At 60.5% G+C, this 44,364-nt stretch carries 30 protein-coding genes and 1 pseudogene (1 of these 31 cut by a window edge); 23 read left to right on the forward strand and 8 right to left on the reverse strand.

The window, feature by feature from the left end:
- The 3 genes from ACP7CZ_RS25335 to ACP7CZ_RS25345 form a co-directional block, all read right to left on the reverse strand.
- Nucleotides 1–244: the 5' portion of an amidase gene (locus tag ACP7CZ_RS25335; protein WP_034127374.1), read on the reverse strand. 1,271 nt of this gene lie to the left of the window's left edge; the window shows 244 of its 1,515 coding nt (coding positions 1–244); its start codon is at nt 242–244; its stop codon lies off the left edge, out of view.
- 170 nt (nt 245–414) lie between these two features.
- The gene (locus ACP7CZ_RS25340) at nt 415–1,281 is read right to left on the reverse strand and encodes a transporter (protein ID WP_072448579.1); all 867 of its coding nucleotides are present in this window, start codon (nt 1,279–1,281) and stop codon (nt 415–417) included.
- Nucleotides 1,282–1,363: 82 nt separating this feature from the next.
- Nucleotides 1,364–2,422: an aliphatic aldoxime dehydratase gene (locus ACP7CZ_RS25345; RefSeq protein WP_294165719.1), complete on the reverse strand. Its 1,059-nt coding sequence runs from the start codon at nt 2,420–2,422 to the stop codon at nt 1,364–1,366.
- Nucleotides 2,423–3,008: 586 nt separating this feature from the next.
- Between ACP7CZ_RS25345 and ACP7CZ_RS25350 the strand changes: the two are divergent.
- Nucleotides 3,009–3,936, forward strand: a pseudogene (locus ACP7CZ_RS25350) (helix-turn-helix domain-containing protein).
- Between the two features lie 529 nt (nt 3,937–4,465).
- A complete protein-coding gene (locus ACP7CZ_RS25355; protein WP_169918805.1) occupies nt 4,466–5,371 on the forward strand; it encodes a tetratricopeptide repeat protein in 906 nt (301 codons plus the stop codon).
- Nucleotides 5,372–5,557: 186 nt separating this feature from the next.
- Here ACP7CZ_RS25355 and ACP7CZ_RS25360 read toward each other — a convergent pair whose 3' ends face one another.
- Nucleotides 5,558–6,472, reverse strand: a complete 915-nt coding sequence (locus ACP7CZ_RS25360; protein ID WP_034127379.1) for a LysR family transcriptional regulator — start codon at nt 6,470–6,472, stop codon at nt 5,558–5,560.
- Nucleotides 6,473–6,741: 269 nt separating this feature from the next.
- Here ACP7CZ_RS25360 and ACP7CZ_RS25365 point away from each other — a divergent pair, with 269 nt between their 5' ends.
- The 4 genes from ACP7CZ_RS25365 (at nt 6,742) to pgm (ending at nt 13,239) form a co-directional block, all read left to right on the forward strand.
- Nucleotides 6,742–7,764 (forward strand): zinc-dependent alcohol dehydrogenase family protein, encoded by a 1,023-nt coding sequence (locus tag ACP7CZ_RS25365; RefSeq protein WP_032891964.1) that lies wholly within the window; start codon nt 6,742–6,744, stop codon nt 7,762–7,764.
- Between the two features lie 706 nt (nt 7,765–8,470).
- A complete protein-coding gene (locus ACP7CZ_RS25370) occupies nt 8,471–9,895 on the forward strand; it encodes a hypothetical protein (RefSeq protein WP_172415478.1) in 1,425 nt (474 codons plus the stop codon).
- A gap of 36 nt (nt 9,896–9,931) precedes the next feature.
- A complete protein-coding gene (locus tag ACP7CZ_RS25375; protein ID WP_034127380.1) occupies nt 9,932–11,335 on the forward strand; it encodes a PLP-dependent aminotransferase family protein in 1,404 nt (467 codons plus the stop codon).
- A 260-nt stretch (nt 11,336–11,595) separates the two neighbouring features.
- Nucleotides 11,596–13,239, forward strand: a complete 1,644-nt coding sequence (gene pgm, locus ACP7CZ_RS25380) for a phosphoglucomutase (alpha-D-glucose-1,6-bisphosphate-dependent) (protein ID WP_198791624.1) — start codon at nt 11,596–11,598, stop codon at nt 13,237–13,239.
- Between the two features lie 114 nt (nt 13,240–13,353).
- Here pgm and ACP7CZ_RS25385 read toward each other — a convergent pair whose 3' ends face one another.
- A complete protein-coding gene (locus ACP7CZ_RS25385; protein WP_054922186.1) occupies nt 13,354–14,049 on the reverse strand; it encodes a pirin family protein in 696 nt (231 codons plus the stop codon).
- A gap of 217 nt (nt 14,050–14,266) precedes the next feature.
- Here ACP7CZ_RS25385 and ACP7CZ_RS25390 point away from each other — a divergent pair, with 217 nt between their 5' ends.
- Complete coding sequence (locus tag ACP7CZ_RS25390) at nt 14,267–16,729, forward strand: UvrD-helicase domain-containing protein (protein WP_294165712.1); 2,463 nt, start codon at nt 14,267–14,269, stop codon at nt 16,727–16,729.
- A 469-nt stretch (nt 16,730–17,198) separates the two neighbouring features.
- Here ACP7CZ_RS25390 and ACP7CZ_RS25395 read toward each other — a convergent pair whose 3' ends face one another.
- Nucleotides 17,199–17,471, reverse strand: a complete 273-nt coding sequence (locus ACP7CZ_RS25395; RefSeq protein WP_127882153.1) for a DUF1652 domain-containing protein — start codon at nt 17,469–17,471, stop codon at nt 17,199–17,201.
- A 257-nt stretch (nt 17,472–17,728) separates the two neighbouring features.
- Here ACP7CZ_RS25395 and ACP7CZ_RS25400 point away from each other — a divergent pair, with 257 nt between their 5' ends.
- Genes ACP7CZ_RS25400 through ACP7CZ_RS25415 form a run of 4 tightly spaced genes read left to right on the forward strand, consistent with a single transcriptional unit; the run spans nt 17,729 to nt 21,502 of the window.
- A complete protein-coding gene (locus ACP7CZ_RS25400) occupies nt 17,729–18,538 on the forward strand; it encodes a helix-turn-helix transcriptional regulator (RefSeq protein ID WP_034127703.1) in 810 nt (269 codons plus the stop codon).
- Nucleotides 18,539–18,587: 49 nt separating this feature from the next.
- Nucleotides 18,588–19,994: an NAD(P)/FAD-dependent oxidoreductase gene (locus tag ACP7CZ_RS25405; RefSeq protein ID WP_034127702.1), complete on the forward strand. Its 1,407-nt coding sequence runs from the start codon at nt 18,588–18,590 to the stop codon at nt 19,992–19,994.
- A 26-nt stretch (nt 19,995–20,020) separates the two neighbouring features.
- Nucleotides 20,021–20,362: a cupin domain-containing protein gene (locus tag ACP7CZ_RS25410; RefSeq protein WP_034127701.1), complete on the forward strand. Its 342-nt coding sequence runs from the start codon at nt 20,021–20,023 to the stop codon at nt 20,360–20,362.
- 60 nt (nt 20,363–20,422) lie between these two features.
- Nucleotides 20,423–21,502 carry a polyamine ABC transporter substrate-binding protein gene (locus tag ACP7CZ_RS25415; protein WP_198791620.1) on the forward strand — a complete coding sequence of 360 codons (1,080 nt, stop codon included), beginning with the start codon at nt 20,423–20,425 and terminating at the stop codon, nt 21,500–21,502.
- Nucleotides 21,503–21,536: 34 nt separating this feature from the next.
- Here the strand turns inward: ACP7CZ_RS25415 and ACP7CZ_RS25420 are convergent, their stop codons facing one another.
- Entirely contained in the window at nt 21,537–22,322 is a 786-nt protein-coding gene (locus tag ACP7CZ_RS25420) for a helix-turn-helix transcriptional regulator (RefSeq protein WP_054898104.1), read from the reverse strand.
- Nucleotides 22,323–22,521: 199 nt separating this feature from the next.
- On the opposite strand from ACP7CZ_RS25420, the gene ACP7CZ_RS25425 reads away from it, so the two are divergent.
- From ACP7CZ_RS25425 to ACP7CZ_RS25470, 10 genes are all read left to right on the forward strand, one after another.
- Nucleotides 22,522–23,886, forward strand: coding sequence for an APC family permease (locus tag ACP7CZ_RS25425; RefSeq protein ID WP_089041650.1), 1,365 nt, complete (start codon nt 22,522–22,524; stop codon nt 23,884–23,886).
- Between the two features lie 9 nt (nt 23,887–23,895).
- A complete protein-coding gene (locus ACP7CZ_RS25430) occupies nt 23,896–24,999 on the forward strand; it encodes a P1 family peptidase (protein ID WP_054922195.1) in 1,104 nt (367 codons plus the stop codon).
- 369 nt (nt 25,000–25,368) lie between these two features.
- The gene (locus ACP7CZ_RS25435) at nt 25,369–26,802 is read left to right on the forward strand and encodes a serralysin family metalloprotease (RefSeq protein WP_054922198.1); all 1,434 of its coding nucleotides are present in this window, start codon (nt 25,369–25,371) and stop codon (nt 26,800–26,802) included.
- 48 nt (nt 26,803–26,850) lie between these two features.
- Entirely contained in the window at nt 26,851–27,219 is a 369-nt protein-coding gene (locus ACP7CZ_RS25440; protein ID WP_054922201.1) for an AprI/Inh family metalloprotease inhibitor, read from the forward strand.
- 100 nt (nt 27,220–27,319) lie between these two features.
- On the forward strand, nt 27,320–29,071 hold the full coding sequence (locus ACP7CZ_RS25445; RefSeq protein WP_294195922.1) for a type I secretion system permease/ATPase: 1,752 nt from the start codon (nt 27,320–27,322) through the stop codon (nt 29,069–29,071).
- Nucleotides 29,068–30,381: an HlyD family type I secretion periplasmic adaptor subunit gene (locus ACP7CZ_RS25450; protein ID WP_294195923.1), complete on the forward strand. Its 1,314-nt coding sequence runs from the start codon at nt 29,068–29,070 to the stop codon at nt 30,379–30,381. The genes ACP7CZ_RS25445 and ACP7CZ_RS25450 overlap by 4 nt, the downstream gene beginning before the upstream one ends.
- Before the next feature lie 2 nt (nt 30,382–30,383).
- Nucleotides 30,384–31,724, forward strand: coding sequence for a TolC family outer membrane protein (locus tag ACP7CZ_RS25455; protein ID WP_294195925.1), 1,341 nt, complete (start codon nt 30,384–30,386; stop codon nt 31,722–31,724).
- A 142-nt stretch (nt 31,725–31,866) separates the two neighbouring features.
- Nucleotides 31,867–34,824, forward strand: a complete 2,958-nt coding sequence (locus ACP7CZ_RS25460; protein ID WP_181125249.1) for an autotransporter serine protease — start codon at nt 31,867–31,869, stop codon at nt 34,822–34,824.
- Between the two features lie 185 nt (nt 34,825–35,009).
- On the forward strand, nt 35,010–38,117 hold the full coding sequence (locus ACP7CZ_RS25465) for an autotransporter serine protease (RefSeq protein WP_294195930.1): 3,108 nt from the start codon (nt 35,010–35,012) through the stop codon (nt 38,115–38,117).
- Nucleotides 38,118–38,309: 192 nt separating this feature from the next.
- A complete protein-coding gene (locus ACP7CZ_RS25470; RefSeq protein WP_294195932.1) occupies nt 38,310–39,734 on the forward strand; it encodes a polyurethane esterase in 1,425 nt (474 codons plus the stop codon).
- Nucleotides 39,735–39,855: 121 nt separating this feature from the next.
- Here ACP7CZ_RS25470 and ACP7CZ_RS25475 read toward each other — a convergent pair whose 3' ends face one another.
- Nucleotides 39,856–40,080, reverse strand: coding sequence for a YgdI/YgdR family lipoprotein (locus tag ACP7CZ_RS25475; protein ID WP_003191162.1), 225 nt, complete (start codon nt 40,078–40,080; stop codon nt 39,856–39,858).
- Between the two features lie 189 nt (nt 40,081–40,269).
- Between ACP7CZ_RS25475 and ACP7CZ_RS25480 the strand changes: the two genes are divergently transcribed.
- Nucleotides 40,270–41,916: a VRR-NUC domain-containing protein gene (locus ACP7CZ_RS25480; RefSeq protein ID WP_294195938.1), complete on the forward strand. Its 1,647-nt coding sequence runs from the start codon at nt 40,270–40,272 to the stop codon at nt 41,914–41,916.
- The gene (locus ACP7CZ_RS25485; protein ID WP_294195940.1) at nt 41,913–44,168 is read left to right on the forward strand and encodes an ATP-dependent DNA helicase; all 2,256 of its coding nucleotides are present in this window, start codon (nt 41,913–41,915) and stop codon (nt 44,166–44,168) included. The genes ACP7CZ_RS25480 and ACP7CZ_RS25485 overlap by 4 nt, the downstream gene beginning before the upstream one ends.
- Nucleotides 44,169–44,364 lie beyond the last annotated feature (196 nt).

Genomic DNA, 44,364 nt, shown 5'->3' on the forward strand with positions numbered 1-44,364 from the left:
CGTTGACTTCGGTGCGGAAGTACCAGGCGTTGAGCGGGTTGTGTGCGGCCGAGGGACGATAGCCCGAGCTGCGTTCATAACGGACCGGCGGGATGAAGTCCGGCAGCTCGTCAACCAGGTCATATGCGTCGAAGCTTGCCTGCATAAGCGCCAGGTATTCATCGGCTTGCTTTGCACTGAGTTGCATGTGCAGGCTGCTCGAAATATCCAATAGCTGTTCAAGGGTGGGGCGAGCGATTGCCATGGTTGGGCTGTCCTTATCGTAAGTGGCCGAAGAGCACTGCGTGCTCAATATCAGCGAGCCTGGGGCTCAAGATAGTCCGCGCATCCAGCCGGCGGCTTGGTTGAGAAAGACATCGACTTGGTTGAGCCGGACACCCAGGCGCCAAGGGCGCGCGGTCGCAGTTTCTGGCGTTAAAAAATGTGCGCGTAGCGCAGGTTCATGCGGAAGTCTTCGCGGGTGCCGTTGTCCACCGAGAGGTCTTTGCCCAATTGCAGTTGCACCTGGTCGGTGGGGCTGACGAACTTGGTGGCGGTGAGACGCAAGTTGGTGGTGCCTAGTTCGTTGTCCTGATTGACATGCTCGACGTTTGTCTCGCCACCCCAGGTACGCCCCAAGCCAATACCAAAGGTGGTGGTGGCGTCCGGCATGTAACGCCCCATGATCTGCGCTGCGTAGGACACGTCCTGCTTCATGCGGTCGGCATTTGCACCGTAATCCGTATTGTCGCCATACCAGGTCGCGCCGCCGACCAGGTCCATCGCCCATTTCTCTGTGAAGTGCTTGACGTAGGCGCTCTGCAGTTCGAATTTCCAGCGGTTCTCCCCTAGGTTAAGCGCGTCGTCCTTGTCATACGTCCCCGAAGGCACATACACATAGGGGGCGATACTGAGGGTGTCGCGGGCTTCGTTGAACCGCCATTTCACCGGCGCGGTGAGGATCAAGTCGCCCACGCCTCGAGTACTGCCCAGTGCTGAGGCGTCACCTGCGCCGGAGACGTGCCCGAAAGGCAAGAGGAATTGCGGGTCGATAGTGACTGTGTCGCTGAGCGCATACACATGGAGCAGACGCAGGATGCCAACGTCGGAGGTCACCCTGAAGTCAGAGCTGACCTTGTGGCCGTTGGCGTAAGCCGAGTCCGTAGTGGCGTGCTGATAATAAATCGCACCGATAGTGGCGCCGACCGGATATTGCTCGTAATCGCCAGGCGCGACTTCACCCGCGTTGGCGTGGAGGGCGGGCAACAGGGTTGAGAGAGTCAGCAGGTGGATCTTGTTCATTGTTTATTCCTCGCACAGGGGACCGGGCCACCCGTGAAGGGTGGCAGGCGGTAGAAGCCGGGTTGTTAAACGCCGCGGGCGCTCAGGCTGTGGGCGGCAAGGCGTCGCGCAACATGCCGGTTTGCGAGTGACAGTTGATGTACTCGAAGACCTGGCTCTTGGCGTCGGACACGGACACCTCGTGGTACAGCCTCAACTTCTTCAAACCCGCGGCCACGCGAAAGAACGTCACGAAAATACGCAGGTGGGTAGGGTGGGATTCAGCCCAGCGTTCGAGTTTCTCCACCGAGCGCCAGTGACCGATGTTGTAGCTCAGGTCGAGAACATTGCCGTCCAGGTCAATATTGCGCACGAACCTGTTGCTGTAGCAGCCCAGCGGCTGACCGTTGTCACGCAGGAAGTCCATGCCGTCCTGCAACGTCGGTAAAATTTCGTCGAGGTAGAGGGAGCGCTCGTCTGCCTCGGCATCCGCCCAGTCCTGGCCTGAACGAATCAGTGTGAGGTTGTCGTGCCCCAGCACCACGACGCGTCCGCCCTTGGCGGGGTCGCCCGCGACCACTTGCAGCTCGCTCGTGGGCTTCATCCAGTCGGTCTGGGAGATCGGGAAACGGTCGCGCATCGAGCCCCAATAGCCGTGCTCTTCGATCTCGCCACTGGTGGCATCCATGATTGCGCCGACACCGGGCAGGTTTTCCTGGAAGGCGTATAGCGTCTCGAACTGCTCGGCGCGTGGCGCGGTGATTTCGCGGAAGTAACCCAGGCCTTCACCCAGGCGATCCGGTGAACTCCACCAGTCATTCACCTGGGGTGAGCGCAACCAGCGGCAATGGGCGGCAGGGTCTTTCCAGTACCCGACCACAATCAGATTATCAAAGCCGCTGCTGTCGGTGTGCTGGGTCAAATCGTAGTTCTGCGGGCCCTCTGCCAGGCTGAAACTGCCGACGATGTGGCGCATAGCCTGCAAGGCCGCCTCGCGCTGGGCATCTCCTTGATATTGCACGCCCAGATAAGCCATCACCACTTGTTGCAGTTGCTCATCGGCGCGCGCCACCCACATCGGGAACGGCGGTTGATACTCTTCGGGTACACGGCGGGACAGGGTGCGTGGGCATTTCAGATGTGTGTCGATTGCAGATTCCATCTTGAGCTCCTCGTTATTTTCGTTCAGGCCTACGGGTGGGCGTCATCGCGTCGGCGGCAGGGGGCGCTTGGCGACCTGCCGTCGCTGCAGTAGCTGCATGGCCCCCCATTCAATCAACCAATAAGCCGACTCCTCAGGCGCGAGGTCGCGCCGTTGCAGAAGCCAGGAGGAATCAGCCAGTCGTGGTGCAGAGTGTCGATGCATGGCGTGCCTCATCAGCGGGGTATGAGCTGCTGCGAGGTGGAAATTAGGCCGGCAGAGAAGGCCGCGCTTTGTTAGGCGAGACAACCGCTTGGTTGGCAAAGACAGTCCTGCTACGGAGGTTCACCTGTGGTCTGCGCTGGTGCACACGGGCTGATGGCGTGATGTGATGTGCCCTTAAACGGGCATAGACGCGAGACCTGTGGCGAGGGAGCTTGCTCCCGTGACGGCCTGACAGCCGCCTCCCTCTATCTGACACCCGTCGGTGCAAATGTGGAAGCTGGCTTGCCACTGCATTTGGCGTGTTAATTGCTTCGATGGCTGACAATCGGCCGCACGTTACAACTTCTCGAGCGCCTATTGCATCGTTGTCGAGGTCAGCGTCATGAACCCGAACACTCAGTATTCGACCCTTGCCGTCCCTGCAACACGTCGGTTTGATTATTGGAAAGAAGTGGTCTGTCGTCATTGCCTGGCGGCCGATAGCAAACCCTTGTCCCAGAGCCGCTTTGATGGCTCGCTCACCCTTAATACAGTCGGCGCGCTGGACATCTGTACGCTGTCTTCGCCGCTGCATTACTGGGAGCGTTCCGAGCAGCACCTGCGCAGCGGTCCGGCCGAAGATTTATGGTTGGGTTTCGCTCGAAAGGGCCATGGGCAAATCGAACAAGGCTCAAGAAAAGCCAACCTGGCGACGGGCAACTTGTTTCTTTATGACGCAACCCAGGCGTTTCGCTTCAGCCTGGGTGGTACCGAAAACCACTTGATCCGTATTCCCAGAGCGTTGCTCACCGAACGCCTGCCGCGTATTGCCGAGTACACCGCGATGGTCCTCGACGACCGGCGCCCAGGCGTCGTGCCCTTGCGTGAAATGCTGCACCAGGCCGCGAGCACGCCTGCAGGATGAGCGCATCTCGAATCGTTACTCAAGTGCTGTGCTTGATCTGCTTGTAATCAGCCTGGAACTCCAGGACCTGAAAACCAGCCATCAGGAAATGGACCTCTACGGCCGCATCATGCAGTACATCCAACGCCACCTGACCGAGCCGGACCTGTCGATTGAAGCCATCGCCAAAGCCCACAATGTGTCCACCCGCACCGTTACACGGGCCTTCGCACGCTACCAGAAAACCCCCGTTGCAGAGATCTGGAAAGAGCGCTTGAATGCCAGCCGAGAAGCAATCGAGCGTGGCCAGGTACGCAGTGTGTCCGAAGCGGCGCTGGACTTTGGGTTTTCTGATTTCTCGCATTTCAGCCATGCGTTTCGCAAGGCGTTTGGCGTGGCACCGAATACGCTTTTACGCCGCGATTGAATTGCAAGAAGGAGCGCTTGTGCCGGGTAGCGAGCCTCTGAAAAGCCAGGAATGAAAGAGGCTATCCGGATCCCCGCAAAGCATTTTGATTGGGCTCCAGGACAATGTTTTCAGGTTGATAACGCTTTTGTTTGCCCTCATTCGCATCGAGTGTGCGATTGATCGCCAATGGCGATTTCCGAAGGACTCCAGTCTGGCAGGCGCTGGTACTCAGTGTTTTTCTCTCGCAGGGATCGTTTTTGTGGTTTGGCCGAGATTCTTGAGCTTATCGGTCAGCATCATTCGTTCAGTGCAGCACCGAGTGCAGCCAGCGCTACGGCATTGCGATTCGATATAGCGGGACGAGGTTGCTTCGGCGTGATCGCCAACGTGAGCGCCCCTTCTACGGCAGCTGTAACCGCGTGCGCCTGAGTGCCAGTGGGTGGTTGCACGGGTGTCTTTCCTCCAGCAAAAGCCACTATTTGGGCGATATCCTCTGCTCAAAGGCTGGCATAATGCCTTGCTTTTACCGCAAGGACGCATGGACGCCATGTTAAAACCAGCCTACCTTCTTTTGTTTTTCTTCACCCTCGCGGGCTGTCAAAGCCTGCTTCGACCTGCTGATTACGATTCCCTCCACGTTGGTTTTCGCTGCATGGGCCTTGCCGGTATAGAGCCCTTCAACCGAGACAACTTGCGTTATATCGAACGCTTCGCCGGTTACGGCAACGCCACCTGCATGGCCATGCTGGGCAAGCTGTATCAGGAAGGCGGGCACGGCGTCGATCAGGATTTTCGCAAGGCCCGTGCCTTGTTCGTAGAGTCCGCCAAGATTAAACCGGCCACCAATGTGCTGTTGGGTCAGATGGCCGAACGCGGCGAGGGTGAGCCCGTGGACTATGCCAAGGCGCGCCAGTTCTATCGCCTGTCTGGCAACAATGCCGTGCTGGCGCTGGGGCGTTTAATGGAGGAAGGCAAGGGTGGCCCGCAGGATTTGCCTGGCGCCTTGGCACTCTATCTGGGCGCAATCCGTTACTGTGGCGACGAAGAGTGGCAAGCCATGAATCGTCTGCGTCTGGCAGGACAACCGCTGACTGAAGACCAAATGAAACGTTATCAGCAAATCTGGCTGACGAGTTTTCTCAAACTGCAGACTCGGCGGCTGGCTGTCCGGGAAGTGTTTGAAGCGGTCAATGCCACGGGCGAGAAGAAGAGCGTGCGGCTGTCCTATCGCTTCACGTCAGACAGCGGTACGCCGAAAGTAACGATGCTCACAGGTTCGGGCGACGCGAATGTCGACGCATGGGTCATGAAGGCCGCGTCGCAAATCACAATGGGCAACGCCGCGCCGCTGACCGACAGTTCGGGCGTGCGGGAGATCGTGGCGCCGCTGGTCTTCGTGCCTCAAGACACCCAGCGCATGATGGGGTTGTGCGGGAGAAAGCCCTGCGGTTGACGGGTTTCTCGCGATTTGTAGCGCTCATGAATATCTGCACGCTGAGAGTCCAACATGGAGAAGGCCAGGACGCGGTCAACTGCTTCCAAGAGGTCTCGGTGCACCGCGTCGTCGAATGGAGTGGATGAGTTTCCCAGGGATGAGAAGGGGCAGAAATGATCAGCTAAACAGCCTGCCACATGGTCCCTATAAACTTTCGGGATCGCCAAAAAACATCTGAATCCGCGACCTCAACCACCGCTCCCCCGGATCATTATCCTGCGACCCCCGCCACGCCATGTGCAGCTCAAACGAGCGCACCGGCAACGGCGGGTCCTCGGCACGCAAACCACCCGCTGACGTCAGCGCTTCCGCCGCATAATCCGGCACGGTGGCCAGAATGTCAGTACCCGCCAGCAACGTACCCAAGCCATTGAACTGTGGCACCGCGAGCACTACGTGGCGCTTGCGGCCGAGTTTTTCCAGCTCTTCATCGATAAACCCGCTCAAGTCACCGGCAAAGGACACGAGCGCGTGGGGCCGTGAGCAGAAGTCGTCCAGGCTCAGCGAGCCCGGTACGCTGTCGGCGCGCAGCAGTTTGGGCAGGCTGCGGCGCAGTACCTTGCGCTTGGCGTTGGCGGGCAGGTCGGCGGTGTAGCTGACGCCGATGGAGATTTCGCCGGAGGCGAGCAGGCCGGGCATCAGGATGTAGTTGACGCGGCGTACTACCAGCACGATGCCGGGGGCTTCGGAGCGCAGGCGTTTGAGCAACTGCGGGAGCAAGGCGAACTCGACGTCGTCGGACAGGCCAATGCGAAACACGGCGGTGCTGGTGGCCGGGTCGAATTCGGCGGCGCGGCTGACGGCGGTGGAGATCGAGTCCAGGGCCGGGGAGAGCAGGGCGAAGATTTCCACGGCGCGGGCCGAGGGTTCCATGCTGCGCCCGGTGCGCACGAACAGGGGGTCATCGAACAACCCGCGCAGGCGTGACAACGCTGCGCTGATGGCCGGCTGGCCGAGGAACAATTTCTCGGCGGCGCGGGTCACACTGCGCTCATGCATCAAGGTTTCGAATACGATCAAGAGGTTAAGGTCGACACGACGCAGGTCGTTACGGTTCATCTTGTGTCCTGGAAGAGTCAGCAAACTTGATGTGAGCGGTCACGTACCAACCCCCTGAGGTTCGCTTCAGAAGGATGACCGGCATGAATCTTACGGGGAAAGGCTGGTACTCTGCACCGGCTAATTGATTTTTCCTACGATAGTTGAGGTGTGTTCCTCGCTCGCGGAATCAATGACAGGCATGTCGACTATTAATGGTGACCGGTGGTCTTACCCCCAAAGCCCAGATAAAGTTCATGGCATTAGAGGTTACTTTGACGAGGTTTGCGATGTCCCGCACGATCCGTTTTCACAAGTTTGGTCCGGCCGAGGTGCTCAAATGCGAAGAGCATGCGGCCGCGCAGCCCGCACCGGGCGAAGTGCAGGTGCGTGTCGACGCGATCGGCATCAGTTGGTACGACATTCTGTGGCGCCAGAACCTGGCGTCTTCCCACGCACGCCTGCCTTCTGGCCTGGGCCATGAGATGGCCGGGGTTGTGGTTGCCCTGGGCGATGGCGTGGATGACTTGGCGGTCGGCGATAAAGTCGCCAGTTTTCCGGCCGAGAGCCCCAATGATTACCCGGTGTATGGCGAGCAGATCGTCTTGCCCCGTTCGGCCCTGACCCGGTACCCGGATGTCTTGAGCCCGATTGAAGCCAGCGTGCATTACACGCCGTTGCTCATCGCGTACTTTGCGTATATGGACCTGGCGCGGGTCAAACCCGGCCAGTTTGCCCTGGTGACCGACGCCAGCCACTGTGCCGGCCCTTCGTTTGTGCAGCTGGGCAAGGCCCTGGGTGTGCGGGTGATTGCTGCCACCAAAGACAGTGCTGAACGTGAATACCTGCTGTCCCTCGGGGCGGAAAAGGTCATCGTTACCGAAGAACAAGACCTGCTGATGCAGATCAACAAGTTCACCGACAACCGTGGCGTCGACGTGGTGTTCGATGGCCTGGGTGGCCCGCAGATGTCGCTGCTCGGTGATGTCCTGGCGCCGCGTGGCAGCCTGGTGCTGTATGGCCTGCAAGGTGGCAACCAGACGCCGTTCCCGGCCTGTGCGGCGTTCCAGAAGAACATTCAGTTCTTTGTGCACTGTATCGGCAACTTCACCGGCAAGCCGGAGCTGGGCATTATCCAGGACCAGGTGGCGTTGCAGCGTGCGTTGCGCGATATCAACCAACTGACAGCCGACCGTGTGCTTGTCCCACTGAAAACCACGGTATTTCCGTTCAGTCAGTTCGTCGAAGCGCACCGATACATGGATGAATGCCCTTGCCGCGAACGGGTGGCGTTGCAGGTTGAAGCTGTTTGAGCTGTAGGAGTATTCGCAAATGAATACTCCGGCGCCTGAGCTGATGAGGCAAATGCGCCATTTGACAGGGCTTAACCCGCACCGGGGTTGAGCCGCCGCACGGGCGCTGCGCCCCGTAAACAATACCGTTATTGCCCTACGCCGCCCTGAAATCCAGTGCGGCGCTGTTGTGTGGGCGTCATTTAAGTTGGGTTGGCAGGCCATCTGAACTGCTTTTCGACGCTGTTCTGTATCTGTTAATCATTGTTTGAGTGCCGATAATTGAGCCTTCTTTGTCATCTCAAGGATTGAGCCATGATTGAATGCCGGGCATTAACATCTCGCGCTTGCGGAACTAACGATGGTCTGATTTTTTTTTCGAAAAGTACAAAGTGTGCACCCCGTCGTTTTGCAAGAAGCCAGGATGAGTGGATGATTAATATTTGTCGGATGCTTCTCTAATTTCTTAGTTAAAGCAGTGTAGGACGTTGTCAGAGCCTTCCTAAGGCTGGCGGTCTTTGGCGCTGTAAGGCGCGCAGCTACGTGGTTCACGTCCTGGGATAGTCATCGACTGTTCTTTTGGTTGTACCTGCACTTTTGTTGCAGAGTGCTAATGTTGAATCCATGTCGTGCTGCGCAACGGATGACAAGCCTACAAGTGTAATAGGTCGAGCGCTCCTGTGTGGTAGTTGCTCGAAACTAATATTTCAACTCAGGTAGTAGAACGATGAGCACTATTCACGAACAAGCCATGAGCTATGTTTACCAGCAAGTTTTGCAACGTTTAGTGGGGCACTTTACCCGTGCTGAACGTACGGTGCTTCAATTGCTGATCCAGCGAATCGTGGTGGCCGCCGGTGGCATGGAGCAAGTGGGGAATTACAAAGTACTGATCGGGCACGGCGGCGGCGCAGTCAGCAGCTACACCTTGGCGATGCTGCGCGCTGCGCAACTGACCATCGCTGGGCGCGCGCCCAAGACTTTTCATTTGCGTGTGGCCACGTTGCGGCACGCGGGTATGACTCAGGCCACGCTCGATTCGCTGCACCACGGCTACGGCGCGCTATTTTTCCACGATGACCCACGGGTGGAACTGTTGATGGTGGAAAACCACGAAGTGCTGCCCTTCAATCATCAACGGCCTGCGGCCAGTGCCGGGCGTGAAGTGAGCCGGCGCAACAAGCTGATGATCGGGCACCTGACGTCCGGCGACATTCGTGCCACCCTGTGCAACGACACTTTTTTGGCCCTCGGCGATTTCTACCAGCGGGTCGCCACCTGGAATGGCGGCGTGCATGCTCTGGTCAGCGGCGACTCGGTGCGCAAGCAAAGCCAATATATCGCGTGGCTGAAAAAAAGCGCCTTGGCAACCGGCCTGACATTCGCACCCGCTAACCCGTCGTCGCTCAGTGCATGGTTTGCACGCATGGAGGAATGGAGTGTCGGTTGCTACCGCCACCTGTATGGCGAGCACTACGCAGGCGCTGAGAGTCCTGGCCGGGGCGGGCACCGTCATGTGGCATATATCGGCATTGCCGACCTGCTTGACGACGTGGACGTTGCCCAAGCGCCACTGCTCACTCAATTCCTCGCCCACAAGCGGGACCCATTCGAGTTCCACTTCAGCCATCCTGCTTACCCCAACCCTTTACTCATGGCGCATATGCATGGGTTGCAGGCCCAGTGCCTGCGCGAACTCTCCTACGAACATGGCGTCGAGGGGTTCTTGCGTCAGGCGGCGGACTACCTGCATCGAAGACAGGTACCTGTTGCGTTGATCACCGAAGCGTGTGCTCTGCAGGGCCAACTGTTGTCTACAGCTTGTGCTCAGGCGTTCTCTGGCCTGGACGAAAGCCAATTGACCTGCCTGGTGTTCGCGCCGTTCGTCCAGCATGGCGAACGCCTGGAGGGTTACTTGCGTCAATGCCATCCCGGCATGCTGGTAGCGCTCCCCGAGCTCCACAAGGCCCTGCAGGGCAAGCCCGTCGCGGACATGCTGCACCAGTGGCTGATGGATATCAGCGGGTTGTCGCTGCCGTTGTTGCAGCACCTGTACCGCAAATGCCCGCTGCCGGGCAAACGCAGTGCGCGTGTATGTGAACCTCGTTTCAAGCGGTCCAAGGCTCGTATCACTCAAATGTCGGGACGCTAGTCGCGTGTATTCACCTATGGAAACTGGTGATCAGCGATGAACCTGAGGGGAGAGCGACAGGCAGACTTTGCCTATCAGGCGGTGTATCGCTACATGATCAACCTGATCAATGAAGTCAGCCGGGAAGCACCGGTCAAGCTACCGTCCCTGCGCCAGTTGGCGACGCGGTTGAACGTGTCAATCTCGACGATTCAGTACGCTTACTCGCTGTTGGAAAAAGAAGGGCGAGTGTACTCGGTGGCCAAGTCCGGCTACTTCGCCTGGCCCGTGGCCGCAACCATGCCCATCATGGCGGGTACGGACTTGCTCGAGCGCTTGTATACAGCCGCCCGGCGCCCGGCGATGGTTGTGCTCAGCAATGATGAACCGGCGCTGTTGGGGTCCCTCGATGGCGCGTTGCTGGCGCTGGAGCGCCAACTGGTGCGCCGGTATCCCCATCATCTGCAACCGTCGCAACCTTGTGGCGTGTGGGAGTTGCGTGCTGCATTGGCAGCACGTTATACCGCGTCGCCCACCCATTGTTGGCAAGCTGATGAGGTGTATATCGGTGCCGACCTTCAGGGCGTTCTGGAAATTCTCGTTGATGCCCTGGACCTTAAAGGCACGGTGGTGGTAGTTGAATCGCCGTGCGATTACCTGGTCTTGCGCCTGCTACAGGCCGCTGGCGTGCGGGTCATTGAATGGCCCTGGCGTGCCGACGGCCGCCCGGACTTGACCACATTGGAGCACCTGCTGCGTCATGAACCAGTGCACCTCGTGCTGCTCTCATCCGTGGTCAGCATGCCTTCGGGTAACGCCATGACCGACCCCGAGCGGCTGCACGTAGCGCGTCTGCTCGACCAGCACGGCTGCTGGTTGCTGGAGAACGATACCTTTGGTGACCTGAGCTTTGCGCCGCCCGGATCGGCCTTGCGCAGCCTGGTCAACCCAGAGCGGCTGATCGTGTTTTCTTCGTTCGAAAAGGTTTTGGGCCCGGAAGCGCCCTTTGGTTACCTGCTGGCGCGGCAGATGAGCAATGAATTGCAACGCCAGTTCTTGCTGCGTTCGTTTCGACTGTCCGCCATTCGTCAACGCGCCATTGCGCGGCTGTACGAAAGCGGTCGGTTCGACCAGCACCTTCACACGCTGCGCCAGCGCCTGCATGAGCAGGCGCACGCCATGAGTCACCGCTTGGATGCGCGTATGCAAGGGTGTGTGCATTACCGCATGCCCGTGGCCGGGGCGAGTTTTTGGTTGCAGTCGACGGCGCCGGTGGATATGCGCCTGGTGTTTCAGCGCATGCTCGCCCAGCAGGTGGTGATTGCCCCAGGCGAACTGTTCAGCCTCAGTGGTTTGCATCACCAGCATATGCGCTTGAGCCATACCTTCAGCGGCCATCCCAACCTGGACATCGCCCTGGATACGCTGGCGCAGACGCTCCTGCAGGCGCAGACCGAGTAGGAGCGAGCTTGCTCGCGAAAAACGTCAACGATAACGCGCGCTGCCTGAATAAACGCGGCGCCTGTGAGTTTTTCGCGAGCAAGCTCGCTCCTACAACTATCCAATGTGTGAGCCGGCTTGCCTGCGATAGCGGCCTGACAGCCGATCAGGCTGTAGCGTATGAAATTTCTCTTCAGGCCGTCGGATCGATACCGTCGCGCAGTAGTCCAAGTCCCAGTAAACTGTCATTTTTTCCGAATCCTTCTTTGCGAGGTTTATGCATGACTATCAGTCCTTTTGCGGGCAAGCCGGCACCAGCCCAGTTGCTGGCGGATATCCCGCGACTGGTCACGGCCTATTACACCGGCCAGCCTGATGCAGCGATCTCCACTCAGCGCGTGGCTTTTGGTACCTCCGGGCACCGTGGCAGTTCGTTCGAACTGAGTTTCAACGAGTGGCATGTGCTGGCTATCAGCCAGGCCATTTGCCTGTACCGCGAAGCTCAGGGCATTACCGGCCCCTTGTTTGTCGGCCTGGATACCCATGCATTGTCGACGCCAGCCGGTGCCAGCGCCTTGGAAGTACTGGCGGCCAACGGCGTGCACGTGATGCTGGCCGAGGGCGACGAGTACACGCCGACGCCGGCGATTTCCCACGCCATCATCTGCTATAACCGTGGCCGTACCAGCGGCCTGGCGGACGGTATTGTGATTACACCGTCCCACAACCCGCCGCAAAGTGGCGGCTACAAGTACAACCCGCCTAACGGTGGCCCAGCCGATACTCACGTCACCAAGTGGATCGAAGCCAAGGCCAACGAACTGCTTGCCAACAAGCTGGCCGGAGTCAAGCGCATCACTCACGCCCAGGCGCTCAAGGCCGACACCACCCATCGCCATGACTACCTCAACAGCTATGTGGCCGACCTGATCAATGTGATCGACATGGACGCGATCCGCAGCGCCGACCTGCGCTTGGGCGTGGATCCGCTGGGCGGAGCAGGGGTGCGCTACTGGTCGGCGATTGCCGAGCACTACCGTTTGAACCTGGAGGTGGTGAATACCGAGGTCGACGCCACCTTTCGCTTCATGAGCGTCGACTGGGACGGCCAGATTCGCATGGACCCGTCCTCCAGCTATGCCATGCAAAGCCTGATCGGTCTCAAGGAGCGTTTCGACGTTGCCTTCGCCTGCGACCCGGACCACGACCGCCACGGCATCGTCACGCCTTCCGGTGGTTTGCTGGCGCCCAACAACTACCTGGCGGTGTCCATCGACTATCTGTTCCAGAACCGCCCGGACTGGCGTGCCGATGCGGCCGTGGGCAAGACCGTGGTCAGCAGCGGCCTGATCGACCGCGTCGCCGCGCGCATCGGCCGTCGCCTGTACGAAGTGCCGGTGGGCTTCAAATGGTTTGCCGATGGCTTGTTTGAAGGTTCGTTGGGGTTTGGCGGCGAAGAAAGCGCCGGTGCCTCGTTCCTGCGCAAGGACGGCAGCGTGTGGAGTACCGACAAGGACGGCCTGATTCCGGCCTTGCTGGCCGCGGAAATGACCTCGCGCAAAGGCCAGGACCCAAGCCAGATCTACCGTGGCTTGACCGATGCCCTGGGTGAGCCGTTCGCCATTCGCGTCGATGCCAAGGCCACTCCCGCGCAAAAAGCCCTGTTGGGCAAACTATCACCGGAGCAGGTGACGTCCACGCAATTGGCCGGGGAGAGCATTCAACAGATCCTCAGCCATGCGCCGGGCAACAACCAGGCAATTGGCGGTTTGAAAGTCATGACCGAAAACGGCTGGTTTGCCGCACGGCCTTCGGGCACTGAGGACATCTACAAGATCTACGCCGAGAGCTTTATCGGCGAAGAACACCTCAAGCAACTGGTGGAAGAAGCGCAGGTGTTGGTAGACGGCGCAATCAGCCAATAACTGACACTGTATGTAGGAGCGAGCTTGCTCGCGAAAAACGTCAACGATAACGCGTGCTTCCTGAGTGAACGCGGTGCCGGTGAGTTCTTCGCGAGCAAGCTCGCTCCTACATGATCAGGCCAGGTCCACCAGCACGATTTCGCTGTCCTCGATTGCGGTCACCCGCAACACTTGTTCATCCTCAACCGCCACGCCGTCCCGCGCCTGTGCCCGCACACCATTGACGTCAATCACGCCCGTGGCTGGCACCAAGTAGGCACGGCGACCGCTGTCCAACCGGTACTCCGCGCTTTCCCCGGCCTTCAGGTTCGCGGCCACCAAGCGTGCATCGGCACGAATCCGCAAGCTTTCACTGTCGCCAGCCTTGCCGCTGGCCAGCGTCACAAAGCCCTCGCGGTTGCCTTGCGGAAACGGTTTGGCGCCCCAGGACGGTGGCAAGCCGGCTTCATTGGGAATGATCCAGATCTGAAAGATCTTGGTTGGCGTGGCCTCCAGGTTGTATTCGCTGTGGGCAATGCCGGTTCCCGCGCTCATTACCTGCACATCGCCGGCTTCGGTGCGGCCTTTATTGCCCAAGTTGTCGGCATGGCTGATCGCCCCTTCGCGCACGTAGGTGATGATTTCCATGTCGCGGTGTGAGTGCTGGGGAAAGCCGCTGCCGGGGGCGATGATGTCGTCGTTCCACACCCGCAGGTTGCCCCAGTGCATGCGCTGGGGGTCGTGGTATTCGGCAAAGGAAAAGTGGTGATGAGCGTCAAGCCAGCCATGGTGGGCGCCGCCCAGGCTGGTGAAAGGTCGAAGTTCAAGCATGATCGTCTCCTGTTGATGAGCCCATCATCCCGCAGCGCATGATCGATAAAAAGCGTAAAAAATGCCGGTTTATGATCCGTTTTTTCGATGATTATTCCCGGTGTTCACTTTCACTTCATCGCCTAACTGCATGACAGCAAAGCAATTGGCTGGAACTGAGCGGCGTTTCCGGCGACCATGGCGCCTTGGTCAAAACAAGCTCACCGCAGGAGTCCGCGTGTCGCAACAACAGCCTGATCTGCCCCCCGAACTGCGCCCCTTGGCTGAAATGCCGCTGCTGAAACGGCTGGCTGCGCGCCTGTTCGGCCATGGCCTCACCCGTTTGCGCGCGCAGCACAGGTTTTCCTGGTTACATGGCCAGGCCGACGGTTTTCGCAGTGGGCATGAGGCGGGCGTTGAATACGGTTACCGCGAGGGTAAAGCTGATGGCATCGAGGAAGGCCGGCAAGTCCTGCTGATTCGTGACTTTCGCCCTGATGAGCACAGCGCACCAAGCATAGATGACAGCCTGTTCGACGACTGGCGATTGCCGCTCACCGCGGAGGTGAAGAAGCGCATGAAGGCCGATGTCGCGCGCCTGCTGCCAGCCCATGCGCAGCCAAGCGCGGCGCAATGGAAGATGATTTTCAGCGACACCCCCTCGACCTCGGTGATTGCGGGTGCTGGCGCCGGCAAGTCGACGTCCTTGGTGCTGCGCATCCTGCTGCTCAGCCATTACCTGGGCTTTGAACTGAGTTCGATGACGGTGGTGACGTTCACCCGCGAGTCGCGCAAGGACTTCATCAACAAACTCATGGAAATTCTCAGCCTGTGGGGCCAACCCCTTGGCAGCAAGGAAGCCCAGGCGGTGGTGCGCACCTTTCACTCGCGCATCCTGCCCATGGTGCGCAGCCTGCCGGGCTTTGAACGGCTGCAGGCTTTTGAGAACCTCAGCGATGGTTTTGAAGACGCCGACAGCAACGCCTTCGACCTGCGTATCAGTGACGCCCAGCGGCAGCAGATGAACGCTTGTTATCACCGCTTGTATGGTCGCCATCAGCGTTTTCGCGAGTTGATTGCCCCCTTGGCCCGTCATGGTCTCCAGCTCAAAGAGCTAGAACGCGATCATCCGGACGTGCAAAAGCGCATGGCCGTGACTGAATTGGCGGCCAAGCGCGATGAAGAACTCTGTGATGTGATCGAAGACCTATGGTTTCGCGCCGGTGCCTGGCCGATCAAGGGCATCGAACCCAGCCGTCAGACCTTTGAAATCAACGGCGGGCAATTTCATTGCCACGGCTACATCCGGGAGCTGGATGCCTGGGTGGTGCTCGGGTTCGATGGGCGCGAAAATTCTCAAATCAGTCGGCCGAACTCGAAACTCTCGGTGCGCGCGGAATGGGCGGTAAAGCGCACGTTGTTTCAAGCTTTCTGTAATAAGCCACTGATATGGCTGGATAATTACGAATCTTCAAAGCGTCTTTTGAGCAGCCTGGGTGGCGATGCCACGGCCGGGCCGGGCTTTGATTACAAGGTCAAAGGTGAACTCGCTTCGGCCCCCCTGTTGGACAGTTTTGTCATGGCGGCCGGGTTTATCGAGAACCTCGGCCTGGATGTGCCTACGGCGGTTGGCCAGATGAGCTTCGCCAAGGACGACCCGGACCGGCTGTTCTTCGAGGCCCTGAGCATCTTCTGGAAGGCCCTGGAAGATCACCTGTTGGAGCAGTCGCCGCCGATCATGACCTACAACCGGATGTTTTCCCTGTTTGGTGAAAACACCCCTGAGAACCTCAAGCTGCTGAGTGATCCCTTGCTGCGGCCGATGTCGCACCTGATGATCGATGAATTCCAGGACGTATCGCCGCAGATCGTGTCCTGGATCCGCGCCAGCCTGCGGGAAATCCGCAGCCGCGGGCCGGCCATGCACGTCGGGCGAGGTGCGCAACGCTCATCGTTGCTGTGCGTAGGGGACGACTGGCAATCCATCTACGGCTGGCGTGGCAGTTCGCCCAAGTACTTTATGGAGTTCAACAAGGAGTTCGTTTCGCCCAGCACCACCCGCGTGATGCTGGGGGAGAACTACCGTAGCCACCAGCACATCATCGACGCTGCCGAACATATCGTCCGTAGCGCGCCGGCCATCCCGGGCAAAAAGGCCAGGGCCAGCGGCGAGCCCAAGACGCTGGTGCCCGTCACGGTGTTGGAACGTGACGACGCGGCACTGGCGCAGCGGTTGCTGGAGCATTATCAGCGGGGCGATTCGATCCTGATGCTTTATCGAAGAAGTAGCGATAAGTTATTGATTAGAGAGCATATTCAGTCTGTCATTAATGTGGATTCTAGCTTGGCGCCTCAGGCGCGTAGGTTGAAACAGCTGACGTATCACAGTGCCAAGGGGCTGCAGGCGGACGCGGTATTTTTGCTGGGCGATTGTCAGCATGTCACCAGCTCGCCGTACAAGAACCAGGTGTATCGCATGGCGGGCTTGGGTAAGGATGGCGACAGCGAGCCTTATGACAATGCCCAGAGAGACGAAGTGTTGCGACTGGCCTATGTGGGGATTACTCGAGCGGTCAGCCATTGTTATTGGTATGTGGAAAAGCCGGAAGGCCAGGGTGTGAATGTGCCCAGGGCGTCTGAGCGGGTGGATGGCAGGAAGGTGTTTTTTGATGATCAGCGTGCAGTGAAGGGGGCTGGCTGACCTTCGATGAAGGCCCGACGCCGACGCGTCTCTACCTGACAACACGGGGTCGAACATGTGGGAGCTGGCTTGCCTGCGATTGCGGCCTGACAGTCAGCACAATTGGATTGTGTACATATCCATTCCTGCGGTAACGGCCACTTAGGGTTCCGCTCTTACAGCGGGTCACTTTTGTAAAAGCCCAAAAGTAACCAAAAGGCCTTCGCCCCACCACTCGGCACCTCGCCTAGGCTCGGTGTGCCCGAACGCAGGCCTGAATCCGTGGGCCGCCGCCACGCGCCATCCATGGCGCGGGGCGGCTAACCCGGCGTCCTGCCGGGTTACCCACGAATTCAAGCCTGCGTTCGGCCAGCGTGGTTTAACGGGGCGCCTGAGATCAAGATCAAAAGCAGATCAAGATCAAGACCAAGAGCGGCTCGCTTCGCATCGTGGTTACCGTCAAAGTGGGCGTTATTACGCTATTGCCGCCTCACGCCCGCAACGAAACCGGCGGCACGAAACTCTCCAATTCATCCTCCACTGCCTCGATGATGCGCTCCACATCAGTCGCGTTCATCACCGTAGCGCAAGGGATCCCCGCGATGGCGATCAATGTCTCGCCGCTGGCCCGGTCGAACAGGCGGGCGATCATGCTGCCGGGGGCGTCCATGCTGCCCTCGAAGCCCATCGGGTGAAAATGCCAGCGCATCAGCTGGCAGGCGTTGGGAAATGTCACTTTGTTCATGTTGCCCACCTTGTTCATTGAGCGCTTCCTTTAGCTCGCGGCAGGGGCCAGGACCTTCACTGGTCATGACAGCTAAGGGCTTAAAAATAGCATTCGTTCGCAACTGCAAGGTGACTTTTTTCGGCCCGTTCGGCGGTTCTTTCGCCTGGTTTTGATATAGATCATGTCCTACAAAGGAATAGGCAAAAGGCCATTAGTCAGACGCTCAATCTGACCATTGAAGGCAAGGGTAAACTTCGGCATTCTCAAAAATTTTCCCCGCCGTAGAGCCCGATATGTCCGACATCGCTCCAGACGATGAGTGTCACAATTCCCACGCTACCGGCGCGCTGGTGCTGCGCCATCACCTGTGCTGGCGACATCGCGATCTGGACGGGGTGATGGCTTACTACCACCCCGAGATCCAGTACCACGATTTCTTCCAGAACCGTGTGGTGGGCTATGCCGAGTTGCGCGAGTACTTGCAGGCCAGCATGCCCCGTGAGGCAGATGAAGCGATTGAGCACACTGATCGCATCCGCGCCGATGGCGATACCGCGTTTATCCAGTACCGCATTACCTTGCGTGGCGGCCAGGGCCTGGTGTCGTTTCGTACCAGTGAGGCCATTACGGTGCGCGACGGGTTGATCTGGCGGGTGCATGAATATGCGTCCCTGGTGCACGAGCAACCGACCCAGGCGCTGCGTACCACGGTCAGCCGCCTGGGTTTGTCGCCCCAGCAGTTGGGTTATATGGCCAATGACCTGCAACAATATTTCGAGCGTCAGCAGCCGTACCTGGACCCGGACTTGGACCTGCAGCGGGTCGCCAAGGCCTGTGGCTACAGTCGCAACCAGATGTCCTACCTGCTGAACCAGGTGCTGGGGCAGAGCTTCTATCGCTACGTCAACCAGGCGCGACTCCAGCATGTACTGGCCGCGCTGGACCACGCCACCGCGCCGGTCAAAGTCGATGAGTTGGCCTTTGCCGCCGGTTTCAATTCACTCTCGGCGTTCTACAGCGCTTTTCGCCAGCACACCGGGCAATCGCCCAAGGCGTACCTCAAACAAATTTCTGTGCGTGCACGCGCGCAAGACAGCCCCTGACGCTGCACTCTAGGATCGGCCCTATCGAACCGAGGTAGGGGAACCTGGCATGCCGGCATGGCGCAGTATCAGTTTATGGATGGACCAGTTGGACGACCCGCTGGTAGCGCGCCCGTCGCTGGAGCACGACCTGGACGTCAATGTGGCGATTATCGGCGCCGGCTATACCGGCCTGTGGACCGCCTATTACCTGAAGCGCCAGGCCCCTGAGCTGAAAATTGCAATCATCGAGGCGCAAACGGCCGGTTTCGGCGCATCCGGGCGCAATGGTGGCTGGTTGATGGGCAACCTCTTGGGAGAAGACCGTCTGCTGGCTGAGCTTGCCCCCCAGCAGCGTCGCGCTTCGTTTGACCTCTTGCATGGCATTCCTGATGAAGTGGCACAGGTGCTGGTCCGCGAAGGCATTGACTGCGACTACCGCAAAGGCGGCGCCTTGTATTGCGCCGCACGCTACCCCGAGCAGGAAGGCAGCCTGCGCCGCTATCTGGACAAGCTGTACGCCCAGGGCCTCACCGAAGACGACTACCGCTGGCTCAGCCCGCAGCAATTGGCCGAGCAGGTCCGCATTGCCAAGCCTTATGGCGGCATCTATGCCCCCCACGTCGCGACGATCAACCCAGCGAAGCTGGTGCGTGGCCTGGCGCGGGCGGTTGAAAGCCTGGGCGTGACCATTTACGAAAACAGCCCCGTGACCCATTGGCAGTCCGGCAGCCTGCGCACTGCCAAGGCCTGCGTGCGCGCCGCCTGGGTGGTGCCTGCTGTCGAGGGTTACGCCAATACCTTGCCGCCGTTGGGCCGCTACCAGTTACCGGTGCAGAGCTTGATTGTCGCCACCGAACCGCTGCCGGCCAGCACCTGGGAGGGCATCGGGCTCAGCCAGGGCCAGGCCTTTGGCGAGAGCAGCCGACAAGTCACCTACGGCCAGCGTACGGCCGACAATCGCCTGGTGTTCGGCGCCCGTGGTGGCTATCAATTTGCCGGCAAGTTACGGCACAACTTCGACCTGACGGACAGCGAAGTAGAGTTGCGTCGCTACCTGTTTGGTGAACTCTTCCCACAGCTGAAAAAGGCCAGGATTACCCACTCCTGGGGCGGCAACCTGGGCATGTCGCGCCGTTTTCGTCCGCACATGCTCTGTGACCACGCCACTGGCATCGCACTGTCCGGCGGTTATGGCGGGGAGGGCGTGGGCGCCACCAACCTCGGCGGCCGCACCCTGGCCGACTTGATCCTGGGCCGCGACACCCCGTTGACCCGACAACCCTGGGTGATTCGCGAAGGCGGACTCCAGGCGCTCAAGGCCTGGGAGCCGGAGCCGTGCCGCTGGCTGGGTTACAACGCGATCATTCGCAGTTTTGTCCATGAAGACCAGGTGTTGGCCAACCCCAACACCCCCCCCTGGCGCCGCAAGCTGGCAACCGGCGTTGCCGGTTTCATGGAAGGCTTCATGCACTGACTCGTTCCACCCACAGGGGAAAACCCATGAGCATTACGCAATTCAAAGACACGCTGAACACCGCTCTGCCAGATTCATCACCGGTGGCGGTGCCCCTGGGCGCGCCCATCGCCGTGGCCTCGACCCTGAGCGTGGAGCGCAACGACGGGGTCGAGACCGGCATCTGGGCCTGCACCCCGGGGCGCTGGCGTCGACAGATCAAGTCCCAGGAGTTTTGCCATTTCATCCAAGGGCGCTGCACCTTCACGCCCGACAACGGGGAAACCCTGCACATACAAGCCGGTGACGCACTGATGTTGCCAGCCAATAGCACCGGTATCTGGGATATCCAGGAAACCGTGCGCAAGACCTACGTCCTGATTCTGTAACGCTTTGATCCTTGATCGCCTGCCATAAAAACAGCCCTAAAACCGCCAGGAAATCGAACCATGAAAGCCATTGCCCTGTTGCCCTTGATGTTGCTGGCTACTATCAGCCAGGCCGCCGAGACCGTGAAGATCTATAACTGGTCGGACTACATCGCACCGGATACCACCAGGAACTTCCAGAAAGACACCGGCATCGGTTTCACCTATGACCTGTACGACAGCAACGAAACCCTCGACGGCAAGCTGATGACCGGTAAGTCGGGCTACGACGTGGTGTTTCCCTCCAACCATTTCATGGCGCGGCAGATCCAGGGCGGCGCCCTTAAAAAGCTCGACAAGAGCCAACTGCCCAACTGGAAAAATCTCAACCCGGTGCTGCTCAAGGCCGTGGAAAACAATGACCCTGGCAATGCTCACGGCTTTCCGTACCTGTGGGGCAGCACCGGCATTGGCTACAACATCGACAAGGTCAAGGCGGTACTCGGCGACGACGCCCCGGTGGACTCCTGGGACTTGATCTTCAAGCCGGAAAACATGGCCAAGCTGCAAAAGTGCGGGGTCGCCATCCTCGACAACGGCCCCGAACTGCTGCCAGCCGCGCTCAATTACCTGGGCTTGCCGCACCACAGCAAAAAAGCCGAGGACTACAAGAAGGCCGAAGCCCTGCTGATGCAAGTGCGGCCTTACGTGGCGTATTTTCATTCCTCGAAATACACCGCCGATCTGGCCAATGGCGATATCTGTGTAGCCGTCGGTTTCTCCGGCGACATCCTGCAGGCCGAAAGCCGCGCCAAGGAAGCCGGGAACGGCGTGAATATCGGCTACAACATTCCCAAGGAAGGCGCGGCGATCTGGTTTGACATGGTCGCCATGCCCGCCGACGCGCCGGATGAGAAAGCCGGCTATGCCTTCATGAACTATCTGCTGCGCCCCGACGTGATGGCGAGTGTCACCAACTACGTGCACTACGCTAACGGCAACGCGGCGGCCGACAGCCTGGTAGACCCGGCGATCAAGGCCGACACCAAGGTGTATCCGAGCCCGGAGATGATGGGCAAGCTGTTTGCACTGCAAGCCATGCCGTTGAATATCGACCGGGTGCGTACTCGGGTATGGAATACCATACGGACGGGGCGTTGACAGGCGCCAACCACGCTTTCAGCTCGAATGAGGTTTATGGGTTCTCCAGGTCATGCCCCAATGACTGGATGAATAGTGAAAACAACTCGGGCTGCGACGAAATGTCCAGCTTGGCGTACAGATGCCTGCGGTGCACTTTTACGGTGTCCGGCGAGATCTTCAAGCGTTCGGCCATGGCCTTGGAGGAGAACCCACGCAACACCAGCCGGGCGATTTCCAGCTCGCGGTCCGACAGCACACCGCTGCCGAAATGACTCAGGGCATCGCGAATCTGGCTGTCCATGGCCGGTGCCCGCTGGGTGCTTTGCTGCCAATGCTGGTGCATGAGCGGCAACACCCACGCCGACAGCGTGGTCAACAGCCCGGTTTCTTCGAAGCTGAAGCGCCGCTGCATGCCCAGCGACAGCGACAGCGTGCCCACGCCGGGCAGTTGCAGGATCACTTGCACTTCGTCTTCCAGCACATTGTCGTGGAAGTAATTGAGGAAGTACTCACTCTGGCGAAAATGGTCCGGCGCCACTTCCTCCAGGCGGTATACGCCGCTGGCATAGTTTTCGCGGCAAGCCTGGTAAAACGGGTCGAGCAGGTACAGGCCGTTGAGGTACACCAGCATCGACGCCGGCTTGCTGCTGGGTTGGGCGTCGTACTCCTCCAGGGCCTGGGGCGGGCCATCCAGCGGGTAGAAAATCGCCAGGGCATTATCGAAGGGCAGGCACTGATGCAATAACAGTACCAGTTGCTTCCAGAACCGCTCGGTGCCGATCTGTGACAGGGTGCGGCCCAACCCCGCGTGCATACCGATTTCCCGGAACAGGCTCATCTCAACATCCCCACCCTCAAATGATCGGCCAAGGGTTAGGCTTCTGCTGGGCACCGTCAAGGGGAGTACGCCAATAGGGGAATTGGCCGGCAGCCCCACCAGCCGATAACGTCGACACTGTCCAACGGGAAGCATATCCCGAGGAACAATCATTTTTCGTTTCTGCCTCACACCAAAAACAACGACAGAGGATAACGATATGAGTGCCACCCCCGCGCCCGATGGCGTGCTCAAGCCCACCCTGAGCGTCTTTGATGTCGTGGCGATTACCGTTTCAGCGGTAACGCCGGCCAGTTCCGTCTTCGTGATCGCCCCGTTTGCCATCCAGCAGGCGGGCAGTGGCGTGTTCCTGGCGTTTGTGATGGCGGCGTTGCTCGCGTTGATGTTCGCCTTCTGTTACGCCGAACTCGGCCGCGCCCATAACAGCGCCGGCGGCGAGTATGTGTATGCCAAGCGCGTGTTTGGTGGCATGGCCGGTTACGCCACCTTCCTGACGGTGTTGGTGATGTTGCTGTTTATCCCGCCGGTATTGGCGACCGGTGCGGCGACTTACCTGAATAACGCCCTCGGCACGACATTCGATTCGCAAACCGTCGCCCTGGTGATCGTGGTGTGCAGCTACGCCCTGGGCATCCTCAACATCAAGCTCAACGCCTGGATCACCGGCACCTGCCTGCTATTGGAAGTGGCGGCGTTGCTGGTGATTGTGGTGATCGGCTTCGGTAACCCGGTGCAACCGGCCAGTGTGTTGTTGCAGCCGCAGATCGTCGAAAACGGCGTGTTGCACCTGGCACCCTGGGCCTTGGTGATCGGCGCCGTCGGCATCGGCCTGTTCTCGTTCAACGGCTACGGCCCGGCGGTGTTGCTGGCCGAAGACATGAAGTGCGGCGGCAAGGGCGTGCACAAGGCGGTGCTATGGTCGTTGGGGTTGGTGGTGGTCATCGAGTTGGTGCCGATCACCGCGCTGTTGATCGGCGCGCCGTCCTTGAGCGAGATGATCAGCAGCCCCGACCCGATCGGCTATCTGTTGACCAGTCATGGCAATGAAACCTTGTCGCGGCTGGTGAGTGCCGGGATTTTCCTGTCGGTGTTCAACGCCATCGTTGCCATCGTGATCCAGATTGGCCGCGTGGTATTCAGTAGCGGTCGCGATGCGCTGTGGACGCCGAGTATCAACAAGCTGTTCACGCGTATTCACCCGCGCTGGGACTCGCCGTGGCTGGCGACGCTGTTCCTGGCGATACCCTCGGCGCTGTTGAGCTTCAGTTCTAACCTGGCCGACCTGACCTCGTTCAGCGTGCTGCTGATCATGCTGGTGTACCTGGTAGTGGCGCTGAGCGCGCTGATGAGCCGGGTGCTGCTGCGTGATCGCGAACATCCCTATCGCATGCCGTTATGGCCGCTGCCGGCATTGCTGGCGGTACTGGGTGCCGGTTACCTGCTGGTCACCTTGATCCTGGAGGCCTCGGTACGCGACATCATGATTATCATCGGCTTGCTGGCCCTGTCGGTGATCTTGTATTGCATCAGTGGCCGGTTGAGTCCGGCGTTCCAGAAACTGTAAGGAGTGGGTATGCGTGCACGTCAATTGGGCATTACGTTGGGGTTGGGCATGCCCGGCGAATTGAATGCCATCACCGATGTTCCCGGGGTTCGCGTCGGTCACTCGACGATCAAGGCCTGTGTGGACGGTAAGCAGGTGCGCACCGGCGTCACGCTGGTCCAGCCGCGTGCCGGGGAAGCGCGGCAGCAACCGTGTTTTGCCGGCTACCACGTGCTCAACGGTAACGGCGACGCCACGGGCCTTGAGTGGATCAGCGAGGCGGGGCTGTTGACCACGCCGATGGCCATCACCAACACCCACAGTATCGGGGTGGTGCGCGACAGCCTGATCGCCCTGGAGCGCGAGCGCCTGGCGGACCCTGCGGTGTACTGGTGCATGCCGGTGGTCATGGAAACCTACGATGGCCTGCTCAACGATATCTGGGGCCAGCACGTGCGCCCAGAGCATGTGCGCCAGGCTCTGGACCAGGCTGAAAGCGGCCCGGTGCAGGAAGGTGCGGTGGGCGGTGGTACCGGCATGATTTGCCACGAGTTCAAGGGCGGCATCGGCACGGCGTCACGGCGGTTGCCAGCAGAGCAGGGCGGCTGGACTGTCGGCGTACTGGTGCAGGCCAACCATGGCAAGCGCCAGGAGCTGCGGGTCGATGGCTACCCGGTGGGCCGTCACTTGATGGACATTGCTTCGCCCTTTGCCGAGCGAGGCACCCCCGGCATGGGCTCCATCGTGGTGATCATCGCCACGGACGCCCCCTTGCTGCCCCACCAATGCCAGCGCCTGGCGCAGCGCGCGTCCATCGGCATCGCGCGTACCGGCGGCGGCACCGAAGATTCCAGCGGCGACCTGTTCCTGGCGTTTGCCACCGGTAACCGTGATTTGCCACCGGCCGACTATGGGCGCAAGGACCTGCCCCTCAGCACCGGGTTGCAGATGGTCAACAACGACCATATTTCGCCGCTGTTCAGCGCGGCGGCAGAGGCGGTGGAGGAGGCGATCATCAACGCCATTCTGGCAGGTGAAGACATGACCACCCAAGACGGCGTCGAGGTGCCGGGCCTGGCTGGCGAAACCCTCTTGGCAGCCCTGCAACAGTGTGGCTGGAGTATGTCCCGGTAATGGGGGACAGCGCACTTTAATAGTGCGAATAGTGGCTCTTTAATGTTGCTAATGACACCGTGACAATATATTGGATCCATTAATCAAGTGAGCCGTTCGCTTAGAGCGGCTTTACTTGTATTTAATATTTAAATAGTGGTGTGCGCCGATTCGGCCACATAAACGCAACGGCCCCCAATAAACACTGCGTGGGACTTCTGCAACTTCAACCTGCGTCACAATTGTGCGATGGAAATAGATGTAGACGAAAGATTTCAAGTTGTGTCAGTTTTCTTACGCCTTCAAAAGAGGTGAGTGATAGGACTATCCTCGCCCGCGAGGTTCCTATCGAACAAAGACTGATGCACTTGCAAACAAGGAAGTACGTTTATGTCAAAAGTAAAAGACAAGGCTATTGTATCTGCCGCGCAAGCCAGCACTGCTTACTCGCAAATCGATAGCTTCAGCCATTTGTATGACCGTGGCGGTAATCTCACGGTCAATGGCAAACCGTCCTACACCGTGGACCAGGCAGCGACCCAGCTGCTGCGGGATGGTGCTGCGTACCGGGACTTTGATGGCAACGGCAAGATCGATCTGACCTACACCTTCCTCACCTCGGCTACCCAGAGCACCATGAACAAACATGGCATCTCGGGGTTCAGCCAATTCAACACCCAGCAGAAAGCACAGGCCGCGCTGGCCATGCAATCCTGGGCGGATGTTGCCAACGTGACCTTTACCGAAAAGGCTTCCGGCGGTGACGGCCACATGACCTTCGGCAACTACAGCAGCGGCCAGGACGGCGCCGCGGCCTTCGCTTACCTGCCCGGTACCGGTGCAGGCTACGACGGCACTTCGTGGTACCTGACCAACAACAGCTACACGCCGAACAAGACTCCGGACCTGAACAACTATGGCCGGCAGACCCTGACCCACGAAATCGGCCACACCCTGGGCCTGGCTCACCCTGGCGACTACAACGCCGGGAACGGCAACCCGACCTATAACGACGCAACCTATGGACAGGACACGCGTGGCTATAGCCTCATGAGTTACTGGAGCGAGAGCAACACCAACCAGAACTTCAGCAAGGGCGGCGTCGAGGCTTACGCTTCCGGCCCGCTGATCGACGACATTGCGGCGATCCAGAAGCTCTACGGTGCCAACCTCAGCACCCGCGCCACGGACACCACCTACGGGTTCAACTCCAACACCGGGCGTGATTTCCTCAGCGCCACGTCCAATGCCGACAAGCTGGTGTTTTCGGTATGGGACGGTGGTGGCAACGACACCCTGGACTTCTCCGGTTTCACCCAGAACCAGAAGATCAACCTCACTGCCACCTCGTTCTCTGATGTGGGCGGCCTGGTGGGCAACGTGTCCATCGCCAAGGGCGTCACCATCGAGAACGCGTTCGGCGGTTCGGGTAACGACCTGATCATTGGTAACCAGGTCGCCAACACCATCAAGGGCGGGGCCGGCAACGACCTCATCTACGGCGGCGGCGGTGCGGACCAGCTGTGGGGCGGCGCTGGCAGCGACACTTTCGTGTACGGTGCCAGTTCCGACTCCAAGCCAGGGGCTGCGGACAAGATCTTCGACTTCACCTCCGGTTCGGACAAGATCGACCTGTCTGGTATCACCAAGGGTGCGGGCGTGACCTTCGTCAACGCATTTACCGGGCATGCCGGCGATGCTGTACTGACCTATGCCTCAGGTACCAACCTGGGCACCTTGGCGGTGGACTTCTCCGGGCACGGCGTGGCGGATTTCCTCGTCACCACCGTTGGCCAGGCGGCTGCCAGTGACATCGTAGCCTGATGTAAAGCGCGCGGCGCTTCGGCGCCGCGCTCCAGGCTGGAGTTGGATATGCCACGTTTTTCCCATTTGATCGCCTGTGTTGTGCAGGTGTTGTTCGTGTCGGCAGGAGCCCACGCAATGGCTAGCAGTCTTGTATTACCCACTTCCGCGCAGCTTGCCGGGCAGTGGGAACTGAAGCAGCAGGATCAGGTGTGCGCGCTCAAGTTAGTGGAGCAAGCCAACGTCTTGGAAGGCGATATCGCCTGTGCCGAGCAATGGCTGGGCGACAAGCCGCAGACATGGTCACCCACGCCGGATGGTATTTGGCTGTTTAACGCTGAAGGCTCGGGGATCACGCATTTGAATCGCCAGAAAGAGGGCGACTATCAAGCCCGCACTAAAGCAGGCGAAGTTGTAACGCTGCAACGAAAACTTTAATTAAAAGTTATAAGCATATAACTCGATTTGTTAGGCGGCCGTACCCTACTCGGTAGGGGTGACCCTTTTGCGTAATTCGCTGCAAGGAAAAACAATTAATATGGCGAAGTCCCATGGGGTGGCGCCCTTATTCAGGGCGCTGGGTGAATACAAAAGTATTTTGATCAGCGTTGGCTGTTTCACGGCATTGATTAACCTATTAATGCTGGTGCCCTCGATTTACATGCTGCAAGTGTATGACCGTGTGCTGTCCTCCCAGAATGAAACCACCCTGGTGATGTTGACGCTGATGGTCGTGGGCTTCTTTGCGTTTATCGGCCTGCTGGAAGTGGTGCGCAGCTTCATCGTGATCCGCATTGGCAGCCAGTTGGAGCGACGTTTCAACTTGCGCGTGTACAAGGCCGCCTTCGAGCGCAACTTGCAGCGTGGCCAGGGGCATGCCGGGCAATCCTTGGGCGACCTGACTGCTTTGCGCCAATTCATCACGGGGCCTGCGCTGTTCGCATTTTTTGATGCGCCATGGTTCCCGATCTACCTGTTCGTGATTTTCCTGTTCAACGTGTGGCTCGGCGTGCTGGCCACGGCCGGCGCGGTACTGTTGATTGGCCTGGCGTGCCTTAACGAATACCTGACCAAAAAGCCATTGGGCGAGGCCAGCGGTTTTTCGCAGCAGTCGACCCAACTGGCCACCAGCCATTTGCACAACGCCGAAACCATCCAGGCCATGGGCATGCTTGGTGCGCTGCGCCAACGCTGGTTTGGCGTGCATTCGCAGTTCCTGGGTTTGCAGAACAAGGCTAGCGACACCGGTTCGATCATCACCTCGTTGAGCAAATACCTGCGCCTGTGCCTGCAATCCTTGGTGCTGGGCCTGGGCGCCTACCTGGTGATCAAGGGCGACATGACCGCCGGCATGATGATCGCAGGCTCCATCTTGATGGGCCGCGTACTCAGCCCCATCGACCAATTGATTGCAGTGTGGAAGCAATGGAGCTCGGCCAAGCTGGCCTACCAGCGCCTCGACGAACTGCTGCGCGAATTCCCGCCAGAGGTCGAGCACATGGCTTTGCCTGCGCCCCACGGCCAGGTCAGTTTCGAGCAGGTCAGCGCCGGCCCGCCGGGGCGACGCATGGCGACCCTGCATCAGGTCAGCTTCAACCTGGCTGCCGGTGAAGTGCTGGGCGTGCTGGGTGCGTCGGGCTCCGGCAAGTCCACCCTGGCTCGCGTGCTGGTGGGTGTATGGCCGACCCTGGCCGGTACCGTGCGCCTGGACGGCGCGGATATTCACCGCTGGAACCGCGACGACCTCGGCCCGCATATCGGCTATTTGCCCCAGGACATCGAGCTGTTCAGCGGTAGCATCGCCGACAACATCGCGCGCTTTCGCGAGGCCGACCCGGAGCTGGTGGTCAAGGCCGCGCAACAGGCCGGTGTGCATGAGCTGATCCTGCGCCTGCCCCAGGGCTACGACACCGTGCTGGGCGACAACGGCGGTGGCTTGTCCGGCGGCCAGAAACAGCGGGTCGCCCTGGCTCGCGCCCTGTACGGCGGGCCGCGGCTAATCGTGCTGGACGAACCCAACTCCAACCTCGACACCGTCGGCGAAGCCGCATTGGCCAGCGCCATCATGCAGATGAAAGCCCAGGGCAGCAGCGTGGTGCTGGTCACCCATCGTTCCTCGGCATTGGCCCAGGCCGATAAGTTGCTAGTGCTCGGCGAAGGCCAACTGCAAGCGTTCGGGCCCAGCCAAGAGGTGCTGCGGGCGTTGTCCGGGCAGCAGGAAGCGCCGAAAGAAAAAACCGGTGTCAGTTTCAGTCGTCAGTACCAGGCCGGAAGGAATCCAGGCGCATGAGCAGCCTTACCGTTGAACCTCAAATCAAAGAACGCGATGCCGGCTTTTTCGTAAAAATGGGCTGGGTGATGACCGTTGTCGGTGCCGGTGGGTTTTTCCTCTGGGCCAGCCTTGCACCGTTGGACCAGGGCATCCCGGTACAAGGCACCGTGGTGGTGTCGGGCAAGCGCAAGGCGGTACAAACCTTCAGCCCCGGTGTGGTCAGCCGCATCCTGGTAAAAGAGGGCGAACTGGTCAAGCAAGGCCAGCCGCTGTTCCGTCTTGACCAGACCCAGAACCAGGCCGATGTGCAATCGCTGCAAGCCCAGTACCGCATGGCCTGGGCCAGCGTGGCGCGCTGGCAGAGCGAGCGTGACAACCTGCCCGGTATTACCTTTCCTGCTGAGCTGAGCGCCAATCCCGATTCGGCCCTGATGCTGGTGCTGGAAGGTCAGCGCCAGTTGTTCAGCAGTCGTCGCGACGCGTTTGCCCGTGAACAAGCCGGGATCCGCGCCAGCATCGAGGGGGCTACCTCGCAGTTGAGCGGTATGCGCCGTGCCCGCAGTGACTTGACCGCCCAGGCCCAATCCCTGCGCGCGCAACTGAGCAATCTGCAACCTTTGGCCGACAACGGCTATATCCCGCGCAACCGCCTGATGGACTACCAGCGCCAGTTGTCCCAGGTGCAGCAGGACCTGGCGCAAAACGCCGGGGAAAGCGGCCGGATAGAGCAGGGCATTGTCGAGTCGCGGCTCAAATTGCAGCAGCACGGCGAGGAGTATCAGAAGGAAGTGCGCAGCCAACTGGCCGACGCGCAACTGCGCGCCCTGACCCTTGAGCAACAACTGACCTCCGCCGGCTTCAATCTGCAACACAGCGAAATCAGCGCGCCGGCCGATGGCATTGCGGTCAACCTCAGCGTGCATACCGAAGGCGCCGTGGTGCGTGCCGGTGAAACCCTGCTGGAGATCGTGCCCCAGGGCACACGCCTGGAAGTGGAAGGGCACCTGCCGGTGCATTTGGTGGACAAGGTCGGCACGCACTTGCCGGTCGACATCCTCTTCACCGCCTTCAACCAGAGCCGCACGCCACGGGTGCCGGGCGAAGTCAGCCTGATCTCCGCCGACCAGATGCTCGATGAAAAAACCGGGGCGCCGTATTACGTGCTGCGCACCAGCGTCAGCGAAGCGGCCATGGAAAAACTCAACGGCCTGGTGATCAAGCCCGGCATGCCCGCCGAGATGTTCGTGCGTACTGGCGAGCGTTCCTTGCTCAATTACCTGTTCAAGCCGCTGCTGGACCGTGCCGGCTCCGCGTTGACCGAGGAATGAGCATGAAGCCAGTGTTCATTTCGCTGTTGCTGGTGTGTAGCAGTGCCCAGGCCGCGATGGGGCCCTTCGATGTGTACGAGCAGGCGCTGCGCAACGACCCGGTGTTCCTGGGCGCCATCAAGGAGCGCGACGCCGGCCTGGAAAACCGTACCATTGGCCGCGCCGGCTTGCTGCCGCGGTTGTCCTACAACTACAACAAGGGCCGCAACAACTCCGAAGCGCACCTGCCTGACGGGCGCGGCGGCAGTTACCGCGACGACCGCAACTACAACAGCTACGGCTCCACCTTCAGCCTGCAACAGCCGCTGTTCGACTACGAAGCCTATGCCAACTACCGCAAGGGCGTAGCCCAGGCGCTGTTTGCCGATGAAAGCTTTCGCGACAAGAGCCAGGCGTTGCTGGTGCGGGTGTTGAGCTATTACACCCAGGCGTTGTTTGCCCAGGACCAGATCGACATCGCCAGGGCCAAGAAGAAGGCGTTCGAACAACAGTTCCAGCAGAACCGGCATCTGTTCCAGCAAGGCGAGGGCACTCGCACCGATATCCTTGAAGCCGAGTCCCGCTATGAGCTGGCCACCGCCGAAGAGATCCAGGCCCTGGATGAGCAGGACGCCTCGCTCCGGGAGCTGGGCGCGTTGATCGGCGTGCAAAGCGTCAACATCAACGACCTGGCACCGCTGAACCAGAGCTTTGCCGCGTTCACCCTGACCCCGGCCAACTACGACACCTGGCATGAGTTGGCGCTGACCAACAACCCTGTGCTGGCGTCGCAACGCCAGTCCCTGGAAGTGGCGCGCTATGAAGTGGAACGCAACCGCGCCGGGCATTTGCCGCGAATCACCGCGTATGCCACCTCGCGCAAGCAGGAGTCCGACAGCGGCAACACTTATAACCAGCGCTACGACACCAACACCATCGGCGTCGAAGTAAGCATGCCGCTGTATGCCGGTGGCGGTATCTCGGCTTCCACCCGCCAGGCCAGCCGTGCGATGGAGCAGGCCGAGTACGAGCTGGAGGGCAAGACCCGCGAAACCCTGATCGAACTGCGTCGCCAGTTCAGCGCGTGCTTGTCAGGCGTGAGCAAGTTGCGCGCCTATCAGAAAGCGCTGGCATCCGCGGAGGCGCTGGTGGTGTCGACCAAGCAAAGCATTCTCGGCGGCGAGCGCGTCAACCTCGACGCACTGAACGCCGAACAGCAGTTGTACAGCACCCGCCGCGACCTGGCCCAGGCACGTTATGACTACTTGATGGCCTGGACCAAATTGCACTACTACGCGGGCAACTTGCGCGATACCGACTTGGCCAAAGTGGACGAAGCCTTCGGCCCGGATGGAAAACTGTAGGAGCGCGTGTTTTGTGGCGAGGGCGCTTGCTCCCGCTCGACAGCGAAGCTGGAGCCGGCTTTTTTAGGGAGCGCTTCGCACTCCAGCGGGAGCAAGCTCCCTCGCCACAGGGCAGGGAATAACAATAATAGGGAGTGTGCACATGATCACCGATTCACCGCGTTTCAAACCCTTCACCGCAGGTTCCTTGCTCTTGCTGTCCGTTGCGGCACAGGCGCAATACACCGAGACCGGCCAGCCGGGTAACCCCGCCAGTTGGCGCTCGGCCGAGTACCAGAGCGACTGGGGCCTGGGCCGCATGAAAGCCGATGAAGCCTACGCCGCCGGGATCAGCGGCCAAGGCGTGAAAATCGGCGCGCTGGACTCAGGGTTCGATGCCAATCACCCCGAAGCCTCCAAAGACCGTTTCCACCCGGTCACCGCCACTGGCACCTATGTCGATGGCAGCGCCTTCAGCACCACGGGCGCGCTCAACCCGAACAATGATTCCCACGGCACCCACGTCACCGGCACCATGGGCGCCGCCCGCGACGGCGTGGGCATGCATGGCGTGGCCTACAACGCGCAAGTTTTTGTGGGCAACACCAACGCCAACGACAGCTTCCTGTTCGGCCCCACCCCTGACCCCAAATACTTCAAGACCGTGTACACCGCTTTGGTGGACTCCGGCGTGCGCGCCATCAACAACAGCTGGGGCAGCCAGCCCAAGGACGTCAGCTACCAGACCCTGGACAACATGCACGCGGCGTATGCCCAGCATTACAACCGTGGCACCTGGCTGGACGCGGCAGCGGACGTGGCCAAGGCTGGCGTGATCAATGTGTTCAGCGCCGGCAACAGCGGCTATGCCAACGCGAGCGTGCGCTCGGCCTTGCCGTATTTCCAGCCGGAACTGGAAGGCCACTGGCTTGCCGTGTCTGGGCTGGACAAGGCCAATAACCAGAAATACAACAAGTGCGGCATTGCCAAGTACTGGTGTATTTCTACCCCCGGCGCGCTGATCAACAGCACCATTCCTGACGGTGGTTACGGGGTCAAGTCCGGCACCTCGATGGCAGCGCCCCATGCCACCGGCGCGTTGGCGCTGGTGATGGAACGTTATCCCTACATGACCAACGAGCAAGCCTTGCAGGTGCTGCTGACCACCGCCACGCAGCTCGACGGCTCGATCACCCAAGCGCCCAATGCGATTGTCGGCTGGGGTGTGCCTGACCTGGGCCGGGCGATGCATGGCCCGGGGCAATTGCTCGGGCCTATGGAGGTGAACCTGGCCGCCGGGCAGGGCGATGTGTGGAGCAATGGCATCTCCGACCAGGCGCTGCTTCAGCGCCAGGCCGAGGACCGCGCCGAACACACTGCCTGGCAGCAAACCCTGATCGACAAGGGCTGGCAAAACGGCGTCGGCGCGACTGCCAGCCAGCAGGACCAGACCGACTACGCCATCGGCAACGCCCGCGACCAGGCCGCCGCCAACCGCGTGTACGAGGGCAGCCTGGTCAAGGCCGGTGCCGGTAGCCTGGTGCTCAGCGGCGACAGCACCTATCGCGGCGCGACCCTCGTCAACGGCGGTCTGCTGGCCGTCAATGGCTCGCTGGCTTCGGCTGTGACGGTGAATGACAGCGGCACCCTCGGCGGTTCCGGGCGTATTGCCGCGTTGTCTGTAAACAACGGCGGCCGTGTGGCCCCGGGCAATTCCGTGGGCACCTTGCAAGTGGCAGGGGACGTAAACCTCGGCGCCGGCTCTACCTATGCCGTGGAGCTGACGCCCACCAGCAGTGACCGCATTGTTGCCGGCGGCCAGGCGGTTCTGGGCGGCGGCACGGTCACGCTGGCGCTGGAAAACAGCCCGACCTTGCTCAGCCAGAGCCAGGCCCAAAGCCTGATTGGCCGGCAGTACTCGATTCTCGAGGCGGCGGGCGGTATCCAGGGCCAGTTCGGGCAAGTGCTGCCCAACTACCTGTTCCTCGGTGGCACCCTTGACTACGCCGCCAATGCGGTGCAACTGAATGTTGGGCGCAATGGCGCCAGCTTCGCCAGCGTCGGCGCCACCCGCAACCAGCGCAACGTTGCGGCGGCGGCCGAGCAATTGGGCGCTGGCAACCCAGTGTTTGAAAGCCTGCTGCAGTCGCAGTCAGTCGCCACCGCCCAGCAGGGTTTGCAGCAACTGTCCGGGGAAATCTACCCCGCCGTGGGTGCGATGCTGATCAACGACAGCCTGCAACTGCGTAATGCCGTGGGCGAGCGCCTGCGCCATGTGCCAGTGACCGGTGAAAGCAACCTGTGGTTCAAGGCGCTGGGCGCCTGGGGCAAGACCGACAGCCGCACTGAAACGGCGGGTTCCACCACCTCCATCGGTGGCCTGTTGGCGGGCGTGGATGGCGCGCTGGATGAGCAGACCCGCGTAGGTGTGGTTGCCGGTTACAGCGACAGTTCCTTGAACATGGGCAGCGGTACCCATTCATCGGCGTCCATCGACAGCTACCACTTTGGCGCGTACGCCGGGCGCGAGCTGGGTGACTGGCGCCTGAGCGTCGGCGGTGCCTACAGCTGGCATCGCGGCGACGTGAAGCGCGACCTGCAATGGGGTGATGTCAGCGGCAAGCAAAAAACCAAGCTGGACGCGACCACGGCGCAGGTCTTCACCGAAGCCGCGTACCGCATCCGCCTGCAGGCGGTGGCCCTGGAGCCGTTCGCCAACCTGGCCTATGTGCATCTGAACAGCGAGTCCTTCCACGAAAAAGGCGACGCCGCTGCCCTGGAACGCGGCAGCGACCGGCGTGATGCGGTGCTCAGCACCCTCGGTGTACGCGCCCTGAAAACCCTGACCCTCAATGACCACCAGCAACTGGACCTGTCCGGTTCGTTGGGCTGGCAACACAGCCTGACGGCGGTGGAGTCAGAGGAGCACCTGGCGTTTGTCGCCGGCGGGCCTTCATTTGCGGTGCGCAGTGCACCGTTGCTGCGCGATGCCGCCCTGGTGGGCGTGCAGGCCAGCCTGGCGCTGAATGCATCGACACGGGTCAACCTGGATTACAACGGCCAATTGGGTGGGCGCGCGAAAACCCAGGGCGTGGGTTTGAGCCTGAACTGGCAGTTCTGAAGACACCGCGAACCTGATCGTTCCCACGCTCCGCGTGGTAACGCCTCTTGTGACGCTCCGCGTCACGCTTTGGGACGCAGAGCGTCCGGGGCCGCATTCCCACGCGGAGCATGGGAACGATCAGCGGCGGTGTTCTGGAGAAAGTGATTTACACACGTGCAATAAGAAAACTAAGGAAGGTCACCGTGAAAAAACGCAAGTCAGGGTTAACTACCGCCATCCACACAGCCCCGGGCTATCCGCTCAAGGCGCTGAGCTGCGTGCCATACGGCGCGTTGCTGTGTTGCCTGGCAAGCCTGGGGACCGCCCAGGCCGCACCCTATGTGGAAACCGGCAAACTGGGCGACGCCGCCAGCTGGCGCAGCAATGAGTTCAAGGCCGACTGGGGCCTGGGCGCCGTGCACGCCGACACCGCCTATGCGGCCGGCTATACCGGCAAGGGCGTCAAGCTGGGGATCTTCGACCAGCCGGTGTATGCGCCACATCCGGAATTCGCCAGCCCCAACAAAGTGGTGACCATTGTCACCGAGGGCATCCGCCAATACACCGACCCGTATATCCCGGTGAAGGCCGGAGATGCATTCCGTTACGACGGCACTCCGTCCCTGGGCTCCAATGGCAAGCTGGGCAACCACGGCACGCATGTCGGCGGGATTGCTGCGGGTAACCGCGATGGCGGGCCGATGCATGGCGTGGCGTTCAATGCGCAAATCATCAGTGCCGAAAACGGTGACCCGGGCCCGGAAGACGGAATTATCCTGGGCAACGATGGCGCGGTGTACAAAGCCGGTTGGGATGCGTTGGTTGCCAGCGGCGCTCGCATCATCAACAACAGCTGGGGTATCGGCATCGGTGATCAGTACGCCAAGGGCGGGCGCGATCCGGCGTTTCCCAATTTCACCGTCAACGAAGCCCAGGCGCAATTCAACACCATTCGACCGATCCTCGGCACAATCGCAGGGGGGGCTTATCAAGGCGCCATCGATGCGGCCCGCAGCGGTGTGCTGACCATCTTCGCCGCGGGTAATGACTACAACCGTAACAACCCGGATGCCATTTCCGGACTGGCGTACTTTGTGCCGGAGATTGCCCCCAACTGGCTGTCGGTGGCCGCGTTGCAGCAAAACCCGGACACCGCAAGTGCCAACCCCTATGTGATCAGCACCTTCTCGTCGCGCTGTGGCTATGCGGCGAGCTTTTGCGTATCGGCGCCCGGCACCAAGATCTACAGCTCGATCATCAACGGCACCAACCTGGACAACCTCACCAACGACTACGCCAACTTCAACGGCACATCCATGGCCGCGCCTCACGTAGCCGGCAGCGCAGCGGTGCTGATGGAACGCTTCCAGTACATGAGCGGCGACCAGATCTCCACCGTGCTCAAGACCACCGCCACCGACCTCGGCGCGCCGGGCATCGACTCCCTCTATGGCTGGGGCATGATCAACCTGGGCAAGGCGGTCAACGGCCCAGGGATGTTTATCACCGCCGAGGATATCCCGGCCGAGTTCCGTATCGACGGCGCCTACGGCAGCGGCCAGTTCGTGGCGGACCTGCCGGGCGTCGGCGCGGTGGTGGATGCCGGCAAACCCACCCAGCGTGTGTGCGATGACCTGCACTGCGGGCGCGATGTGTGGAGCAACGACATCTCGGGCCATGGCGGCCTGACCAAGCAGGGCATCGGTACCTTGGTGCTCACCGGCGCCAACACCTACAGCGGGCCGACGCTGGTCAACCAGGGCTTGCTGGCGATCAACGGTTCGGTCACCTCCGACGTCACCGTGAGCCAGAGCGGCGTGGTCGGTGGTTCGGGGCGTATCGGTTCGCTGAGCGCGAAAAGCGGCGGTACTGTGGCACCGGGCAATTCCATTGGCACCTTGAACGTGGCGGGCAACGTCAACTTTGAACCGGGCTCGACCTATGCGGTAGAACTGTCGCCCACCAGCAGCGATCGTATCGTCGCGGGCGGCACGGCCACCCTCAACGGCGGCACCGTGACCCTGGCCCTGGAAAACAGCCCGACCTTGTTGAGCGCGCCCCAGGCCCAAAGCCTGATCGGCCGCCAATACAACATCCTGCAAGCGGCAGGTGGCGTCACCGGCAGCTTCGCGGCAGTGGTTCCCAACTACCTGTTTGTCGGCGGTACCTTGAACTATGCCGCCAACGGCGTGCAGCTGGATGTGGCACGCACCAACAGCTTCGCCAGTGTGGCCGCCACGCCGAACCAGCGCGCCGTGGCCGCAGCCGTCGAGCAATTGGGCGCGGGCAACGGTGTGTATGAAAGCCTGCTGCTGGCACCCACGGCCGCTTCGGCCCAGGGCGCGTTTCAGCAACTGAGTGGGGAAGTCTACCCGGCGCTGGAAACCGCACTGGTCAATGACAGCCGCTACGTACGCGAAGCGGTGGGCGAGCGTCTGCGCAATGGCGAGATGGGCGCTACCAGCCAAGCCATCGACAGCCGTGGCAACGTGTGGGTCAAGGCATTGGGCGCATGGGGCAAGACCGACAGCCGCAACGACACGGCGGGCTACACCACCTCTATCGGCGGCATGCTCGCCGGTGTGGATGGCGCCGTCAATGAGGCCACACGCATTGGCCTGGTGGCCGGTTACAGCGACACGTCGTTGAACATGGGCAGCGGCACCCACAGCCGCGCCTCGGTCGACAGCTACCATTTCGGCGCCTATGCCGGGCATGAAATCGGCGCCTGGCGCCTGAGTGGCGGCGCGACCTACAGCTGGCACCGCGCCGATGTCAAACGCGACCTGCAATACGGCGATGTCAGCGGCAAGCAAAAAGCCAAGGTCGATGCCCACAGTACCCAGGTGTTCACGGAAGCGGCGTACCGCATCAACCTGCAACCACTGGCCCTGGAGCCGTTCGCCAACCTGGCCTACGTGCACCTGGCAACTGACAGCTTCAAAGAGAAGGGCGACGCCGCCGCGCTGAGAAGTGGCGACGACAGCCGTGACCTGGTGCTCAGCACCCTGGGTATGCGGGCCTTGAAGACCTTCAATATCAACGACCATCAGCAACTGGAAGTCTCCGGCACCCTGGGCTGGCAGCACAACCTGAGCAGCACCGATTCGGAACAGCACCTGGCGTTTGCCTCGGGCGGCCCTTCGTTCACGGTGGAAAGTGCGCCGATGGTGCGCGATGCGGCGTTGGTCGGGGCACGGGTCAGCCTGGCATTGAGCAAGGATGCGCGGGTGAACTTCGATTACAACGGCCTGCTGGCCAGCAAGGAGAAGGTGCACGGTGTCGGCTTGAGCCTGGATTGGGCGTTCTAAAGGCCAGGTGCAGTTGGTTGTGGCGAGGGAGCTTGCTCCCGCTCGGGTGCGCAGCGCCCGCAAGTTTTTGGGGCCGCTGCGCAGCCCAGCGGGAGCAAGCTCCCTCGCCACACAAGCTCGCTCCTACAGGTGGTAACGGATAACAGGTGTTTTGGCTTTCTCTACAAATCCAACAACAGAGAGGCACTACCAATGGGTATCTTTGACTATAAAAACCTCGGTACCGAGGACTCCAAGGCGTTGTTCGCCGATGCCATGGCGATCACGCTGTATTCCTACCACAACCTGGATAACGGCTTTGCCGTCGGCTACCAGAACAATGGCCTCGGGCTGGGGTTACCGGCCACCCTGGTCAGCGCCCTGATTGGCGGCAGCAATGCCCAAGGGGTCATCCCCGGGATCCCCTGGAACCCCGACTCGGAAAAAGCCGCCCTTGAGGCGGTGCAAGCAGCCGGCTGGACGCCCATCAGCGCCAGTACCCTGGGCTATAGCGGCAAGGTCGATGCGCGCGGCACCTTCTTTGGCGAAAAATTCGGCTACGGCACGGCGCAGGCCGAGGTGCTGGGCAAGTACGATGACGCTGGCAAGCTGCTGGAAATCGGCATCAGTTTCCGCGGCACTTCAGGGCCTCGGGAAAGCGTGATCACTGACTCCATCGGCGATGTGATCAGCGACCTGCTCGCCGCCTTCGGGCCCAAGGATTATGCCAAGAACTACGCGGGGGAAGCCTTTGGCGGCTTGCTCAAGAACGTGGCGGACTTCGCCAGCGCCCAGGGCCTGGGCGGCAATGACGTAGTGGTCAGCGGCCACAGTCTGGGCGGCCTGGCGGTCAACAGCATGGCCGACTTGAGCGACAGTACCTGGTCGGGGTTCTATAAAGACGCCAATTACGTGGCCTACGCATCGCCGACCCAGAGCGCCGGCGACAAGGTGCTTAACGTCGGTTATGAAAACGATCCAGTATTCCGAGCCCTGGATGGCTCGTCATTCAACCTGTCGTCCCTGGGCGTGCACGACAAGGCCCACGAATCGAGCACCGACAACATTGTCAGTTTCAACGATCACTACGCCTCATCCCTGTGGAACGTCCTGCCGTTTTCCATCCTCAACCTGCCCACTTGGGTTTCGCACTTGCCCACCGGTTACGGTGACGGCATGACCCGTATCCTCGACTCGGGGTTCTACGAACAGATGACCCGCGACTCCACGGTGATCGTCGCCAACCTGTCCGACCCGGCACGGGCCACCACCTGGGTGCAAGACCTCAACCGCAATGCCGAGGCGCACAAGGGCAATACCTTCATCATCGGCAGCGACGGCGACGACTTGATCAACGGCGGCAGGGGCGCGGACTTTATCGAAGGTGGCAAGGGCAATGACACCATCCGCGACAGCAGTGGGCACAACACGTTTTTGTTCAGCGGGCAGTTTGGCAATGACCGGGTGATCGGCTACCAGGCGACGGACAAGCTGGTGTTCAACGACGTGGCGGGCAGCAATGATTACCGCGATCACATCAAGGTGGTGGGCGGGGATACCGTCATTGGCTTTGGGACGGATTCGGTGACGCTGGTGGGTGTGAGCAGTTTGTCGGGGGAGGGGATAGTCATCAGCTAACGTATTCGGTGTGGGAGCTGGCTTGCCTGCGATGGCGGCGGTCGAGACAGCCATGCGGTGACTGACAAATCGCTATCGCAGGCAAGCCAGCTCCCACATTTGATGGGGTGTTGCTAGAAGATCACTTTTCCTTACGCACCGTGGCCACATCATCGGCCTTGATACGAATACGCTTGCCGGCAATATCGGTGAACTCGTAGAAGCCGTCGGCGGTCTTGGCGTTGGGCGTGTCCTTGGTCAAATACTGCGTGCCGTTCTGCAAGGTCACCACGGTTTGCGTAGAGCAACCGGCCAATACCAGAAAAGTGAGTGCAACCAGTGGCAGACCCAAATTCTTCATGTTCATAACCCTTACCTTTAACCCTGAAAAGTCCCGCAGCGTCTGCTTGCGGGGCCATAAATATTACGCGATCAACCCACTCATCAGATTGTTTTTTTGCAAAAAGTTGCAGGCGCCACTTATCTATTACTGATTGCAACAACCGCTTTGCCCCGGCACTCTGTATGCATAACCAGTATTTGATTGCATTGCACCATGGCCAACCCCCTCGAAAACCCCCTGTATTACCTGCATAACTTCCGCCAAGTGCTGGTTTGGTTGGGGCAACGCTACGTCGATTTGCTCGATGCGCACGAACAGCAATTCATTCAGCAATTTGACAGGTTGCCCCAGGCCTCCCAGGCGTTATTGGTGCGTATGGTGATGCGCAAGGGCGTGCATTTTCGCGCCACTAAACTCCATTACCTGGAAATCGGTTGCCCCCATGCGGCGGCGGGGCCATTGCGTGAGCTGGGATGGGTGGAGGATCAAAGCCCGCTGCCGTTTGCCACCCTCTTCGCGCTGCTGCAAAAGAGTGAATTGCTCGGCGCCTTCAAGCCCTGGATCGATCAACCCAAGGGCAACAAGGCCGATTGGCTTGAGCCTTTGGCCGCGCAATTTACCGAGTCGCGCAGCTTTGCCCAGTGGTGCCCCGACGTGGACGACGCGCTCTACAGCCTGACGGTAATGGAGTTGTGTGATCGCCTGCGCCTGATGTTCTTCGGCAATCTGCACCAGGACTGGTCGGAATTCGTGCTGGCAGATCTGGGCATCTACACCTATGAAAAAGTCGAGTTCTGCGCCGAGTCGCGTGGGTTACGCAGCCGGGACGACGTGCATGGGTTCCTGTTCCTGCACCAGTGCCAGCAAGCCTTTGAAGCCGGTGAAGCGCTGGATACGGTGTTGGCGCAGGTCGCCACGTTGTGTACCGACAACCCCTGGCTGGAAAAGCGCCGCGCCAAGCTGTTGTTCCAGATTGGCCAGTATTGCGAACGCTGCGCCGAGCTGGCGCTGGCCGAACAGATTTACCGCGGTTGCACGCACCCCGGTGCCCGGGCGCGGCTGATTCGCGTACTGGAGCGCCAGGAGGATTACGCCCAAGCCATGGCCCTGGCGACCGAGGCACAACAGGCCCCACACAGCGCCGCTGAACACCAACAACTGCTAAGGGTAGTGCCGCGCCTGCGGCGCAAACTTGGCGGGCCGGCGCTGCCCAGGGCCAAGCCCCAAGCGGTGGCGCGCCTGGACCTGGCACTGATGCAGGAACCGCTGCTGTCGGTGGAATCCAGTGTGCTGGCGCACCTGAGCGAACCGGATGCGCCTGTGCATTACGTCGAGAATGGCCTGATCAATTCGCTGTTCGGCTTGCTGTGCTGGGAGGCGATTTTCGCCCCGCTGCCGGGGGCGTTCTTCCACCCGTTCCAGCGCGGGCCAGCGGACCTGCACAGCGAGGACTTTTATCAACGCCGAGAAGCCTTGTTTGCCGCGTGCTTTGCACAACTGGAGGATGGCCGCTACAAGGCTAGCATCCGCCAACGCTATGTAGAGAAATGGGGCATTCAGTCGCCTTTTGTGTTCTGGAACCTTCTCAGCGAAGAACTGCTGGAGCAAGCCCTGGCCTGCCTGCCCGCCGAACACTTGCGCCATTGGTTTACGCGCCTGTTGCAGGATATCCGTGCCAACCGGGCCGGGATGCCGGACCTTATCCAGTTCTGGCCCGCACAAAATACCTATCGCATGATCGAGGTCAAAGGCCCCGGCGACCGTCTGCAAGACAACCAGTTGCGTTGGCTGCAATTCTGCGGCGAGCACCAGATGCCAGTCACCGTCTGTTACGTGCGCTGGGCGGAGCAACCCGCTTGAGTTACAGCGTGGCCGTGCGGGCGTTGTGTGAGTTCACGGCCAAGGTCGGTGACCTCGACCTGCGCTTTACGCCGTCGCCCAGTGCCCAGGAAGGCATCGTCGGCCATCGCACGGTAGCGTCACGGCGCAATGCGCACTACCAGAATGAAGTGGCGCTTGAAGGCGAGTACCAGCAACTCAAAGTACGGGGCAGGGCGGACGGCTATGACCCGGACAGCAACCGCCTCGAAGAGGTGAAGACCTACCGCGGCGACCTCGCTGCCCAGCCCGCCAACCATCGGCAACTGCACTGGGCCCAGGTCAAAGTGTATGGCTGGCTGATGTGCCAGAAGCTCGGGCTCAGTGAGATCGACCTGGCGCTGGTGTACTTCGATATCGTCGGCGAAGGCGAAACCGTGCTCAACCAGCGATTCGATGCGCCAGACCTTGAACAGTTCTTCAACCAACAATGCGCGCTGTTCCTGGACTGGGCCCGGCAGGAGATGCAGCACCGCGCGGCACGCAACGCTGGCGCGCAGAGCCTGGCATTTCCCCATGCCGACTTCCGTACCGGGCAGCGCACCTTGGCCGAGTCGGTCTACAAAGCGGTGTGTACCGGCCGGTGCCTGATGGCCCAGGCGCCCACCGGCATTGGCAAGACCATCGGCACTATCTTCCCGCAGCTCAAGGCCTTGGCGCCGCAGCAACTGGACAAGGTGTTCTTCCTCACCGCCAAGACGCCCGGGCGCAAGCTGGCCCTGGATGCTGCGCAGGTGTTGTACGACAGCAGTCCCGATCTGCCACTGCGTGTGCTTGAACTGGTGGCCCGGGACAAGGCGTGTGAACACCTGGACAAAGCCTGCCACGGTGATTCCTGCCCGTTGGCCAAGGGCTTTTACGACCGCCTGCCTGCCGCCCGCCAGGCCGCGTCCCAGGTGCGCCTGCTCGATCAGCAAAGCCTGCGCAACGTGGCGCTGGCTCATCAGGTTTGCCCGTACTATTTGAGCCAGGAAATGGCGCGCTGGAGCGACCTGATCGTCGCCGACTACAACTATTACTTCGACTTTGGCGCGATGCTGTTCGGCCTCGCCCAGCTCAACCAATGGCAGGTCTCGGTGCTGGTGGATGAAGCCCACAACCTGGTCGAGCGAGCCCGCTCGATGTACAGCGCCAGCCTGGATCAATACAGCCTCAAGACCGTGCGCGACAGCGCACCCGAAGCGCTGAAAAAAACCTTGCAGCGCCTCAACCGTGAGTGGAACGCGTTGCACAAGGATCAACTGGCGCCTTATCAGGCCTACGCCGCCAAACCCGACAAACTGCTCCAGGCCCTGAGCCTGTGCACCAGCGCCATGGGCGATTACTTCAACTATCACCCCGATGCCCTCAACGGTGACCTGCAAGCCTTCTACTTCGACGCGCTGCAATGGGCCAAAGTGGCGGAGCTGTTTAACGAGCACTTTATTTTCGATATCACTAAGCGCTCGTTCACCGCCAAGCGCAGCAGCTCGACCCTGTGCCTGCGCAACGTGGTACCGGCCGAGTTCATCCGGCCCAGGCTGACCGCTGCGCGCAGCAGCGTGTTGTTTTCCGCGACCTTGAGCCCACGGCACTATTACGCCGATTTGCTGGGCCTGCCAGCGGACACCGCCTGGGTCGACGTTGAATCACCGTTCAAGGCCGAGCAGTTGCAGGTGAGCATCGTTGAGCGGATCTCCACGCGGTTCGTGCATCGCCAGGCATCGCTGGAACCCATCGTGGCATTGATCGCCCAGCAGTTCGCCGCGCAACCGGGTAACTATCTGGCGTTTTTCTCCAGCTTCGATTACCTGCAACAGGTCGCGCAGCTACTGGCTGAGCGACACCCACAGATTGCGCTGTGGCTGCAATCGCGGGGCATGGTCGAGGCCGAGCGCCAGGCCTTTCTCGACCAGTTCACCCCGCACAGCCAGGGCATCGGCTTTGCGGTACTGGGCGGAGCATTCGGCGAAGGCATCGACTTGCCCGGCGCGCGCTTGATCGGCGCGTTTATCGCCACCCTGGGCCTGCCCCAGCTCAACCCGGTGAACGAGCAGATGAAACAGCGCATGGGCGCAATTTTTGGCGCGGGGTACGACTACACGTATCTGTACCCGGGTATTCAAAAAGTCGTGCAGGCGGCGGGGAGGGTGATTCGCAGCCAACAGGATCGGGGGGTGGTGATGTTGATTGATGACCGGTTTGGGGAGCAGCGGGTGCGGCAGTTGTTGCCCAAATGGTGGACACTTAAATAATGGTTCACACCCTGCGCAATCACTCATTCAAGTCTACGGCGCCCGCCCGAGTGAAACTGGTCGAAATCACGTAATTACGAAGTGTGCTGTTGGCGCTATCAAACGCCTGAATCCGGGCATTGGCTACTGTCAGAATTAACAGGTACCGATCCAGGTGCATCCTGCACTACCTGTTAATTCTGACAGTAGGCACGCC

This window comes from Pseudomonas sp. DWP2-2 (genome assembly GCF_049897065.1).
GTDB lineage: Bacteria > Pseudomonadota > Gammaproteobacteria > Pseudomonadales > Pseudomonadaceae > Aquipseudomonas > Aquipseudomonas paracarnis.

What these genes read in the sequence shown, in the direction of transcription:
- ACP7CZ_RS25415 (WP_198791620.1), top strand. Translation starts at nt 20,423, where the DNA reads ATGAAAGCCATTGCCCTGTTGCCCTTGATGTTGCTGGCTACTATCAGC.
- ACP7CZ_RS25360 (WP_034127379.1), bottom strand. Translation starts at nt 6,472, where the DNA reads ATGAACCGTAACGACCTGCGTCGTGTCGACCTTAACCTCTTGATCGTA.
- ACP7CZ_RS25470 (WP_294195932.1), top strand. Translation starts at nt 38,310, where the DNA reads ATGGGTATCTTTGACTATAAAAACCTCGGTACCGAGGACTCCAAGGCG.
- ACP7CZ_RS25425 (WP_089041650.1), top strand. Translation starts at nt 22,522, where the DNA reads ATGAGTGCCACCCCCGCGCCCGATGGCGTGCTCAAGCCCACCCTGAGC.
- ACP7CZ_RS25395 (WP_127882153.1), bottom strand. Translation starts at nt 17,471, where the DNA reads ATGAACAAGGTGGGCAACATGAACAAAGTGACATTTCCCAACGCCTGC.
- ACP7CZ_RS25460 (WP_181125249.1), top strand. Translation starts at nt 31,867, where the DNA reads ATGATCACCGATTCACCGCGTTTCAAACCCTTCACCGCAGGTTCCTTG.
- ACP7CZ_RS25480 (WP_294195938.1), top strand. Translation starts at nt 40,270, where the DNA reads ATGGCCAACCCCCTCGAAAACCCCCTGTATTACCTGCATAACTTCCGC.
- ACP7CZ_RS25455 (WP_294195925.1), top strand. Translation starts at nt 30,384, where the DNA reads ATGAAGCCAGTGTTCATTTCGCTGTTGCTGGTGTGTAGCAGTGCCCAG.
- ACP7CZ_RS25400 (WP_034127703.1), top strand. Translation starts at nt 17,729, where the DNA reads ATGTCCGACATCGCTCCAGACGATGAGTGTCACAATTCCCACGCTACC.
- ACP7CZ_RS25375 (WP_034127380.1), top strand. Translation starts at nt 9,932, where the DNA reads ATGAACCTGAGGGGAGAGCGACAGGCAGACTTTGCCTATCAGGCGGTG.
- ACP7CZ_RS25430 (WP_054922195.1), top strand. Translation starts at nt 23,896, where the DNA reads ATGCGTGCACGTCAATTGGGCATTACGTTGGGGTTGGGCATGCCCGGC.
- ACP7CZ_RS25340 (WP_072448579.1), bottom strand. Translation starts at nt 1,281, where the DNA reads ATGAACAAGATCCACCTGCTGACTCTCTCAACCCTGTTGCCCGCCCTC.
- ACP7CZ_RS25440 (WP_054922201.1), top strand. Translation starts at nt 26,851, where the DNA reads ATGCCACGTTTTTCCCATTTGATCGCCTGTGTTGTGCAGGTGTTGTTC.
- ACP7CZ_RS25355 (WP_169918805.1), top strand. Translation starts at nt 4,466, where the DNA reads ATGTTAAAACCAGCCTACCTTCTTTTGTTTTTCTTCACCCTCGCGGGC.
- ACP7CZ_RS25410 (WP_034127701.1), top strand. Translation starts at nt 20,021, where the DNA reads ATGAGCATTACGCAATTCAAAGACACGCTGAACACCGCTCTGCCAGAT.
- ACP7CZ_RS25345 (WP_294165719.1), bottom strand. Translation starts at nt 2,422, where the DNA reads ATGGAATCTGCAATCGACACACATCTGAAATGCCCACGCACCCTGTCC.
- ACP7CZ_RS25405 (WP_034127702.1), top strand. Translation starts at nt 18,588, where the DNA reads ATGCCGGCATGGCGCAGTATCAGTTTATGGATGGACCAGTTGGACGAC.
- ACP7CZ_RS25435 (WP_054922198.1), top strand. Translation starts at nt 25,369, where the DNA reads ATGTCAAAAGTAAAAGACAAGGCTATTGTATCTGCCGCGCAAGCCAGC.
- ACP7CZ_RS25450 (WP_294195923.1), top strand. Translation starts at nt 29,068, where the DNA reads ATGAGCAGCCTTACCGTTGAACCTCAAATCAAAGAACGCGATGCCGGC.
- pgm (WP_198791624.1), top strand. Translation starts at nt 11,596, where the DNA reads ATGACTATCAGTCCTTTTGCGGGCAAGCCGGCACCAGCCCAGTTGCTG.
- ACP7CZ_RS25475 (WP_003191162.1), bottom strand. Translation starts at nt 40,080, where the DNA reads ATGAACATGAAGAATTTGGGTCTGCCACTGGTTGCACTCACTTTTCTG.
- ACP7CZ_RS25370 (WP_172415478.1), top strand. Translation starts at nt 8,471, where the DNA reads ATGAGCACTATTCACGAACAAGCCATGAGCTATGTTTACCAGCAAGTT.
- ACP7CZ_RS25385 (WP_054922186.1), bottom strand. Translation starts at nt 14,049, where the DNA reads ATGCTTGAACTTCGACCTTTCACCAGCCTGGGCGGCGCCCACCATGGC.
- ACP7CZ_RS25420 (WP_054898104.1), bottom strand. Translation starts at nt 22,322, where the DNA reads ATGAGCCTGTTCCGGGAAATCGGTATGCACGCGGGGTTGGGCCGCACC.
- ACP7CZ_RS25445 (WP_294195922.1), top strand. Translation starts at nt 27,320, where the DNA reads ATGGCGAAGTCCCATGGGGTGGCGCCCTTATTCAGGGCGCTGGGTGAA.
- ACP7CZ_RS25365 (WP_032891964.1), top strand. Translation starts at nt 6,742, where the DNA reads ATGTCCCGCACGATCCGTTTTCACAAGTTTGGTCCGGCCGAGGTGCTC.